The sequence below is a fragment of the Lapidilactobacillus mulanensis genome, from assembly GCF_003946215.1.
Classification (GTDB): Bacteria; Bacillota; Bacilli; order Lactobacillales; family Lactobacillaceae; genus Lapidilactobacillus; species Lapidilactobacillus mulanensis.
On the sequence record NZ_RHOW01000006.1, the window covers coordinates 1 to 57,671 of the forward strand.

Below are 57,671 nucleotides of genomic sequence, written 5' to 3' on the forward strand. Positions count from 1 at the left end.
TTTTGAAATTGGTCATTTAATCATGCAAATAAGAGTTACTCATTTACACAAAATTCTTGACACTCTCGGAAATAATCATGAGGGCTCCTTTTTTGGTACTTGAATTATTTCCCGGGAAATAATTCTATTTCTTTCGCTGGGAAATCTTTTTATATCCAAGTACAATCACACCAACTAACACAGCAGCTCCTAATATCCAGAGGAAGATTAACCAGGTCTTCCCATCCTGAACAGTTTCAATTTGCTTCTTGGCTGATTTAGGATAGGGAATTCGCTTTGCGGTGTAAATCAGTCGATGTGAGTTGATCATGTATGGTGTGCAAGTCATTAAGGTGACCAGATCGCGATTTGGCTTGATAACTAAATCTGAAGTATCTGTTGGCTCGATTATTTTTGTAGATTCAATCTGATACGCGAGCTTCTTCTTCCCTATCTCTAGAAAAAATTGGTCACCAATTTTCAGCTTAGGCAAATCATCGAACATATCTGCTGATGGTAATCCTCGATGTGCTGAGATAACAGCATGTGTGTTCTTGCCACCCGTTGGATAAGAAGTGCCATCCAATAATGTTGCACCTTTATTTAACAAGGTATCATTGGTTTGATCGAACACCGGTAAATTAACTTTGATCTTGGGAATAGTCAGGCTACCCAACATGTGCTTATCGAAATAAGATTGTGGTTGTTGCTTTTCCTTATCACTTTCGACACTCTCGTTGTAATTCGCGACGCCAGGATTGTTTCCTTCTTTGGCAAGCTTTTCGTTCTCTCTTTTTTGTTTCGCCAGTATTTTATCTGCAGCGGCTTTATTTTCTTTTTTCGCTTTTTCTTGGTATTGACGAACAATTCGCTGGTCATTATAGTCACGAATCGCCGAACTGATGTAGGGATACAGCGCGATACAGATACCAGCAACAAACACGATGACCATAATAATATTGACAATCTTTCTCGACTTTTGTTGCTTCTTCTTTACCACAACTATTCCCCCTCACAACTATGTAACAAATTGACGCCAGTAACTCAGCGTCAATTTGTGGTGAAAATTTGTTTGCAATACGTTTCAGATTCTTCGATCGATGTCGAAAAATTATGCTTGTCGTTGTTGACGACGTTTCAGATAATACGCACCAACTGCAAGCATTGCACCAAGACCAATGATCATGAAGATCATGCGGCCCATACCACCAGTGCTTGGTAAACGTCCTTTTTCAAAGTTTTCGATATCTTGGATATTTTTATCCTTATCGAATCCTTCAGGAATAACTGTGAATCCAAATGTGCCTTCAGGTAAGACATACTTATCATTAGAAGTTGCAATTTCTCGCAATTGCTAATCTCCTGCAGCTAATCCTGAAACAGTCACAAGACCATCTGCATCTGATGTGTAGATTTTAACACCAAGATTTTCCCATGTTTCGTCTTCATCATCATCTGGAGCTGCTACCCAAAGGTTTTCAATATCTCCTGTGCAATAAAGCGCATCGGAACCCTCACCTTTTTGAACAACAAATTGTGCGCCATTCAAAGTTGCACCAGTTACGGCATCAATCTTAGAAAACTTATGACCATAAGTGATTACTTCAACTTCATCACCATCTTTGTATCCTTTTGTACTATCATTTGTCCAGTTCAAGGTTGGTTTATTTTCTTCCTTTTCATCAGGAACTGCATTTGAAGTCAATACCATGTTAAACTTCAATGTTAGAGTTTGACTCGCATACTTACCTAATATTGCAAGATCCGGTGTCGTTGAATCCTCATCATCATTAAAATACACTGTGAATCCGCCATCAGTAGCAGATGGGACAATTCGGAAGTCAAGGTCAGTAACTTGTGTTTCACCTGCCCATAACGTTGCAGTTTGACCAGCCACATATGCTAAATTATCAGATGGAGTATCTACAATGTTAAATTCAGTATATCTGTATACTCCCGATGTTGGCGTAGTCGTGTCTGCAATACCGCTAGGAACCAAGAAATTAATCTTGAATGGAATTTCTTGACCCACTGTGAAATCATTATTATCAACATCTAATTCCTTCTCAATATCTGGCGTATCATTTTTGATTTCAATTTTTTCTGCTGTATTTGTGTTAGGATCAATCGTAAATGGGTGATTGATAGCACTTTCAGGAATCACCATGCCTGTAGGCGCAGCAATTTCAGATACCAAATAATCTCCGGCTGCAAATTTAAAATTGTGACTACTAATTTCTACACCATTTTCATCAAGAACCGTATATGGTGTAGTTATAAATTTACCAGCTGCATCAGTTACAAATTCAAACGCATTACCTTTTGTGCCCCAGATAATTTCTCCGTTGCTATCATCAATACCTGTAACCCATTGTTCAACATTGTCGCGAATACGATGAATAACAAATGTCGCCCCAGCAACTGGTATATTCTTTCCAGCCAACGTATCAGTAGTCTTAACTAATTCCATACCACCTGATGCCTGTTCGTTTTTAGGATAAAGATGAATGTCTGATAATTCATTATCCGTATAGACTCCACCTGCAAATTCATAAACTGGGAATCCAAGAACCACATCTTCTTTATCAGTCACGGTTTCAGGACTATCAGATTCATGGAATAGGTAGACAGCATCCTTACCACCACTTTTCTTAGGCAATTCGCCGAATACTGCGGTACCTTCCCCTGCAGTTGTCTGGGAACCCTTATATGCACCACCTAAAGTATTTGCCCCATAAGTAATTGAAGGAGGAGTACCTTGAGTAATATTGGCAGAGCTCTTCAATAAGTCATAAATTTCTTCAACTGGCGTATTTACATGATCTGCTTGTCCACGTAAGCGATAATACTCTTCCGTAACATCAAAGGCTTGGAACGTGACACCATTTAGCGCGGTACCATCGAAATCCATTACAGAACCTGTATTTTGGTGATTACCTGTAACCCCTACTCGTTTGTGCAATGTTACTTTCGCGGTTTCTACTGTCGCTGCCACAACCGTTGATGCCTGGCCAACGCTTGCAATCAGTGGAAATAGTAATGCAATTAAGCTAAAGATCGACCACAGCCGATGATTTATTTTCTTCTTCATTCTTATGCCCCTTTTCCTTTTTTGTTTTGTTGCCGTTTATAAAAGTATCCTGCGACAGCGATAATGATCAATCCAATCAAAACTAATAACGTCGATTGCATTTCGCCCGTTTGTGGTAAAAATCCACCTAATCCTGGTTTTTGACTGCCCGATTCTGGTAATTGTGGTTCAGAAATAATCGGTGGTTCGATCACAGTTTCAGGAATGTTGTGTACTACTTGTTCTGGTGCTTGAACTGCGCCATTTTGATAGGTATTTTCATCTACGGAAAAGTCGATTGGATCTGTTAATTTGACGTAACCCGCAGGCGCCTTAACTTTGACTAATTGATAGTCGTTATAAGCTAACCCTTCGATATCAAATTTTCCCGACGCATTAGAAGTGAGTGTCGTTAAATTTTCGGCTTCATATTTTTCTGAAACATCACCACTCACGTTGAGCCATTCATAGGCGTCATCTTGTAAGCTTAAATATTCGCCGGCACTGTTTCTAACAACAAACGTGGCATCCGCTAATTGGCGATCACTATCTGTTAAATCGGTCTTCACGAAACGCTTGCCACCAGTAATGACGCGCGCTTCAGAATCCACTCGAAAAGCATTCAAGTAAATGTGCGACTCGTTGATCAGCCATTGATCGGCAGGCGCACCCGGTTTCAACTTCATTTGATAAGTGATCGTAACTTCTTTATTCGCATAATCTTTTAATTCACTTGGTTTGAAATCGATCCGGAAATTATCTTCTCCATCAAAAGTGATTTCATATGGTTGTTGACTTTCCGGAAGATCTTCAATCGCAACTTTCAAACTATCAGGAATTAATTCCAGATTTTCATCCGCAATATCCACCAAATAATACTGTTCTAATTCGTCAATGACTGCCGGTACAAGTGTCGTGATTTTGTACGGAATTGCGTCACCATAGCCGAAATCATCACGATCAGAATCGACGATCTTATCTAGGGTTGGCGGATCCTCATTTTTCGGATACAGATGAATGTCCGTTAATCGTTCATTTGTATAAGTTTGCGAGATCGTATCGAATCGATAAGCTGGCAAACCTAACACCATATCTGGTGCTTTAACTGTAATTGTTTCTGGTGCATTGGCCTCGTGGAAAAGGTAAACACTGTTTCGAGGCTCACCATCAATTAACGTTTGTTCGGAGAGTACAAATTGCACTAAACCCTCTTCATCTGTCACCTTATCAATTCCAACTTGTTCGCCAACACTCGGGTCAAGTTTGTCGTAAATCTCTTCTATCGACGCGTCAGAGTCCTCCTGGCGCATCTGGTAGAAGGCTTCGGTGACATTGTATGCCTGATAAGTGACATCAGCCAAAGGTGTCCCGTTTTTCAATAACTCCGCAGTCGCGGTCGTTCCATCGTTTTGAATTTTATTTGGTAATTGACCAGGTCCAAAGACCAGCTTGTGCAGATTAACCGTCACTTGCCCATCTGTCGTTGCGGATTTGGCTTGTTGCGGTGAAAGTAAGGTGAATAAATTGAGTGCTGTGATGATCGCAATCATTACAGAATTAATTATTTTTCGCCTATTCATACTTACTCCACCCCCTTAACTTGCCGTTGTCGCCAGATAAAGTATCCGGAAGCAATGACTAACAAGATGCCACTGATGATCCAAAACATCATGCGACCAGAACCACCAGTTTGCGGTAACGGCATGAATGGATCATTCTCGACAGTTAATTCGGCTGATATTTTAAGTTCTCCGGAAGTTCCTTTTTCGATCAAATCCAGATCCCCATTAGCCAAAACTTGAGAAACCTTCCAAGTATCGTTTTTCTGATCATATTCAAGCTGATAAATAATATCAGATTCACGATAATTGTCGGGCGCTTTCGTTTCAGTAATTCGATAAATTTTCCGCCAATCTAAACCAGCAAATAAGATATTGCCTTTTTCATCAGTCGTTAGTATTTGAGTTGTACTTCCATCCCCAGCATCTTCCGTTAATGTGAATTCAGCACCCTCTAATACTTGCCCAGACTGGGAATCTTTTTTTATGAGGTTAAGTTCAAACGGTTTGCGCTTGTTAACAACCTCCTCATTCTCTGGTAAACCTGTTACCGTGAGGTTATCAGCAATTGTTACCTCGAAATCAGCATAAGCACTATAACCATTCAACGCTTTAGATTCTGAAACAATGTAAACTCCTGGTGACAGACCTTCAAACCTAACGACGCCATCAGTTCCAGAGTAAACTGTATGAATAGCTTCACCAATCTGCTCCCCATCCTCATCGGTGTTAAAAATTTTAAATTCGACATCTGGTAAAATTCCTTTGCCTTCATCAACCTTGGTAAATTCAATATCCGTTGTTTCTGGATCAGGCTCACCTAAACGAATTTTGACATTATTCGTTGCCACTTGAAATGATTCTTCTTCAGACGCATACTCAAAGGTTGTAGACGCCTGATTAACCATTTCTTCTGCTTCACCATTCACCTTAATTAATAATCGAATACTAAAATCTTTACCATAATCAATTTCGACTTTCGATTGATCATTAATGGTTTTAGTTGCAGATTCCGATAGAACAAGTTTTAAATTATTACCAGTGATAGACGACTGCTCAGAAAGGGCATTCCCAATCTCTTTTCCGAATAAGTCGTAAACGACAATGCCAGCCAATCCACCGTCAAGTTCTACGCCTTTTGGGAGCTTGTCATCAATCATATATTTCGACGGTACAACTAAGCTTTGACCGCCAATATGAATTGTCTCTTGGTTAATAAAATAATAATAGTTTTTATCTTTTTCAACATAACGCTTTTCAAACGTTGGAACACCAGGCGCTAAATTCTCAGGATCATCAATATCATGTCCTTCAACACGAGCTGACGTCGGCAATTCCCATGGATTCATCACGTCTAAATCATTATAATAACGATGCTTGAAAATGGTATCGGCACCTGATGGACTGTCCCATTCATCGCCCGCCATGTATTCGTTGATTGGTTGCACTGTTTTTGTTGGCATGTTTTGTTTCACCGGAGTCGAGGAACTACTGGCAAACGTATTCCATGCCCGTCCCCAAGTCGACCCAAATTTAAAACTATGCGTTGAACCAACTATTGGGAAAGCAACAGCAGCCTTATGGTAAGTCTCACCACCGAGTTTATCTGTGAAATCTGGTATGCGTTCGGTGTCACCAATCTTATCTCTTTCATCAGCTCTCTCTGCATAATAGGTTCCGTTTGCATAGTCTGCTGAAGCAGAAAGAGAGTTATGTTTCAAAAGTGTTCCAGTAGACGTAACACCGATGTCTGTCTTATCAGCTAAGAACCCAGCGAATTCAAATGCATGCTCTAAATCCACACCTGGATTAGTTCCCCATTGATCCTCTGGAAGAGCACCTCCATTTTGTGAAGTGTGTACGCCACGATATGCATTTAGAGAAGCAAACGAAATATTGGCATCATTACCCTCTGTAAATCTAATAACCGCCTGTGAATCCGTATCATAGAATGTAAATTCGATGTCCATTTTTTTGATAAATCCATAAAGGACTCCAGAAAAAAGATTGTTTGAGAATTCAATATACGGTACATTATCGCGGCCTCCCCATGAAGGCTGTGGACCAACCGTGATGTTCGTGATCTCAACACGAGCTCCAACCGATTTTAATGATGGATTATCCTCAGTACCACTGTCATAGTAACCAACTTTATCGTAATCAAGCTCAATAGTTTCCTTGACAGCACCATTCATTAAAGTGTGACCGTCCTGACTAGCAAAAGTTTGTGCGCCGTAAATCAATGATTTTGCCTTACCACCGGCACCCAAACTACGAAAATTCTGATACATAGTGTTCAAGTTGTTGACACCGTTGTATGGATTATCTGTAGGTGCATAGGCCCTATTTGCATCGTGGGTTTCAGTCGGATTATCTTTTGTATACATTCTTCCGCCGGCATTAATCTGCAGGTTAGCGTAGACATTATCTGCAATGATTAAATTCCGACCTTCCGTTTGACCGTCTAACCTTGGAAGAGTATCGTTTGCCAATGTCCCAGCTGTTTCCGCTTCAGAAGATTCTTCAGTGTCTACTTCTGCTTCCGTTTCAGGGTCAGGGTCCTCTGCAGCTTCAGATTCTGTACTCTCTTCTGTATCAGGCGTTTCTGTTTCGGCTGGTGTTTCCACTTCAGCCTCAGTTTCTTGCCGTTCTGGGACAAGGTCCGTCAATTGATATGGACCTGAATCTTTTGCGGTCAACACATTTTGTGTCAACTTTTTCTCAACAGGTACCTGTGCGTTCGCTGGCTGTGTGTTTGCCAATGATTCGCTAGGCGAACTTGTCGGGATGATCGTTTGCTCGTCCATTTGCACCTGAATGGACAATTGTTGACTGACTTCATATGGCAATGTGATTTTTAATTCCTGATCAGTTTGCTCACCAGTAAATTCCTTAGTGATCAGCCAATCCTGATCATCCTCACTCCCATTTTGCCAATTTTCTAAAACAGTCGTTGATTGCAATTGTTCTAGTGGATATTTTGTTTCACCAGATTTCAATTGAATCTTCAACTGCCGCTGTGTTTCGATACTCTGCTTTTGTTCTAGTCGAAAAGTCCAAGCCACTTCATCAGCAACCAGTTCGTTACCAACGCTCACCTTGACCTTATCGTTATCCACCAAGACCGTCGAATCAGTTGCGACTACGTTACGGTGCTGATCGATACTACTAAAAACAAGTTGGACGAGAGGCATTAAAACAGCGAAAAGCATGATAAAAGCTGACTCTTTCCGCCATCTATTTGTCTTTGTCCTACTCCGTTTCCACATTGTCCCACTCCCTTTCTGCGTGAACCACTCCGATACTACGAATTCATCATAACTTGCAGTCTGGAGAGAAGGCAATAAATATCTATTATATAACTTATATATTTTATTAATTATTTATTATAGTTAAACAACGATGGTTATGTAACGCACGTCATTTTTTTCGACTAAAAAATTCCTTCTATATAAAAAAGCGCCGACTATTTTTAGTCGACGCTTCGAAACACGTATTTATTTATCAAGTCTTAAATTAAAACTTTGCCAGAACTTCTGCGTTCAATTGACGTAAGATTTCTTTGGCAAGCTGTAACGCACTTTCGTAATCTTCATACGCGATAAAACAATATGGCGTGTGGGCATAACGAACGGGTACACTGATCACAATTGTGGGCGCACCGTTGTAACGATTAATGATTGCACCATCTTGTCCACCACCAGTTCTAACCGAACGTTGAACTGGAATTTGCTTTTCAGCGGCGATATCTAACGCGAACTTTTGAAAATGTGGATTCGTCACAATAGTCGAATCGAAATCACGTAGCATTGGTCCTTTGCGCAAGCCGGATTGAATGAGATAATCTGGCATGACTGTATCATCCGCAGGAGCACCTTCGAAAACGATGGCCAAATCGGGTTTGATTTTGCGAACAACAACTTCTGCGCCACGATCACCAACTTCTTCTTGAGAAGATAAACCGGCAATGACATCAACGCCTAATTTTTCTGCAGCCATGTCTTTCATCGTTGAAGCTAACAAAGCCGTCCCGATTCGATTATCGAATGCCTTGCCAAGGAAGAGACCGGTCTGCTCATTATATTCGCACGTTACATCAGGAACAACCGGTGCACCGACTTCGATTTCGTAAACGTCGCGAATTTCTTGGGCATTAGAAGCACCTACATCAATACTGAGCTCCGTCGTTTTCGGCAAACGTGTGCGTTCTTCCGCTGTCATAAAATGCGGTGGTGTACTGCTGACGATTCCAGAAACCCATTGTCCTTTTTTATTGCGAATTTTAACTTTTTGGGCGGGAATTGTCACTGTTGCCCAACCACCGACGTTGACGAACATCATTTGGCCATTTGGCTTGATTGCACGAATCATGAACCCAACTTCATCGGAGTGCGCATCCAACTCGACCACCGGACGACTGCCATTATTGAATGGATGCTTAACGAAAACGTTGCGCATATGATCTTCGGCAATTTCACCACTACCCGCAACTTCTTGTTTAAATAATGAAGTGACTTCATCTTCGAACCCAGAAATTCCACGTACGTTGGAAAGATCTTGAATTAATTTCACTGCTTCTTTTTTATCCATATTTTCAGCTCCTTATTTTTCGTGTTTCACGTGAAACATTGCTTACCTTAAATATCATAACTGCTTTGTAGAATAAAAACAATCGACCAGGAAAAAAATAAACAGATTAGTTTTTTGCACGCCTGTTTGTGAATAAACGCCCCGGAAATAACGTTTTAAGAAAGTAGTTCCACGTGAAACATTCAAATGACTATGCCGACGGTCTTTCTTTAAGTCTGTTTGAGAAACAATTTAAATTAAACCTGAATTTTTCAAGGTAAAACTCGTATTTAGCACAAAATTTTAAAACATTTAGGCCAAAATCGGTCAGATGTGACCGATTAAAAAATGCAAATCACCCTAGATTTTCGAAATTCACAAATAAAAAAATCTTAATTTTATTAAACCCAAGGATTTTATTTTCAAAAAGCATATGGTATACTGTCTTGGGTGCCAAACCCAGGAGATGAAGTTTGCTGGCGCTTAGGCGTTTTGAAAACAGACTTGCATCTCCATTACATATCAAAAGGCCATGAATGGTTGATCACTCTAACTCGTTAGAGAAATTCAACCATTCATGGCCTTTTTTAATGCTTAATTTTTCCAAATATCCTTCATAACGATTGTTTGCTCGCGATCAGGTCCAACTGAGAATGTGGCATATGGTAGCCCCACTAATTCTGAAACTCGGCGGAGATAATTTTGCGCATTGGCAGGTAAATCAGAAAGTTGTTGTGCATACGTAATATCCTCTTGCCAACCAGGGAGTTCTTCATAAACGGGCTCACATTTAGCCAGGTCTGCAAGACTAGCAGGATAATATTTGATCAGCTTACCATCCAATCGATAAGCCACACAAATTTTAACCGTTTCGAGTCCCGTTAAGACATCGATTGAATTGAGGCAGAGTTCAGTGACCCCTGCCACGCGTTTCGAATGATTGACCACAACAGCATCGAACCAACCAATTCTCCGTGGCCGTTTCGTCACAACACCGAACTCATGGCCGGCTTCGCGAATGTAGTCGCCCGTTTCATTCAACTGCTCCGTTGGAAATGGGCCAGAACCCACACGCGATGTATAAGCCTTGGCAACACCAACAACATGGTCGATTGCCTTTGGTCCGATCCCGGCGCCGACTGAAACGCCACCCGCTGGATTAGAAGAGGTCACATAAGGATAAGTTCCCTGATCGAGATCAAGCATAATCCCTTGAGCGCCCTCGAACAATAAGTTCTGGTCATCTTCGAGTTTGTTGTTAAGCAAATAAGAAGTGTCAGTCACGTATGGTTTTAATTGTTGACCGTATTGATAAAATTCCTCGAAAATATCGTCGAAGCTTAATGGCTCAACACCATAAATTTTAGTCAGTAATTCATTTTTAAATTTAAGATTCGTTGCTAATTTTTTTTCAAAAGTATCGCGGTCTAATAAATCGGTCACGCGAATTCCTGAACGATCGGCTTTGTCCATGTACGCTGGTCCAATGCCCCGATTGGTCGTGCCAATTTTATTATCCTTACGGTAATTTTCTTCAGCTTTATCCAAAGCAATATGATATGGCAGAATCAAATGAGCGCGATCCGAAATCACGAGATTATCAGTGCTCAAGCCTTGTGCCTGCACACGGGCAATTTCTTCAACCAATGATTTAGGATTCAGAACAACACCATTGCCAAGCACGCACAACTTATCAGAATAAAGAATGCCAGAAGGAATCGACCGCAATTTATAAGTCTTGCCTTCCAACTTGATTGTGTGACCAGCATTATCTCCTCCCTGATAACGTGTAATAACATTGGCTCCCTGACTTAAAAAGTCCGTGATTTTACCTTTGCCTTCATCGCCCCATTGAGTACCCACAACAACCGTTCCAGACATATTAGCAACTCCCTTTATTTATTAACACCAAATTGAATTCTAACATTGATAGTTACTATTTTCAATGTCAAAATTGAATATAGCGCAAACACAAAGAAAAATCAGCAGTAAAAAACGAACATTGTCGTTTTTGCTGCTGATTTAATATTTCCTGGGAAATAATTTTTTTATTCGTCGCGATTAGAAACAGATGCAAATTTATTATAGGATTTTACAAACAATAGTGGCACAGTTCCGCGGGCACCAGAACGGTTCTTCTCGATAATGACTTCGACTGGCCCGACGTCTTGCTCACCTTCGTCTTGTGGCTGTGGTGCGCCGCCATCACCATCCGCATCTTCAGGTCGATAATAATCTTCCCGATAGAGAAATGCAACGATGTCGGCATCCTGCTCGATTGAACCCGATTCACGAATATCAGAAAGCACTGGTCGTTTGTCTTGCCGTTGTTCCACACCACGCGATAATTGTGATAGTGCAACGACTGGCACGTGTAATTCTTTGGCGAGTTTTTTCAATTGACGGGAAATTGCTGAGACTTCTTGTTGACGGTTTTCTTGACCGCTACCTTCGATCAGTTGCAGGTAATCGACGACGATCAAGCCAAGATCTTTCTGCTCTTGCTGCAGTCGACGACATTTCGCCCGAATTTCTGCCATCTTAACTCCCGGCGTATCGTCGATATAAATTTTAGCTTTGGATAAACTGGCCATGGCAACCATCAAGTGATCCCATTCTTCGGTGGTTAATTGACCCGTCCGTAAATGATCCGCGGTGATATTTCCCTCCGCACAAATCATTCGGTTGACTAATTGCTCAGCCCCCATTTCCAAACTAAAAATTGCGATCGATACATCGGCGTTCTTCGTTCCAATATTCTGGGCAATATTCAATGCAAATGCAGTTTTACCAACACCAGGACGCGCTGCTAAGATAATTAACTCATCTTCGTGTAAGCCGGCTGTAATTTTGTCCAAGGCGGCATAACCGGTCGATAAACCAGTAATACTGCTGTCTTGTTGCGTTAAATTATCGATGTTAGCCATAGATTCAAGCAACACATCACTGATCTGCTTAAACCCATTGCGATTGCGATTCTGACTCACATCCATGATCTGCTTCTCAGCATCATCCAAGATCGTCGAAGCATCGTCATCTTGTTGGTAACTTTGATTGACAATATGCGTAGCTGTACCGATCAAACGGCGTAACATCGATTTTTCTTCGACGATTTTCGCATAGTAGGTAATATTGCGATATGACGGCGTATTAGCCGCGAGTTCCGCGATATAAGTCGCGCCACCTACATCATCGAACTGATGACGACTCTCCAATTCACTACGCACTGTAACCACATCAATAGCATCTTGGCGCTCGTTGATATTGATCATCGCTTGGAAAATGATTTGATTTGCACGACGATAAAAATCATCGGGAACCAAAAATTCCATGGCATCAATGATCGTATCTGGACGCAAGAATATTGACCCAATGACTGACTGTTCTGCCTCTTCACTATGTGGTGGCAATTGATTTTGTAAATTATCCATGTATCCCTCTCGGCTTAACCCACTGTGACCTAGTAAAAAGTCTGGCTCAAATTCGCCAAACTTTCGATTAACGTTCTATTTTATTCTGCGGTGATATGAACTCGAATCTTTGCGTTAACGCCGTTATAAAGTTTAACAGAAACATTCGTATAACCTAACGCTTTGATTGGTTCTGGTAAATTCAACTTGCGCTTATCAATTTTAATACCGAATTGATCCTCAAGTGCAGTCACAATTTGTTTGCTAGGAACGGAGCCGAATAATCGGCTGTCTGAACCCGCTTTTGATTTAATTGCAACGACGGTTTCATCGGCTTCAAGTTTTTCTTTGATTTGTTTAGCTTCAGCTTTTTCGTTGGCAGCCACTTTTTCTTCGGCCTTTTGTTGCGCTTGTAATTGTCTGATTGCCTGTGGTGTGGCCAACTGAGCTTTGCCACCCTTGATCAAGAAATTACGCGCATAACCATCGGGAACTTCTTTGACCTGGCCACGTTTAGCTTTACCACGAACATCTTCGAGAAAAATAACTTTCATTGTAACTACCTCCAAGTAAATTAATTAATAAATTAGGCTGGTTTTTTGGTAATAATATCGTTCAATTGTTTCTTAGCTTGTGCAACAGAAATTCCCTTGAGTTGAGTCGCGGCGTTCGATAAATGACCGCCACCGCCCATTTGTTCCATGATCACTTGAACATTAACCTCGCCAACACTTCGAGCGGAAATCCCGACGACCCCATCTGGACGTCGACTGATGACAAACGAAGCATCGATCCCGGATAATTTCAGCATGGTATCGGCTGCTTGAGCGGCAATGACTGGATCATAAGTCTGATCTTCTTCGCCTAATGCAACAGCAATATTATTGGTGACCATTTCTAAATTGTCAATCAAATGATTTCGCTGTATGAATTCATCTGGATTTTCCTTGAGCAATTGCTGAACCATTGCGTTATTGGCACCGACCGAACGTAAATAACTCGCCGCGTCAAATGTTCGTGTTCCTGTCCGTTGCGCAAACGAACGGGTATCCACAGAAATACCAGCAAGCATTGCAGTCGCTTCAATTTTGTTCAACGGATCGACATCCGTCGGTTGATATTCGAATATTTCGGCAATCAACTCACAAGTTGAAGAGGCATAAGGCTCAATATAAGTTAGCATTGGATTCTCGGGAAATTCTTCACCACGACGATGATGATCAATGATCACAACACGCTGCTTGAGCCGCTCATAAAGCTCGGGGCTGATCGAGATCGATGGCTTAGAGTGATCGACCATGATCAACATACTTTCACTATTGACCATGCTCAAGGCTACCTCTGGAGAAACAATACTATCGTTAATTTCGGGATATTCTTGAATCTCTTTGACTAAACGTTGAACATCCGTATGGATCGAGTTCTGATCTAAGACAATATGACACTGGATCCCATTCATTTGCGCGATCCGGCGAATCCCCAAGGAAGCACCGACAGCATCCATATCCGGGCGACTGTGTCCCATAACAAAGATGTCATGCGCTGGTGCAAATAAACCTTGCAACGCCTGACTGATCATCCGTGCACGCACACGAGTTCGCTTTTCCATCGGATTCGTTTTGCCACCGTAAAAATGGGCCTGTTGACCTTTCGCACGTACGACAACTTGGTCACCACCACGTCCGAGTGCTAAATCTAAATTACCTTGAGAAGTGACCGCTAATTCCGCCAAATCTTCACTACCATAGGCAAACCCAATACTCAAGGTTACCGGAAAGTTTTGGACAGAAGTGTCCTCGCGAATTTTATCAAGGATCTTAAACTTATTCTCTTCAGCACGAGTCAAAGCCTTGGCATAGGCAAGCACGAAGAAATGATCTTCATCGACTCGCTTCAAGAACATTTGGTAACTCGTCGCCCAATCGGTCAGCCGATTCGTCAAATAATTACTCAGATTAGAAACACTCTGATCATCCATAGCTTGCGTGATCTCGTCATAATTATCAATAAAAATCTGACCGATCACGACCTGCTGATCATTGAAAAGCTGTTCGATCCTAGCCGATCTCGTCACATCAAGTAGATATAACGCGCCGACTTTTTCTTGAACGGTGATTTCAAACTTGCAATTTCCCCAATCGACGACTTTGGTCACTTCGTCATCTTTATGTTGGGTCACAAGGTCAGCTAAATCAGGATCGACTTCCTTAAGTTTACGGCCTAAAACACTCTGATCACCCAAATATTTCTGTAAAGTGGGATTGATCCATTGAATTTTTTCGTTCTGATCGAAAAGCATGATCCCGATCGGCATTTGGATCAGCGCCTCTTGTTCACCACGCTTGATCCGATATGAGAGGTCTGAAACATACTTATTCGTGTTCTTAGAAAGAATTTCAAACCCGTAAAAAATAACGCCGATCAATAAAATCATTGCCACTAAAAAGATAATGCCGAAAACCGGTGTGATGATCAACGCGATCACACTAGCAATAATTGTGATTCCGACGATGGTTAACGCAATGATCCGCAATTGCACATCAGCGAAAAAAGTGGGAATGCTGATCAAATTCCGGATCCAACTCATTATTTTTTTCATAGTATCCCTTCATGACATCGAAGTTGAACATTACGACTCAACGCGACAAAATACACGCCAAGTGTCAAATGGTTACTTATGCCTATTTTACCATAAACGCATCGACATTTCCGCAAAGTGAAAATGGCTCAGGATCCAACAAAAAATGTGGTCCTTAATTCAAAAAACCTCTAAGATTGGCTGTACCAATTCTTGGAGGTCATTTAAAAATACAAACGATTATTTTTTACTATTAATCTTGGAAGACTTGTTCATATAAGGATTCACCGAAATCGGCTTCGGTTGCTAACTGTTCGTCATGTTCACCATCCTGCGATAAAACAACGACTACTAAAGCACCCTTGTTCGTCTCGAATACGGCCGCATCATTTTGAACGCCATATTCGTCGTATTCGCCGGTTTTATTATAAACCTTGATAGTTGCCGGCAATTTAGCTGGAAGCTTCGTATGGTTGTTATTTTGGGCGAGAATGGCCAACATATTCTGATCCGCATCTTTGGAAATCAACTTCTGATTATAGATTCGTTTCATGACCATCCCTAAATCTTTAACCGAGGTCATATTATCGCGTCCAGCGTTCAATGCATCTTGATCCATCAGCTTTCGGTTTAAGCTCGTGTCCGTTGCACCTAAGTCTTCAATTTCTTGATTGACCGCATCTAACCCGCCTAAACGATCGATGATCACATTAGCCGCCATATTATCACTATCGATGATCATATGACGGATCAATTCTTGATTCGTTAGCTGCGTGCCATTGGCCATACTTTGAAGAACACCAGTCCCACCGACTTTATCGCTCGCCTGCACCGTATAAACACCACTCATATCAAAAGTACCCGCTTCAGCCATTTGGTAAGCTGCTGCCATGATAAACACTTTGATACTACTTGCAGAACGTTGCGACTGATTATTCTCGATGACTGTCTTCGAACTATCCGCAGGTGAAACATAAACAGAATTGACACCAGACATTTGGCCAATCGTTGAACCAATTAGGTCATCAATATCGCTCGTTGTAAAATTCAACTCAGATTTTTTAGCAGATGATTCTTTTTCTGCCTTACTTTTTGAAGCAGCTTTTGATTCAGAACGGCTCTGCTTTTCGGCAACGGATTTCGAACTAGACTCTTTGGCAACCCGACTGACCGCAATTTGTTTGTTTTGTTGATGACGATAAAAATAATAGCTACCGCCTGCAGCTACGATCAAAACAAGCAATGCAATGATCCACAACCCTGTATGACGATGCTTCTCTTGATTATTTGAACGGCCTGTTCGTCGATTTTCAACTTGATGACTTCCTGATACCGCCGAAGTATTCGTGATTGCCGAATGATCCGTTGATTTAGTGCTGGTATTTTGAGAATGATCATCTTGTTGATTGGACCCAGCAGCCATTGACTGTTCAGATCTTGAGATATTCTCAGAAGACGGTGTCGCAATCGATTCATCTTTTTCAATGAAACGATCCGCTAAAGATTGTTTTTCTGGTTTTGATTTGGTAACTCTTCTGGCAACTACGGGTTCAACTTTTTCAGTAGATTGTTGCTTCCGCAAATCAAACCCACATTTTTCGCAGAATTTATTATGGCTATCATTGATCTCGCCACAATTTGGACAAGCTTGAGTACTCGAAACGGTTTTTTCAATGAGTGGCTGCCCGCAATTTTCACAGAATTTTGCATTTGCTGGATTCTGATGACCACAATTTTCACACTTCATTTTTTTACCCCTGTCTACCCTTTTATCACGTTAATTTAGTGAGTACTAGTTGAACGCGTTTGCTGATGGAATAATTGATAACCCGTCAAGACGATCAACACAATGATGCAAATTCCCGCCAGATAACCCATCAAGCCAACCTTGATCACACTATTAATAACTTGCGCACCAAATAATTGCATCGTCGAAGAATCCGCACCACTGGCCTTGATCACTTGGTCAACAATCAAACGTTTCAAGCCTTGAAATCCACCAAAGTAAACAATTCCAGCCACGATCGAGCCGACAAACGCTAAAATTTGACCCTGGCGCGCTTTAACAAATTGACCGACGATCACCAAAATTGGACCGGCCGCTAAGAGTAGCAAAATTGGGAACAAATAATTTTTTAACTCGCTATCGGCTTGGCCGATCATTTTTAATTGTGCGTAAAAAGTTCCGTTAATTGTTGTTTCTATAAATTGAGTCGCAGCAGAACTGAGCCCTAATGATGAAAAAAGTTCTGAAATTTCATTGCCAAACAAACTACTGATCGAACTTAAATCAACATTGATTAAATGACCGACATACGTGCTGAGCAAGACGATAAAACTACCTATCAATACAATTAACCGCGTAATAGACAGCTGGCCAGCCGATGTTGGTCGCTTCGTAAATAAATGGGCTAATTGCTGTTCAAGTGCCAAAGGACCGACACCTTTTTCCTGAGCGATATACAACGAACCGATAAAGAGAACTGCTGCCAAAACGAAGCCGAGCAACCAGCTTTCTATAAATCCTAACACTAAAATAATTGCTGCTAAAATTGCCAAGATCACATTATTCTTGACTAGAGCCACACACTTCGCCCAACCATCTGCAAAATCAAAGTTAGCCTTGTTCTGATCCGATTCACCTGAATTTTCAGTCGTTTGAGGTTCAGTTGGTTGATCGACCGATTCACTTTCATCTACAGAAGTGTGATCAGGCTCGAATGGATCAGTAGACGTTTCTGAATCTTCACTATCGAGTTTAGTCGTCTCATCTTCTTGATCAGATGAATCTGATGACGTTTCAAAATTCAGATTGGATTTATCATCTTCAATTTCTGGATCTTTAGCCGCCATCACGGTTGACGTAGTTGATTGTTCAGAATTTGTATCCACATTGTCTTGCAATGGTGCACTGACTGCTTCAGGTTTAACTAACCGCTGACCACACTGAGCACAAAATTGCGCGTCGCTCGAATTTTTGGCACCGCAATGGGTGCAATAAATAATATCATCATCATTCATATTTATTTCTCCTCGTATTAATTCTGGAAAAGTCACTAAAATTACTTTAAGTTTACCATGACTGAACAATTAATAGTGTATTTATTCTGAATTTAGTCGGAATATTTATTAAAATATCTGGTTGACGAAAAGCATAAATATACTATCAATATACGTCGCTAAAATTTAGCCCTTTTTCGATCGCGTTCTTCTGGTCATGACTAAACCGCGCTGGCACGAGTAAAATCATTTTCTTAATTCACATTTTGAGGTATTAAAAAAGAGCTGCAAAATGCAGCTCTTAAAATGATATTAGTTTTCTTCGCCTACGAATGGTAGCAAAGCCATAATTCTTGAACGCTTGATAGCAATGGTTAGCTTACGTTGATTTAACGAGCTAGTGCCACTTACTCGGCGTGGTAAGATTTTACCTCTTTCAGAGATAAAACGTTTCAACAATTCTGTGTCTTTGTAGTCAATGTATTCGATGTGGTTTGCGGCGATGAAGTCGACTTTACGGCGACGACGATTACCTCCACGACGTTGTTGTTGAGCCATGTTAGTTCCTCCTTTCAAGCGTTATTTTATTTGATTGTTTTAATTGTTTAGAATGGTAGATCATCATCAGAAATATCAATTGGTTCGCCAGTGTTTGCAAACGGATCATTCGTTGCCGAATCAGCCGGATTGTTTTGACCCTGACTTTGATTATTCTGAGGTGCTGAGTAATTGTTTGAAGAACCGGAATTAGTTGGGTGGCTGCTATTTGAACTGCTGCTACCAGTACTACTTCCTTTAGGTTCAAGTAATGAGAAAGTATCCACGACAACTTCGGTGACATACACACGTTGGCCTTGTTGATTATCATATGAACGCGTTTGAATTCGACCATCGACACCAACTAAAGAACCTTTATGCGTAAAGTTCGCGAAGTTTTCAGCCGGCTTGCGCCAGATCACACACTGGATAAAATCGGCTTCTCGTTCTCCCTGGGCATTTGTAAATTGGCGATTAACGGCAACCGTAAAAGTTGCAACCGCAGTACCACTACCGGTGTAACGCAACTCAACGTCTTTAGTTAGTCGGCCAACAAGTACTACACGATTAATCATTTAAAAATCCCCTTTCAACCACTAAAAATTATTTTTTGTCATCACGTTTGACGATCATTTGACGTAAAACAGATGAATCGATCTTTGCAAGACGATCAAATTCGTTAATTGCTTTAGCGTTATCAGCCTTAACATTAACGATATGATAGATACCTTCGCGGTAATTCTTGATTTCGTAAGCGAGACGTCGCTTAGACCAATCTTTAGAACTAACCACTTCAGCACCGTCACTACCTAAAACATCATCATAGTGTTTGATCAAAGTACTCTTTGACTCTTCGTCAAGATCGGGCTTGATGATATAAGTAACTTCATAAAATTCTTGTGCCATGTGTTACACCTCCTTTTGGACTATTGGTTCTTATCTACTAAGAACAAGGAGCAAGCAGTCAAAAAAATCTGCTCACAAGCTACTAGTTTATCATAGATAAGTTATTTAGACAATATAAAATCGCTTTGTCGACTAAAAGAAACCTTGAGTTGGTTACACTTTTATATACGGCAAAACGATCTGTTTTACTTTTGATGATTGTAATTAATTATCTAAATCGTCAGAATCTGATTCGTCGGAGTCATCATCCACCGTCTCATCGGCTGCTTCAGCACGATCAACTAATTCTTGAACATCATCAGGCAAATCGGTTGTGCGTTCAGCATCCGTTATTTCAACCTGATCATCAGTAACTGCTTGACCTTCGACAGTTGATCCTGCAGGAGCATCAGAATTGGTTTCATCCGCTACTTCTGCATCCGGATCTTCATGATCGACTTTTGCAAGTGTTGCAACCTTAGTCCCGTTATCAACTTTAATTAAACGAACACCTAAAGTTGCTCGACCCGTTTGAGAAACATTTGTAACTGGGAATCTGATCAAGACGCCTTCAGTTGTGATCAGCATCAGATCTTCACTGCCATTTACTGCAACCAAACCAGCTAATGGTCCGTTTTTAACCGTAATATTAGCAGTCTTGATTCCTTTACCACCGCGACCCTTGATCGGATATTCCGCAACCGCCGTTCGTTTACCATAACCATTCTCAGAAATCGTTAAAATTTCTTGATCAGGTGTTAAAACAGCCGAACCGATTACATAATCATCCGCACGCAAGCGAATACCACGAACACCAGCGGCCGTCCGACCCATCGAACGAACGGCTTCTTCGTTGAAGGACACAGCATAACCTAAGTGTGTACCGATCAAAATATTCTGTTTCCCATCAGTCAACAGGACATTAGTCAGTTCGTCACCATCACGTAAAGTCAACGCACGTAAGCCATTAGCACGAATATTAGAAAATTCGCTAACCGTCGTCCGCTTAACCGTACCTAAACGCGTGATAAAGAATAAGCTGTCTTCGTTATCAACGTCATGAATATTGATCACGGTCTCAACATTTTCACCAGTATCGATCCCGAGTAAATTAATGATCGGCAAACCTTTGGCCGTCCGACCATATTCTGGAATCTCATAACCTTTCGCACGATAAACCTTGCCTGTGTTTGTGAAGAACAGCAACGTATCATGCGTCGACGTATAGATCAATTGCTCGATAAAATCGTCGTCATGGACGCCCATACCTTGAATCCCACGACCACCACGATTTTGAACTTTAAATTCTGTCGCTGGTAATCGTTTAACATAGCCATTGTGAGTTAACACAATCATGACGTCTTGTTCTTCGATCAGATCTTCATCCTCGAGACTTAATTCTTCGCCGACTAATAATTCAGTCCGACGTTCATCCCCGAAGCGTTTTTGAATCTCTAATAATTCTTCATAAATGATTTGATCGATCCGTTCTGGACGCGCCAAAATATCTTCCAAGTCGGTAATTGTTTTCATCAACTCAGTGTATTCTGCTTCGATCTTGTCGCGTTCCAAACCGGTCAAACGTACAAGACGCATGTCCAAGATAGCTTGTGACTGCTTATCGCTGAGTTTGAAACGATCCATCATCGTGTTCTTGGCAATTTCACCGGTCTCAGAACTACGAATGATCCGAATGATCTCATCGATATGATCTAAGGCAATCCGCAAACCTTCAAGAATATGCGCACGCGCCTTAGCCTTCTTCAAATCGAATTTAGTCCGGCGACGAATGACTTGTTCTTGATGCTTCAGATAATATTGCAAAATTTCTTTAAGACTTAATTGTTTAGGCGCCCCATTAACGATCGCGACCATATTAAATCCGAAAGTTGTTTGTAACGGCGTCATTTTGAACAAATTATTCAAAACAACCGAGGCGCTTGTATCGCGACGAACATCGATGACAACGCGCATCCCGTCACGATCAGATTCATCCGTTAAGTCGATAATACCGTCAAGCCGCTTATCACGTGCTAATTCAGCGATACGTTCAACTAATTTGGCCTTGTTGACCATATAAGGAATTTCGTGAACAATAATACGCTCACGACCATTTTTCAACGTCGTAACTTCGGTTTTTGCGCGAAGAATAATGGTTCCTTTACCAGTTTCATAGGCCCGACGAATGCCAGATTTACCCATGACGATCCCACCAGTTGGAAAATCAGGACCAGGAACTACTTCCATCAGATCTGCAATCGTCGCATCTGGATTTTTCATCAACAAATGCAAGGCACTAATAACTTCGGATAAATTATGCGGCGGAATATTAGTGGTCATCCCAACGGCAATACCCGTGGCACCATTGACCAGCAAGTTAGGAAAACGTGCTGGCAAAACTTCGGGTTCTCGCTCAGTACCGTCATAATTTGGTTGAAAATCAATCGTGTCTTTATTAATATCGCGCAACATTTCCACGGCAATTTTACTCATCCGCGCTTCGGTATAACGCATCGCTGCAGCGCCATCCCCATCGACAGACCCAAAGTTACCATGCCCATCGACTAACATATAACGATAACTGAAATCCTGCGCCATTCTGACCATTGATTCATAAATTGCCGAGTCGCCGTGGGGATGGTACTTACCCATGACATCGCCGACAATTCTGGCTGATTTCTTATAAGGTTTATCGGGTGTGACCCCTAACTCGTTCATGCCGTACAAAATTCGACGATGAACAGGTTTTAAACCATCACGAACGTCTGGTAAGGCTCGTGCGACAATAACACTCATTGCATAATCCAAAAAGGAATCGCGCATTGTTCGAGCTAAATTAACGGTATCAATGCGTCGATCTTCAAACTCTGCCATTTATTCGCAACCTCCCCTTCTACACGTCTAAGTTCTTAGTATATTTCGCATTAGTTTCAATAAATTCACGTCGTGGTGCAACGTCATCGCCCATTAACATTTGGAAAACACTATCGGCTTCTTTAGCGTCTGTAACCTGAACACGATCCATTCTCCGATTCTCCGGATTCATCGTCGTTGTCCATAATTGTTCAGCATCCATTTCACCTAAACCTTTGTAACGCTGAATCACTGGTTTTGGTGATGCGGACAACTGACCCATGACTTCATTCAATTCCTCATCAGAATCAATATAACGCATGAATTTACCCTGACGAACTTGATATAGAGGTGGCTTGGCGATATAAACGTAGCCTGCCTCAACAACCGGACGCATATAACGATAAAAGAGCGTCAACAACAAAGTCCGAATATGAGCACCATCGACATCGGCATCGGTCATAATAATTAACTTGTGATACCGCGCCTTGCTTAAATCAAAGTCACCACCAAATCCAGTTCCCATGGCCGTGAATAAAGTTCTAATTTCTTCGTTAGCCAAAATTCGCTCCATAGAAGCCTTCTCGACATTCAGAATCTTCCCACGGATCGGTAAAATTGCTTGCGTCAATCGTGAACGACCCTGCTTAGCAGAACCACCGGCAGAATCACCCTCGACGATAAATAATTCAGAAATTTCTGGATCCTTACTAGAATTATCTGCCAATTTACCAGGCAGATTGCTAATTTCCAAACCAGATTTCTTACGTGTGACTTCACGTGCATGCTTGGCCGCAAGTCGTGCCTTCGCTGCGAGTTGACCTTTTTCAACAACTTGTCTAGCCGTTGCAGGATTCTCCATCAGAAACTTCGTAAATGTTTCTGAAAACATCTTATCAGTCACACTACGCGCATCGGAATTTCCTAACTTAGTCTTCGTCTGACCTTCAAATTGTGGGTCTGGATGCTTGATCGACACAACCGCAGTCATACCTTCACGCACATCATCACCAGACAGCTTGTCTTCATTTTCCTTAACGAGGCCGAGTTTGCGACCATAATCGTTGACGACACGAGTCAGTGCCGCCTTGAAGCCAGCCTCATGAGTCCCACCTTCGTAAGTATGAATATTGTTGGCGAAAGTCATCAAGTTAGAATGAAAATCATCGGTATATTGCAAGGCAACTTCAACCGTAATACCGTCTTGTTCGCCTTCAACATAAATTGGCGTTGGAAAAAGAACATCTTTTCCCTCGTTGAGAAATTCGACATAACTCTTAATACCACCAACATAATGATATTCAATGCGTTCTGCAGTGGCCACACGTTTATCGGTAAAGGTTAATTTCAAACCCTTGTTCAAGAAAGCCAATTCACGAATTCGTGTATTTAAAATTTGATCATCATAGACCGTTGTTTCTGTAAAAATATCTGGATCCGGACGGAAGTGCACTTTAGTCCCATGTTCATGCTCAGGTGCATCGCCAATGATCTTCATTTCTGTATTAACTTTGCCACGGACAAAATCCATGTAGTACTGCTTGCCTTCATGAGTGACCGTTACATCTAGCTCAGTAGACAAAGCATTAACAACCGAAGCACCGACACCATGAAGACCACCAGAAACTTTATAACCGCCGCCGCCAAACTTACCGCCGGCATGAAGAATGGTAAAAACAGTTTCCAAGGCTGGACGTTTCGTCTTTTTTTGAATACCAACTGGAATACCACGACCATCATCAGTCACGGTCACACTGTTATCGGGTTCAACGATCACATTGATAACAGAAGCAAAGCCCGCTAAAGCCTCGTCGATCCCATTATCGATAATTTCCCAAACTAAATGGTGCAGCCCTTGTGAACTGGTCGAACCAATATACATCCCAGGACGCTTACGAACAGCTTCCAAGCCTTCAAGCACTTGAATTTGACTGGCATCATATTCACGCGCCTTTTCTTCTTTTGCTTCGAGTTCAACTTCTTTTTCAGCATCTTCGCTAGTCGTTGGTTTATTTTCGTCGTTCAAGTAAAAGCCTCCTAAAAATCAAGTTGTGAGCCATCACGGGTTGAAATCAATGGCTAAGTCGCGAATAACTAAAATCTTGGTCTTAAGATTTAAGTTATTTGCACTTAGACAGTGATTTCAGTGATGGCGAACACGTTTATGTTGTGAGTAGCCACGGGTTGAAATCAATGGCTTCACAAACATTTAAGTTTATATTCGTTATTAAATTAATGAGAACCCTGTTGTTTAATTTCACCGTCATTAACCACAAAGGTCGTGGGCTCGCCGATAATTTCTTTTGCGACACCATCTAAGCTCGTCGTGGTCAAGAAAGTTTGAACCTGATGCTGAATCGTTTTTAATAAGTGTGTTTGGCGGATTTCATCGAGTTCAGATAAAACATCATCCAGTAATAAAACCGGCGCTTCACCCGTCTGTTTCCGCATTAATTCGATTTCCGCTAACTTCAAACTCAACGCAACGGTTCTTTGCTGACCCTGCGAACCAAAAGTTTGAACATTTTTATCGTTAACAATAAAAGCCACATCATCTCGATGCGGTCCTAATACTGTTGTACCCTGTTGCAATTCACGCTTCTGAGCTTTTTGATACTGCACTTTTAAAAACTGATATAGTTGCTCAGAGCTTTCAATTTCAGCAACGGGTAGAACCGTTTGATAATCAAAAGCTAACGTTTCACGCTGTTGGGTAATTTCTTGGTGTTGTTTGCTCGCAAAAGTCTCCATTTGTTTCAAGAATTCACGGCGCGCCCAGATAATTTCCGCACCAAATCCCGCTAATTGATCTGATAAAACTTCTAAATAAATCAAATCTTTCGCTTGGCCGTGTTGTAAGGAACGCAAATATAAATTGCGCTGTTTCAAAATTGCGCGATATTGTGTGATGTTATATAAATATTGATGATTGATCTGGCCAAACTCCATATCAATAAATCGACGTCTGCCAGCTGGTGATCCCTTAACCAATCCTAAATCTTCCGGTGCGAATAAAATGACATTAAATTGACCAATGTATTGAGATAATCGGCGCTGCTCAAGGTGATTGACTTTAGCACGTTTGCCTTGATGACTGAGGACAATTTCCAAAGGTAATCGACCAACTTGACGCTGCACAACACCAGACAACTTAGCAAAATCATGCCCCCACTGAATCAATGACTTATCATCATTGGTTCGATGCGAGCGCGCTAGTGACAAAACATAGACTGCTTCAAGTAAATTCGTCTTACCTTGTGCGTTCTCACCGATCAGTACATTGATTTGCGGTGAGAAATCAACCGTTAGCGCGTCGTAATTACGAAAGTGTGCTAATTCAAGATGTTCTAAATACATCTCACGCCTTCACAATTTGAAATTCTTCACCAGAATTTAATTTGACCACGTCGCCAGGATGTAATTTTTTACCACGACGGTTTTCAGACTCGCCATTGTACAAAACTGGATTCTCTTGCAAATAAAATTTGGCTTGGCCGCCGCTGCCAATAATGCCTTCTTCTTTCAACAATTGAGTCAATGTCAAATATTCGTCAGCTAATCTAACCTGTTTCAAAAACATCGCCCCTAATCAAAAAATATATGGTTTACCATTAAATTATACGCTTTATTTAAGTAAAAAACAATTTAAATAGCGTTATTATCGTGCTGACGCGAATTTAACGTAAGATAATATATTTAGTCCAAAAAAGTTAGAATTGCTGAAAATGAATTTTAAGACGGTTTCAGGAAAATTTAGTTGAATTTTGATCTGGGCTGAGAAGTTGTTGCCTGGATGTCAATTTGAACATGAAAAAAACGATCTCACCATCAAAAAAATGATGTGGAGATCGTTTTTTATTTTAACTTTGTCTTGTTAAAAAGTCCTAACAGGTGTGATCAGTTGAATATAATGAACCCCATCTTCAGACGGAATGATCGTGAATGGACGTAGATTGGTTGTAAATGATAATTTGATCTCCGTATTTCCGCATGCGCGCAAGGCATCCTTCAGATAATCAGGATTGAACGAAATATCTAGCGGTTCACCGTTTAGCGCTGTAAAAGTTAAAGTTTCTTCTGCATTACCAACATCTGGCGAATTGCTAAGAAGTGTGGCTTGTTTATTTTCGGCATTCAATTGCAAACGAACCACATTATTGCGACTTTCGTGAGACATGACCGAAACACGATCAACTGACGCTAAAAGTGTTGTTGCATCAATTTGCATTGTCGTCGTCGAATCAGTTGGAATCAAACGCGTGGTATCAGGATAGTTACCCTCTAATAATCGAGAATAAAATTTGGTCGATCCAAAATTAAATAAAACTTGATTGTCTGTAATTTTAAGGTGAATTTCATCTTGTAAATCAGCCAACATCCGCGATAATTCGATCAAGCTTTTCCCAGGAATTACAAAATCATAATTGCCTTCAATTGCTAAATCGAGTTTACGCTGAGCTAAACGATGACTATCGGTTGCAACGGCTAACAAACCGTCCGCGTTGATCATAAAATGAACACCAGTCAAAATGGGCCGACTTTCTTGCGCAGAAACAGCAAGAACGGTTTGGTTAACTAAGCCGCGGAAAATTTCTGAAGAAAATTCGAGCTCTGTAGCGTCGGTGATTTCTGGTAAGCGTGGATAACTATTAGCATCAAAACCAATCACCGTAAATTCGGAAGCGGCGGAAGTTAAAATCACTCGGAAATTATCTTTAACTTCGAAGGTAAATGTTTCGCCCGGCAACTTTTTAATAATCTCGCTGAAAAAACGAGCGGTTAAAATAATCGAACCAGTGGATTCAATTTTTAATTTCATCGATTCATCCGCAACAGGGATAAAGGTTTCGATGGAAATATCTGCGTTACTACCAGTTAAATTTAAACCTGCATCCGTTAAATCAAATTTAATCCCTGTTAAGATTTGAATCGCTGTCTTCGAAGGCACGGCTCGCAAGACATTATTGAAATGACGCATAAAACCTAGACGATCAATTGTAAATTTCATTAAGGAACCCTCCTGAATTTGCTAGTTATTATATAAAAGATTTTAAAGTAATAGTAATAGGGCCTGTTAATTCTGTGGAAAACTGAGAGTAAGAAGAAATGTTAGAGTTTTCCACTGTGGATAACTTGTGGAAAAAATTGGGGATGACTTGAAAGTTTTCCACAGCCTATCCGCGCAGTAATTTTTTCAGGTCGCTGATTTTGGATCTCATTTCGGAATCATGTTCTTGATCTTTGGCAATTTTTTCATGGGCATGGATAACCGTTGTGTGATCTTTGCCACCGAATTCTTTGCCGATTTTTGGAAGTGAGTTATCTGTTAGTTCACGCGATAAATACATGGCGATTTGCCGCGGAACGACAATATTCTTAGTCCGTTTCCGACCGGTTATCTCACTGACTTGGAGTCGGAAATATTGTGCGACAACTTCTTGGATCTTACTAATAGAGAGCCCGTGCTGATTAGCAATATCTTTTAAGCCTTTGAGTGCAGCAATCGCACTTTCCAACGTGATATCGATTTTGTTGATCGTTGCGTACGCTTGAACGCGAACCAGTGCACCCTCTAATTCTCGAATGTTGGTGTCGATTTGTCCAGCAATATAACTGAGGGTTTGATTATCGATCTCCAAACCTTCGGCGATGGCTTTATTTCTTAGGATTGCGATTCGAGTTTCAAGATCAGGCGGCGTAATATCCGCAGACAATCCCCACTTGAACCGAGAAACTAATCGATCTTCCAACTTAGGAATATCACTAGGAATCCGATCTGAAGTTAAGACAATTTGCTTTTTATTTTCATATAACTTATTAAACGTGTGGAAAAATTCTTGTTGTGTGGCTTCTTTATCGGCGAAGAACTGAATATCATCGACTAATAAAAGATCGACAGAACGATATTCACGTCTAAATTCTTCTTGCCGCCGGGTTTGAATCGAATTAATAAAATCGTTGGCAAATTCTTCGCTAGTGACATATTTGACCTTGGCATCGGGATTGCGGCGCAAAACTTCATGACCAATGGCTTGCATCAAATGGGTTTTACCTAAACCAACGCCGCCATAGAGATTTAAAGGATTATAAACTTGCCCTGGTTCTTCCGCGGCAGACAATGCAGCTGCCTGTGCGAGGTAATTACCAGCGCCAATGACAAAATTATCAAAAGTATATTTATCATTTAAATGAGTGTCATGCGCGTAAACGAGTCCAGAAGTTAAATCAGGATCCGTAAATGTTTTCGCAATATCGGTATCATCGATCTGTTCGTTTGGAACGACTAACTCAAGTTCGATTTCGTGACCACTATAATCGCGGAGCAATGCCGTTGCTTCTTTAACTAAGTTTCGTTCCCAATAATTACGGTGAAATGGTGAAGGTAACTGTAACGTCAATTTATCGGCCGTTAATTTGATTGGTTTGACCTGAGAGATCCAAGTTTCGTAGCTGACAGGTTCAAATGTTTTTTTAAATTCAGCATCTATTTTGTCCCATAGGACATTTTCGTTTGCCAAAAACGCCACTCCCTTCTAAAAAAATGTGGAAAGATAACTTAAGTTTAGCATTCTCTAAAAAAGTTTTCCACAGATTTTTGAAAAGAAGAAAAATATATACACAGGTATCATAAAACAATCCACAGGTTGTGGATAAAATAAAGTTGTTTTGCTATTTTTAAAAGTTATCCACCAAAATCTGTGCGTTAAAAAGATTGATGTACTAAAATTTAGAAGTATTTTCCACAGGATCAACAGAGGTGTGCATAAGTTATTAACGTGACTGGGGAAATCGCCTTTTTATTAACAAAGCTTGTGGATAATTGCTAAAACAGAAAAAGATATCCGCAGCTAAATCCCCTATAATATTTTTAAATTGTGGATAACTTTTACCGCCACGCGCCAACTATATTGAAAAAAGCCTAAAAATTAGTTTCTTTTTAATAGTAGATATGCTAATATATTTAAGTAATTGCGCTTGAAGAGACGTACTAAATAATCTTCATGGTGTATCCACTGTATAATCTAGGAGGTGCAGCACACATGACAACTAAGAGAACTTATCAACCAAAGAAACGCCATCGTCAACGCGTTCATGGTTTTATGAAACGCATGAGCACGAAGAACGGCCGTAGAGTATTAGCAAGACGCCGTAGTAAAGGTAGAAAAGTTTTATCTGCTTAAGGCCACTGAGTTTCAGTGGTTTTTTTATTTATTTTCAAATTGTGATCAATGATATTCATTTAAAGATTGGATCGATTTCATGCGCAAGACCTACCGTGTTAAAAGTGAAAAGGAATTTCAGCGTGTCTTTGAGGCTGGCCAATCGGTTGCAAATCGCAGTTATGTGATTTACAAGTTGGAGAAACCTGAACAGCACCATTTTCGTGTGGGGATTTCTGTAGGTAAAAAAATTGGGCATACTGCAGTTAGCCGTAACCGAATGAAACGTTATATTCGGCAAAGTCTCCATGAACTTGATGGGCAACTCAAGCAGGATGTCGATTTTTTGGTGATTGCTCGGAAAAACGCTAAAAATTTAACCATGAAAGAGACTAAAAGTAATCTCATCCATGTGTTAAAATTAAGTCAGCTGTTGTCTGAAGAAGACGCATAAGCTAAATTAAATTCGTGAGGAAAAATAAGTGAAGAAACGTTCGCAGCTTAAAAAAGTTTTGCTAGTTGTTTCGCTATTGAGTCTGATGCTGTTTTTAACAGCGTGTGCCAATATGAATGCACCGATTACCAGCAAGAGTTCAGGATTTTGGAATGAATATATTCTCTATCCATTTTCTTGGTTCATTTTGAAACTCGCTGCATTTCTTGGTGGTAATTATGGATGGGCAATTGTCGTCTTTACGATCATTGTCAGAGTGATCTTATTACCATTGAATCATCTCAGCACGAAGAATATGAAGAAGCAAAGCGCAGTTCAACCAGAGTTACAGGCTTTGCAAAAGAAATATAGTGCTAAAGATATGGAAACGCAGCAGAAATTGCGTGAAGAAACGCAGAAGCTGATGTCAGAGGCAGGCGTCAATCCTGTCTACGGCTGTTTGCCAATGTTGGTTCAATTGCCATTTATGTATGCCTTGTATCAAGTTATTTGGCGGACAACTGAATTGAAACAAGGTTCATTCCTGTGGATGCAACTTGGTGAGAAGGATCCCTATTACATTATGGCGATCCTCGCGGGTATCTTTACATTTTTGAGTACTTATATCAGTAATATGAGTATGCCACAAACTGGTTCAACCGGTAAAATCATGCAGTATTTGATGCCGTTTATGATTATTATCCCAGCACTCAATATTGCCTCAGCAATTTCTTTATACTGGGTTGTTTCCAATGCGTTCCAAGTTGTGCAAACGTTAATTTTACAAAACCCATTCAAGGCGAAACGTGAGCGTGAAGAAAAAGTGACCGCTGCGCGTGAGCATGAGCAGAATTTACGAAGAGCTAGAAAACGAGCTTACAAGAAGAAATAATTCATATTTAGAAAGATGGGAGTTGATCGGTAATGGCGCAGTACGAAGGTGAAACCGTCGAAGCAGCAATCCAAAAAGGATTAGCTGAGTTGAAAATTGAACGAGAAGAAGCTGATATTCAAGTGGTTCGTGAAGAATCACGAGGCTTTCTAGGTTTTGGTAAGAAAACTGCAATCGTTGAAGTGAGCACATCTCCAGCAGTTACTAAAGCTAAGCAACAAGTGATCGAACAGAAAATCAAAAAAGCAATGAGACACGATGCAAAGCAAGATCAACAAACAGTTTCTGATATGAAGGATAATCCAGTTCAACAGGTATCAGGACAGGTAGCACATTCTGCAAAGCCTGAAATAGAACGAAATGATACAAAAGCAATTAAGGACTTATCTGTTTATTTGATGGATCTGACGAAGCGTTTAGGCGCACCAGCGTTGATTCGCGTTGAGCAACAAGATCGGTCGCAAGTTTTCCATTTAGACACGGCTAAAGAGGGTTTATTGATCGGCAAACATGGTCGTTCAATTAATTCATTGCAGTATCTAAGTCAAACCTTCTTCAATCATCGCGGTCGTTCGCGGCAGATGATTGTTCTCGATGTTGGTGATTACCGTGAACGCCGGGAACATGCGTTGACTGCCTTGGCTAAACGGACTGCCCGAAACGTGGTGGCAGATCATAAGTCTGTTTATCTAGATCCAATGCCATCGTTTGAACGCAAACTGATCCACATGATTTTAGCGGATAGTCCATATTTTGAAACTTTCTCGGAAGGTACTGAACCGGAACGTTATGTCGTTATAGCGCCACGTAAAACAGTTAAACTTCCTTGAAAACCTAAATTTTAGTCGCTTTAAACCTGAAATTTTGACAAAAATAAAATTTTAGGATATGATTTTCTCAACTTAATCGATGAAGTAGTCAAAGTGCTTTGTCCACCAAGTCTCTTTTATTGTCTAGAGGCTTGGTGGACTTTTGGCGCTTTTTTATTGGTCAAAATTAAAACTCTTGAAAGGAACCCTTGCCATGCCAATTGTTACTGAATACGATACTATTGCCGCCATTTCAACGCCACCTGGTGAAGGGGCGATTTCGATCGTGCGACTCTCTGGAGATCAAGCGGTCAAAATAGCTGAGCATGTTTTTAAAGGGACTAATTTACTTAAAGTTCCTAGCCATACCATTCATTATGGACATATTGTTGATCCTGAAACCAAGCGAGAACTCGATGAAGTGATGGTGTCGGTCATGCGCGCACCAAAGACATTCACACGCGAGGACGTTGTGGAGATCAACTGTCACGGTGGTATCGTGCCTACGAATAAAATTCTACAATTGTTACTTGCTGTTGGCGCAAGAATGGCTGAGCCTGGTGAATTCACCAAGCGTGCTTTTCTCAATGGCCGTATTGACTTGACGCAAGCCGAATCAGTCATGGACCTGATCCGTGCGAAGACAGATCGTTCCATGCAAGTCGCATTAAATCAATTAGATGGTAATTTGCAGCACCTAATTCATAATTTACGCCATGATATTTCGGAAGTGCTAGTTCAGGTCGAAGTAAATATTGATTATCCAGAATATGATGAGGATGAAATTACTTCAAAGTTAATGCGTGAAAAGGCGGTCGAAGTTCAAGCCCGGATCGACGCTCTGCTGTCAACTGCGCAACAAGGGAAGATTTTACGTGAAGGACTGGCGACTGCAATTGTCGGCCGTCCTAATGTTGGTAAATCATCGCTACTGAATTATTTATTGCATGAAGATAAAGCAATCGTGACGGATGTCGCGGGAACGACCCGCGATGTGCTCGAAGAATACGTTAATGTGCAAGGCGTACCACTGAAATTGGTCGATACGGCAGGAATTCACGATACTGAAGATAAAGTTGAAAAAATCGGTGTTGCCCGCAGTCGTCAAGCACTAGCAGCAGCAGATCTGATCATCCTTGTCCTGGATGCCAGTGAACCATTAACAGCGGAAGATCAAGCACTGATCAAGGATACACAGGATCAGAAACGGTTAGTGATTCTCAATAAAACCGATTTACCGGCGCGAATTGATCAGTCTGAATTAGCGGCTCTAGGTGTTAAGGAAGATCCAATTCTGACCTCGATCAAAGATCAAAGCGGACTGGCAGCAATCGAACAACAAATCAAGGATCTCTTCTTCGGCGGAATTGAAAATCGTCAGCAAGATATTCTGGTGTCGAATAATCGCCAAATTGGATTATTGCAACAGGCCAAAGCGTCACTAACGGATGTGATCTCCGGTCTAGACGCACAAATGCCAATCGATTTAGTTCAGATCGATATGACGGCTTGCTGGGAAAAGCTGGGTGAAATCACCGGTGAAAATGCACCAGACGAATTAATTACACAACTGTTCAGTCAATTTTGTTTAGGAAAGTAGGCATTGATTTTGGAAGTAAAGCAATATGATTCCCGCGAATATGATGTCATCGTTGTGGGTGCCGGCCACGCTGGTTGTGAGGCTGCCTTAGCTGCTGCACGAATGGGACAGAAGACGTTATTGTTAACGATCAATTTAGATATGGTGGCCTTCATGCCATGTAATCCGTCAGTCGGTGGTCCGGCAAAAGGGATCGTTGTACGCGAAGTGGATGCACTTGGCGGACAGATGGCGAAGAATATCGATGCCACTTATATTCAAATGCGGATGCTCAACACCGGTAAGGGTCCAGCTGTGCGCGCACTACGCGCACAGGCGGATAAGGCGGATTATCATGCCGTTATGAAAGATACGTTGGAAAATGAACCTCAACTTACGCTGCGTCAAGGATTAGTGGATGACATTATTGTTGAAGATGGTGTTTGTAAAGGCGTTATAACGGCGACTGGTGCCCGATATTATGCCAAAAGTGTTGTATTAACAGCAGGTACGTCATCTCGTGGCAAGATCATCATTGGCGAGCTAACTTATTCTTCCGGACCTAATAATTCATTACCGTCAATTAAATTGTCGGAAAGTTTGGAAGCAAACGGATTTAAGCTACGTCGTTTTAAGACCGGGACACCACCACGAGTTGATGGCAACACGATCGATTATGATCAGACCGAAGAACAACCAGGTGACAAGAAACCAAATCACTTCTCATTTGAGACTCCAGATACAGCGTACTTGAAGGATCAGCTTTCTTGTTGGATGACTTACACAAATGAAACGACACATAAAATCATTCGCGACAATCTGAGTCGCGCGCCAATGTTTTCTGGCATTATTGAAGGCGTCGGTCCGCGTTACTGTCCCTCTATTGAAGACAAGGTTGTCCGTTTCGCTGACAAACCACGTCATCAATTATTCTTGGAGCCGGAAGGCCGGCACACCGAAGAATATTATGTTGGTGATTTTTCAACCTCAATGCCTGAAGAGATTCAATTGAAGATGCTGCATTCTGTGGCTGGATTACAGCATGCAGAATTAATGCGACCTGGTTATGCAATCGAATATGATATTATCGAGCCATGGCAGCTGACTCATAGTTTGGAAACTAAAGTCGTTGCTAATTTATTTACAGCTGGCCAAATGAATGGAACTTCTGGCTATGAAGAGGCTGCAGGGCAAGGCCTGATTGCAGGCATCAACGCTGGATTAAGAGCACAAGGCAAGCCGGCATTTACACTGGGACGTAACGAGGCTTATATCGGCGTTATGATTGACGATTTAGTCACTAAGGGTACTAATGAGCCCTATCGTTTATTGACGAGTCGCGCAGAATATCGGTTGATTTTACGCCATGACAATGCTGATTTACGATTAACTGCTAAGGGTCATGAATTAGGTCTGATCAACGAAGATCGTTATCAGAAATATTTAGTTAAAAAATCTGAAATTGAACGAGAGCTCGCTCGTTTACAGCAAGTTCGGATCAAACCAACGCCAGAAGTTCAAGATTTCTTAGCGGAGCATCATGTTGCGCCACTAAAAGATGGTGTGTTGGCTAGTGAATTCTTGAAGCGTCCAGAAGTTAAGTATGAGGATGTTGTTAAGTTTATTGGTGCCAGTTCAGCCGAAGCAGACCGTTATGTGAAAGAACAAGTTGAGATCCAGATCAAATATCAGGGTTATATCAAGAAGGAAGAACAAAGTGTTGAGCGTCTGAAACGCTTGGAAGCTAAAAAAATTCCGCAAAAAATTGACTATAACGCCATTAATGGTCTGGCAACAGAGGCACAACAGAAATTAACGAAGATCCAACCAGAAACGATTGCGCAGGCTTCACGGATCAGTGGGGTCAATCCTGCGGACGTCGCGATATTGAGTGTCTATATTGAACAAGGTCGAATTGCGAAAATCAGTTAATGAGAATTTAAAATAATTTCGAGTTGATCTTTGAAAAACAGGTTGATATTGCGGACCTGTTTTTTATTTTTGGGTTGATCAATCATGCGATTTTGTGGATCGACCCAATTCTAACTGGTAATCAGCTCAACTTTGTTCTTTAATAGTAGTTGAGGTGTGTTCATGGCTAAGTTGAAGGACCAGTTAAATTTTTTACACGTTAGTTTTATTTTAAAGGGCTTATTGGTTGGCTTATTATCGGGATTAATCGTAAGTTGCTTTCGGCTGATTATCGAGAAGTCACTTTCACAGTGGCAAAAACTATATCAGTTAGCACATCAGAATTTCCTCTGGTTAGGACTTATCTTAGCGTTATTACTGATTATTTGGGTGATTAACGCCATCCTAGTGAAACAGCAGCCTCATATCATGGGTTCAGGCATTCCTGAGGTAGAGACGCAATTAAGCGGCAATTTGACGCTACACTGGTGGTCGATCCTTTGGCGTAAATTTGTCGGCGGTGCACTGGCAATTGGTTCAGGCTTATTTTTGGGACGCGAAGGACCTTCGATTCAGTTAGGATCATCGGTTGGCCAGGGATTAGCGGCCCGGTTGCATGAAAAAGGAACCAACCAACGCGTTTTGATTGCCGCAGGTGCGGCCAGTGGATTATCTGCTGCCTTTAATGCACCGATAGCAGGAACTTTTTTTGTTTTGGAAGAAATTTATCACAACTTTTCGCCACTGGTTTGGATTACATCATTAACTGGCGCGCTGAGTGCAAATTTTATTTCATCTAATTTTTTTGGGCTGACACCTGTGCTACATTTGCAATATACAATGAATTTTCCACTGCCACTTTATTGGCATCTCTTAATTTTAGGTGCTATCTTAGGAATTCTTGGGATTGTTTATCAACAAGTTTTGCTAAAGCTGCCAGCGTTATATCGGCGTCTTAATAAAATTCCTCGGTATGCAGATGGGTTGATTCCTTTGATTCTGGTGATTCCGATCGGTTATTTTTGGCCACAAACCTTGGGTGGCGGTAACGGGTTGATTTTGAGTTTGGCAAATCAGCAACCAGCTGCATTGATCGTCTTAGGTTTATTCGTCCTACGATTTGTTTTCTCGATGGTTTCCTATGGGTCAGGTTTGCCTGGTGGTATTTTTCTACCGATTCTAACCTTGGGCGCTTTGATCGGCGATTTGTATGGCGTGGTGATGGCCAATATGGGCTTATTGCCTAAAAGTTTGATCATGAATTTAGTGATTTTTGCCATGGCGGGTTATTTCGCGGGAATTGGTAAAGCACCATTTACGGCGATGTTGTTGATCACAGAAATGGTCGGAACTTTGGAGCACCTGATGCCATTAGCCATTGTTTCATTGACAGCTTACGTGGTTGTAGATGTGCTTGGTGGCGCACCGATTTACGAATCATTGGCAGAAAAAATGCAGGCCGACCAAACCCAATTGAAATTAACCGGACGTCATGATCGATTAGAAGTGCCGGTTTTTGAAGGCTCCCGTTTTATTAGTCAACAAGTTCGTGATATTGCTTGGCCACAAGAGACGTTGTTAATATCGATTCGGCGTGGTGAGCGCGAATTACTACCTCATGGCGATACAGAAATACAAACTGGTGATACTTTGATCATTGCAACGGATCATAGTCAAAGATTACGAGTCAAACATCAATTGCAGAAGTTGAGCCGATCAGTTTAAATCCAGTTATTTCAAGTTTATTATTTCCCGGGCAATAATTTGGCAAAAATCTTGCTAAAATGACTAAATTTCTAGGTTAAGTTGAAGTAATCAGCGAATCTGCTTGAAATATTAGCGCAAATGCAATAAAATTAACTCAATACGTAAGGAGGTTCATCATGTCACAGAATAATCATACTGGTATTAGCGGTGCACGTCGCCCTGTTAACGAAACAAACATTAAAAAGAACAAAAAAGCTAACGACAAGGTTTTAGAAACTTTGAAGAAGTTAGCTGACGCTGATAAATAAGCATCAGGACTGAAGTCGGACAATTTTGTTCGATTTTTTTATTTAGTCAGATATTGGGAGTGGATCTTGCAACCAGTCTGTTTCCAGTAAAGTGCGCGTTTGTTTAACGATCGGGATCCATAGTTGAGCCGTATAGATTTTGACCAGACTCCACCAGAATAAGGGGTCGTTTTTTTCAATGGCGGTCAAATGTAAGTTGACCACTTCGCCATCTTCGGAGAGACACTCGATATTTTTCGTATTAATAATTTTTTTGATTTGAATGGAAATCACTTGTTTGTCGTTAATCAGCATCTGAATCAACCTTTCTTGGTAACTGTAATTAGTGTACCGAGAAAAAATGTTCAGATCGTGATGAAATATAGAGGCAAATTCAGATTTAAGTTTGAAGAAAACGGATTTTTTCTTAACGTTTGGTAAATATGATTAAGACTTGTTAATAGATTTAAAGTTCGGTCATTTAAAATATTTCGGTTTGCAATTAGCTGTTGCTGTGGCCAAATTGTGCTAAGATAGGGATAATAAGACAGCGTATGAGGTAAAGCAGATGAATGTTTTTCAAGCACTCAAATTTATTACGATCAATCATCAGAATGTTTCGCCAGATTCAGTTGCTCTGACAGACCTGAATGGCAAACCTAATGCGGTGATGACTGATCTGCTTCACGATATTTTGACTAAAATCTATTTATTCGTTGATTTAGACAGTATCGAAGATGTTGGCGAAATGATTGCAAAATTAGCGAGGGTGACACCACTACCTCAGGATGTTTTGGATGAATATGAGAAGGCACTTGAGCAGGCAGTCTACCAAGTCAATTTTGCGACTAAGAAGAATTTAGTCGAAATAGTTTATGATGATTTTGTTTGATTTAATTCGGCGTCTTTAATGACCCAGGGTTGAAATCACTTGAAAAATCCGAATGATGCGCAATTGATCATTCGGATTTTTTTAACGTTGAAAGGAATGAGTTAAATGCGGCTTAAATGTCAATATTGTCGACTGACCCTTGATCAGCAACATTTTATTTTGGCTGACAAACAATTGACGAGTATTTGTGATATTTGTCAGGTGCGCGGGTTGCAACTCGGTGATTTTGAAAACACGCAAACTCGCGCACTAGCCACAGTTAGGCAGTGGGTTTATTTAGGATTACCAACGGGTGCCCCTCAACAGTCTAAGCAACGATTGTCATTAAATAAGTCACAAAAAAAGAGGTGCGCCAGTTTGATTGATGCTTTCGACGCGCTCACTGGTTCGTGGCAAAACACAAAAATGCGTCGAGATTTTTATCGGCGGATAATTGCCTGGCAAGATCAACCAGCAGCCACCGTTATAACGGGGAATCTTCCCAATGACTTGGCTAAGTTAGGGTTCGATGTTGATCGTTTGTTTGATAAGAATACGTTGGATTACACGACGCGCGCCTATATTCGCGAGAAATTTCATCACCAATGTCAATATTGCGGCCGTTATGGTGATAGTGTCGATCATAAAGACCGAGTAACACTTTCGGATGATAATCGACTGGAAAATTTAACGTTGGCTTGCCGCGAATGCAATAAGTTAAAGGGCAGCATGCCTTACCAACAATTTTGGCAATGGAATCAAGAAATTCCGGCCACACTCGCACAACTTCGTGATTATGAGAAGACATTACAACGTTTAAACGTCCAACAGAAAACATACCAAAATCGGTTAGCTGTTCAACGTCATTTGAACGCTGAAATTCGTGATCCGCAATTAGTCGCGTTAAGGAAGCAAATCAAGCTGTTTCAAGGTTTGATCGATGGCGAAGATAGTGATTACCAAAAATTGATCCAAACGCGACATGATTATATTATTTCTCATTATGAAACTTGGCAGCTTGAGCAGAAGGAGTAGATATTAATGCGATTTTTACATACGGCAGATTGGCATCTTGGTCGTCGATTATTTGGTTATGATTTGTATGACGAACAGGATTATGCCATCAAACAATTGATTCAGATTGCCAAAGACGAAGCTGTTGACGCCATCGTCGTTGCGGGAGATCTGTATGATCGACAAAATCCTGCAGAACCGGCAGTCGCACAGCTTGCCGCAATTATTCAGAAGATCAATCTAGAGTTAAAACTCCCCTTGTTGATGATCAATGGGAATCATGATAGTGCGGTCCGCTTGGGTGTTGGTAATCAGTGGTATCAACAAACTAATTTTTATTTACATACCCAATTAGCACAAGCATTTGAGCCGGTTGAAATGGCTGATGTTCAGTTTTTTTTGTTACCTTATTTTGAACTTTATGAAGCGCGTCAATTTTTCGAAGACGATCAAATCAAGACATTGGAACAAGCCATGACGCGGATTGTGCAGCAAATGGTAACGCAGTTTAAGCCGGGCAAAAAGCCGGTTTTGGTTGCGCACTTTTTTGCTGCGGGTAGTCAACATTCCGATTCTGAAACAACAGTTAGCGTGGGTGGATTGGACGCCGTTCCGTTAGATTTATTGTCACCTTTTGATTATGTTGCCTTAGGTCATGTCCATAATAAAGAGGCGTTACAACAGCCATTGATCCGTTATAGCGGCTCATTACTCAAGTTTTCTTTGTCAGAAGCGTTACAAACCAAAGGCGTTTTAATTGTTGACACCGATCCGGAAATTCGTGTTCAGTTTAAACCAATCAAGCAATTGCATGAGGTTCAGAATGTGCAGGGTAAATTTGCAGAATTGACAGATGACGCTTATTTAACCGCACATCATATTGATCGATCTGCTTATACTGGGATCATTCTTGAGGATACCAATGTAATTAGTAATGCCAGCAATTTTTTGCACGAGAAATTTCCGCGATTCCTGACGATGAGTCGCGCGCATGGATTGGCGACATTTACGGATCAAGAAATCACGGCTAAGGAAATTCAATCGCCGTTGGAACTTCTAGCAGATTTTTATCATGATGCGACGCAAACGGATTTGTCGAAAAATCAGAAGAAATTGGCGGAGCAAGCATTACAGGAGGCAGATCAATGCGACCATTAAAACTAACGATGAACTTTTTCGGACCGTATCGTTATGAACAAGTTGATTTTACAAAATTTGATCAGTCATCGATGTTTTTGATCAGCGGCCCCACTGGCGCGGGGAAGTCGACAATTTTTGATGGATTGGTGTTCGCGTTATACGGAACGGCTTCGGGTTCACAACGCGAAGTCGCTGATTTTCGCTCGGAATTTGCTGCGGATTCTGATGAAACCAGTGTGGAATTGACGTTTACACATCGCAACCGATTTTATCGCGTGATCCGCAAACCCGAGCAAGTTTTGGCGAAGAAGCGTGGTCAAGGAACGACTAAACGCGCGGCGCAAGTAGAATTGACGGTCTATCAGGACGACACGGATGAAAAAGAAGAGCGACAATATACAAAAATTGACGAAACCAACATTTTTTTAACAGATCTACTCCAATTAAATGCCGCTCAGTTTCGACAAATCGTCTTACTACCTCAGGGCGAATTTCGCATGTTTTTAAATGGTGACAGTAACCAAAAGGAAGATGTGTTGCGTAATTTATTCCAAACACGCCGTTATGAACGGTGGGTCGATCAATTACAAGATAAGTATAAACAAGCCCGGCAACAAAACATCGAGACTCAGCAAAAAATCCAAGCGTTACTACAGCAGATTGACTGGCCCGAAGACGATGAAGAACAGGGAACGCCGTCCGTAACGGTGAGACTGCAGCAATTATTACAGCAAATTGATCAGTCAGAGCAGACGTTAAAAGATAGTGATGTTGCACTGAGGAAGCTGTCTGAACAAAGTGAACAGAAGCAAAACCATCTAACAGAATTACAGCAAATCCAGAAGCTTTTCCAACAGCGAACAGCGCTAGAATCCGAAGAAGTGATGATGCGCCAGCAAGAACCAACCATCAATCAGTTAAAGCAACAAATCAACTTAGCAAAATGGGCCGAAAAGTATTACATTCAATATTCTGAGTTACAGCAGTTAGAGTTGGCCATCAACAAAATACAACAACAAATTGCCGACGCAAAGCTCACTGCGACTGGGCTAGAGCAGCAATTGAATGATGCGCAGAAACAACAATATCAACTACAGTCCGCAGAGGCAGATCAAACGGAATTGAATCAGAAAGTCATCCGTTTTTCAGCGTTACAGCCGTTATATCGCCAAGTTGATCAACTCGTTAAGCAACAAGCAGAAGTCAGTCAAAATCAACAGTTACAAGCAAAGAAATTAGCCAAAGTACAAGCACAATTAACTGCTGTTCAAGAAAATGCAGCGCAGATCAACCAGGCTCAACAAGAATTACCAGATTTTTATCAAGAGCAACACCAAATAGATCTTCAGCAACAACGGCTGACAGGTTGGCAACAGGAAATTACGCAATTATTGCAAAATACCGACACGATTACTCAGTCAGCTCAACAAATAACGCAATTAAAGACGAGCGTGAATACTCGTCATACTGAATATGATCAGGCATTAAGTGACTATCAGCAGACGAAGAGCGATTATGCCTATCAGCAAATTTTGATCTTGCGAAAAGACTTGATTCCTAATCAAGCCTGTCCAGTTTGTGGGTCGACTGAGCATCCAGCAGTGCTGACGGCGAGCGCTGAAAGTAGTGTTGCAGTCACAGTTTCTGAGCAATCTGTCGAGTTGGCAGATCAGAAACGTCAGACTGCAGCTAAAAAACTAGAACAAAGCAAGAATCAACTGGAAGTCGCTCAAGGTCAACAAGAAAAATTAGTTAACGAAACGGAACAACGGAAAGTAAACTTACTTCAAAATCTACGACTGATTGATACTTTTAAGAAAATTGAGTCACTGGACGAAATTAAAACGTGGCTCCAAGAACAACAGCTAGAGATATCGTCTCGGCAAACACGTTTAGTCGACCAACAGGCAACTGCGGACCAACAAGCCAAACAGCTAATCGCATTGAAAAAGCAAGCTGAGGAATTAACCGTCCTTCAAAATTCCGAACAGGATAAGACCGTCGAACTTCAGCAATCCTTGATAATTATCAACACACAATTGGCAGACAAAAAGAAACAATTGCCAACAGAATTTGCGACATTAGCTGCACTTAATGATTTCTTGCAGACGAGTCAACAACAAATCAACGAATATCAACAACAAGTTGATGAGAACAGTCGAATAATCAATCAGTTACAACAACAAGAAGTTGCTAATCAAACGGATCAACAACATTATAATCAACAACTGGACGAACAAAAAAGCCGTTATAACGCTACAAAAAAACAACTCGGTGTAATTTTCAATGAACAATGGGCAACATTAACGTTTGAACAGCAGCTTGATCAATTTGTAGAGTTGCTAAAAACCGTTGGTCAAATTGAACTATGGCAACAACAAGTTTCAAATTTTGAACAGCAGATCACTCAAACGCAAACGTTACTCGTCAATTTACAAACGCAACTGCAAGATTACAACGAATCGCCAGATGTGACTGGGGCGCAAACGGCTCTCGATGAAATCAAGCAGCAACTTAATCAGCAAATAGAAGTCAAGGCCCAATTAAAGACGCAAATAGCGCAGCAACGGCGGATTTATCAACAAGTTGGGAAATTACTAGAACAAATCGATGATTTAAGTGAGCTACAAATTTTGAGCGAGGTCACGCGTGGCAATGGCAGTCAAAAACTAGGTCTAGAGCGTTATGTCTTGCGGACCTATCTTCGTGAAGTGCTCTTAGTTGCCAATAAGCGACTGGAAAGATTAACGGAGGGGCGATATCGTCTCATGCTCGCCCAGGAATCTGGAACGACGCGCAAGAATTCCGGACTTGAACTGGATGTTTTCGACGATTATGTTGGTCATCAACGGAGCGTACGGACGCTTTCTGGTGGCGAAAGTTTTGTCACGGCATTGGCGCTGGCGCTCGCGTTGGGAGAAGTTGTTCAGCAACAAACTGGCGCCATCGAAATCAACGCGCTATTTGTGGATGAGGGCTTCGGATCATTGGACGAAAACGCGCTGAATGAAGCCATTGATGCACTGATGAGTTTGGAAAGCCAACAACGCATGATCGGGATTATTAGTCATGTTCATGAATTGCAAACGCAGATTCCGGATCAATTGAAAGTCATTAGCAATGGTGGCGGTGAAAGCAGAATCGAATATCAAGTCACTGAATAATTACTTGCTACGAAAAACGATGACCGGATGAAAAATATAGGTACTCAAAAACTCTCTGAATTGATTTTCAGAGAGTTTTTTGTGGTCATTAATTTTTTAACTCGAGCTAAATGGCTAATCGCTTTTCGATCAATTGTTTCGTGCGAACAATCTCGACTTTCATTTCCGCTTTGATCTCGTCGTCTAAGCGATATCTAGGAATGCTGATACTAAAGGCGCCCAGTAATTTCCGATTATTGATAATCGTTGAAGCAATGCAATAAACATCTTCATCACGCTCAGAATCATCGAAGGCTAAGTTGGCCTGACGTGCATCTTCAAGCTGTGAAAATAAAACTTTCTGGTCAGTGATCGTTGATGCCGTGATCGGTGTCAATTCATGCGTGTTTAAATAGCTTTGGAGCCGTTTTTGCGGGTAAGTACTCAGGATTGCCTTGCCCATTCCAGTTGCGTACAGTGGTGCTCTCATGCCCACATGGGAGGTCATGACCGTGATCGATTTTTTACCGGGAAATTTATCGAGGTAGACTAATTCGTCATTTTCGAGGCCACCTAGGTGAACCGTTTCACCGAATTTGTCGCGCAGTGATAATAAATACGGCCGGCATAGCGTCACTAGACTAAACTCTTCGAGAAATGCATCGTTAAACTTTAGAAAAGCCGGGCCGATTTTATAAGTTTTATGTTGTTCGTTTTTAACGACATAGTTGATCTGCTGTAAGGTTTCTAAAATCTTTGACGTCGTTGACATGGTGATGCCAGTCTCTTGAGAAATTTCTGAGAGATTAGTCGCTTTTTTAACGGCAATTGCGTTTAAGATCTGATTGGCTTTGATCAATACTGTACCGTAAGTTGTTTTTGCTTCTGTCATTTTGAGTGCTTCCTTTATTTTGAGTGAAATATTTATGATTAATGATACCGCATACACTTGCTTTTTCCACAAATCTATTATATCATTTATTTGCGATTTGGAAATAGTATTTCCAATAAAGAAATTACAGGAGGTTTTTACATGAGCTTTAAAATGGTTACGAAATATGCACACAGTCCCGAGGATATTCGGCATTATGACACGGAAAAATTACGCGAGGAATTTTTAGCAGAACACTTATTTTCAACTGGGGATATTAATTTAGTTTATACGTACAATGATCGAATGATTTTCGGCGGTGTTACGCCAGGTGCTGAACCATTAGAGATCGTTTTGGACAAGCAACTTGGTGTCGATTATTTCTTACAACGTCGGGAATTGGGCGTCATTAATATTGGCGGTAACGGTACAATAACGATCGATGGTCAAACAGAACCAATGGTTGCTCATGATGGCTATTACGTTGGTGTTGGCGAAAAACATGTGGTCTTTGCTTCGGATGATCCTAAAAACCCTGCTAAGTTCTACGTTGTTTCAACGCCCGGAACAACTAAGTTTCCTAATAAAAAATTACCATTTGCCAATGCTTTAGCCAAACCAATTGGCGATCAAAAGCATATGAACAAGCGAACAATTTACAAATATATCGATGCTTCGCAAATGGATACTTGCCAATTACAAATGGGTTATACCGTTCTAGAGCCAGGTAATTCTTGGAATACCATGCCAGCACATACGCATGCACGTCGCATGGAAACTTATCTCTATCTTGAATTTGCCGAACCCGATACACGCGTGATCCATTTCATGGGACAACCTAACGAATCTAAGCATATTTTCTTAAATCCTGAAGACGCCGTTGTGAACCCAAGCTGGTCGATTCACTGTGGTGTCGGGACAACTAGTTACGCTTTTATTTGGGCAATGTGTGGCGAGAACCAGACGTACGATGACATGGATGTTGTCGAAATGAAGGATTTGAAATAATCGGATTTTCATTGTTTTCGAAAAGGAGATCATAAAAATGGCGCAATCACCAGAAGAAATCAAACAAAACGAAGCAGCTCTCGATAAATTTAAAATGAGTGCCTTCTCACTAAACGGAAAGGTTGCTGTAATTACCGGCGGAAACACTGGCCTTGGACAAGGCTATGCAGTTGCACTGGCCGAAGCTGGCGCGGATATTTTTATTCCAACATTTGGGACTGCCGAATGGGACGAAACGCGGCACATGATCGAGAAGCGCGGTCATAAAGTTGAGTTTATGAATGTCGATTTAACAGAAAAAGGGATCGCTGAAAAGGTTGTTACCAAAGCAGTTGAGACTTTTGGTCATATCGATATTTTAATCAATAACGCAGGGATGATCAAGCGTAATCCGCTGTTGGAGTCGAAAGATGAAGATTGGGATCGCGTCATCAATATCAACTTGAATGCTGTTTATCACCTGTCTTTGGCGGCTGCTAAAGAATTTGCGAAACAAAAATCAGGTAAGATCATTAATATTGGCTCAATGCTTTCCTTCCAAGGTGGCAAGTTTATTCCTTCGTACACGGCATCCAAACATGGTGTTGCCGGTTTAACTAAGGCATTTGCCAGCGAGTTAGGTGCTTATAACGTTCAAGTTAACGCCATTGCACCGGGCTACATCAAGACTGCTAATACGGAACCAATTCGCGCGCAAAAAGATCGTAACGACGAAATCTTAAGTCGGATTCCTGCCGGTCATTGGGCAGAACCATCTGAACTCATGGGTGTGGCAGTCTTCTTGGCCAGCGCAGCTTCAAACTATGTCAACGGCCATATTTTAGCTGTTGATGGTGGTTATTTAGTTAGATAATCAGCAATATTTAAGCACAGTGGAAACTTGAATCCAATATTCTGGGTTCAAGTTTTTACCGTGTCATTGATGAATTTCATTTATATTATTTTAAGGAGCGTATTCCAATGTCAAAAGAAGAAATTTTAACTAAAGTCGGCGAGGCCGGTGTTGTTGCCGTTGTTCGTGCAGATACCGTAGAACGAAGTGTTGAGGTTGCCCAGGCTTGTATTGCTGGTGGTGTTAAAGGGATCGAGTTAACTTATACCGTTCCCAATGCCGCCGAAGCGATCCGTCAATTAATTGCAGCAAACGCTGATCAACCTGATGTGTTGATTGGAGCAGGTACAGTTTTAACCGAATTTGATGCGAATGAAGCCATTAAAGTTGGCGCGAAATTCATTGTTAGTCCAGCTTTTAACGAGCAAGTTGCGTTGACTTGTAACGCACAAGGCATTAATTACTTCCCTGGCTGTTTCACACCAACAGAAGTTTATACCGCTAAAACAGCCGGTGTTGGTTTGGTCAAGATTTTCCCAGCCAGTGTTGTTGGTCCTTCGATCACTAAAGAATTGCACGGCCCATTTCCAACGACGAGAATCATGCCCACTGGTGGCGTGAACTTAGACAATTTAACCGATTGGCTTGATGCAGGCGCATATGTTGTCGGTGTTGGTGGTAGCTTAGTTGGTAATAGCGAGACAAGTCTGGAGACAATCACTGATAATGCATCTAAGTTTGTCAGCAAAGTCCAAGCTTGGCGTCAAAAATAACGACTGAAGAGGCTATTACTCATGACTAAAGTATTGACCTTTGGGGAAATGATGCTGCGCTTGAAACCCGCAGGCAATAATCGGATTTTGCAGGCCGCAGATTTTGAAGTAAATTATGGTGGTGCTGAGGCAAATGTAGCCGTGTCTTTAAGTTTGCTTGGCGATCAAGCAGCTTATCTCACTAAATTTCCTGACAATTTATTAGGCGATGCAGCGCTAGGCACGCTGATAAAGTACGGCGTTATAACGGATAAAGTTTTACGCGGTGGGCCTCGTTTAGGTATCTACTTTTTTGAAAAAGGCGCCAGCGTGCGAACAACTAATGTTGTTTATGATCGTGCGGGAAGTTCCTTTGCTGAAACAAAGCGGACTGAATTTGATTGGCCGAAATTGTTAGCTGATGTTGATTATTTTTATTTTTCAGGTATTACGCCAGCAATCTCGCGTGAATTGCAAGAGGCCGTTCTTGCTGCTTGCCAATATTGTCAGGCACATCAGATCACGGTGGTCTGCGATTTGAATTACCGTGGAAAAATGTGGTCACCTGAACGTGCGCAAGAGGTCATGGCTGAATTAATGCAATACGTGAATATTTGCATCGCTAATGATGAAGATTTCGAAGCCTCTCTTGGCATTAAAGCCTTCGACGGTGATATGAGTCGCGGAATTGACCAGAAAGCCGATTTTAAGGCCGGTATGCTCGAAGTGACGAAACGTTATCCGAACTGCCACACAGTTGCAAGTGTTCTCCGCAACATTTATTCTGTCGAGGCAAGTCAGTGGACCGGATTATTATTACATGACGGTCAATATTACGATGCTCCGGTCTATGACATGCACGTCATGGAAGGTGTCGCTTCTGGCGACGCGTTTGGCGCTGGCTTAATCCACGGATTCGTACACAATTTTGAACCGCAAGATATGATCGAGTATGCAATTGCGGCGAGTGTTTTGAAATTGACGATCAGCGGCGATTTAAATTTGGTCAGTGATCAGGAAATTCGCGCAATCAAAGGACAAGGCGCTGGCGCGAGTATGAGCAGATAACGTCAGCGTGAACCGCAAGATTTGTTTTAAAAATGGTTCAAGGAGATCAAAATGTTTTATATCATTGGTGATTCTACGGCGGCAACTAAAAGTCCAGAACAAAAGCCCCAAAGCGGTTGGGGAGAGTATCTTTATCTTTTCTTAGGTGCAAAAAAAGAAGCGGTTGTTAATTTAGCCGTCAATGGCCGCAGTACGAAATCTTTTCTAGCTGAAAATAGATTTACTGAATTATTACGCGTTTTACAACCCGATGATACCGTTTTTATCCAGTTTGGCCATAATGATGAAAAAGTCAGGGATCCGGCTCGTTATACGGATCCTTTTGGTGTATTCTCAGAAAACTTAATCTATTTTGTGACCCAAATTCAGTCTAAAAATGCCACACCGATTTTGTTAACGCCACAGGCACGTCGCAACTTCAAAGAGAATATCTTAGTAGATACGCATGGCGATTATTTAAAAGCGGTTTATCAAACCGCTGAGAAAACAAATGTAACTTTGTTAGACGCGAATCAATTTTCGATGAATTTATTACGGCAAATGGGTCCGCAAAATTCCGTGGTGCTTTTTAATCACTTGGCATATGGAGAATCTCCTAACTATCCTGAAGGTGTCGGCGATAATACCCACTTCTCGATTCTGGGCGCGCATTTATTTGCTGAGGGGATTGCGAGAATGTACGTTGATTATAAAAACGCTGAAATAGCAGGTGATTGAAAATGAATTGTGGTATTCGTGCACATGATATTCAAATTGTTGATAATCCGGACGCGCTGGTTTCGCGCATCGAAGCCATGGGATTTGATTACGTTCAGTTTGCGCCTAAATTTTCGTTGGCGGGTTTGACGGATCAAGGGAATAACCTGAATTTCGGATTAGCAAATTATACCAGGCAATGTTTTACCGATCATGATGTGTCGATTGCGATTCTGGGTTGCTATTCGAATATTATTCATCCGGATTTGAAGATCAGACAACAAAATTTGGAACGGTTTATTGACTATATGTCGATGGCCAGCACGTTTGGCGTCCCGCTGGTTGCAACGGAAACGGGTAGTGTGGATGATTTATTTTTGCCACGTGCGGCGAGTTATACGCCGGAAGCCGTGGATGATGTCATTGAACAGGTGAAATATCTCGTTGAACAGGCTGAGAAAATTGGTTGTTTGGTCGGGATCGAGCCAGGCGTCAATCATCCGATCCATGATTTTGCAACCATTCAACAATTGTTAGACGCGATTCCGTCACCTAATTTAAAATTAATATTTGACGCCACCAACCTCGTTTCCAGTGAAAAGTCTGATGTGGTTGCTATTTTGAGGACAGGGATCCAGCAGTTTGGCCGGAAAATTTATGCGTTTCATCTTAAAGATTACGTTTATAACGACAATCATATTCAAACAGTGCCTGTTGGCGACGGTGTTATCGATCTGGCGGCTGCACTGCAGGTGATTCAAGAATTGGCACCTTATTCATATCAGGTTTGGGATGAAGTTTCTGCGACCAACTTTGAACGGTCGATTCGGCGCATTCAAGAATTGGAACATGAGGCAGATCAGCATCTAATCAGAAAATGATTATTGAAGAAACTGCGCCAATCGTTTATACCTAGGGTGATAACAGAACGTGGTTGATGTTTTACACGAACTTATAAAAATGAACAGGAAGGTGCCAAGATGTCTTTTTTGGATCAGGATTTTTTGTTAACAACTCAGCCAGCACGAGAATTATTTCATAATTATGCGGAGAAAATGCCGATTATTGATTTCCACTGTCATTTGAATCCGGAAGAAATTTATGATGATAAAAAATTTGCGAATATTACTAGTATTTGGCTGAATGAAGGCACATATGGAGATCACTATAAGTGGCGCTTAATGCGCGCGAATGGTGTCCCCGAAGAATTGATCACGGGCGACGGTGATGATTATGACAAGTTTGTCGCGTGGGCAGGAACAATTGAGAAGTCGGTCGGAAATCCATTGTATGAATGGACACACCTTGAATTGCGCCGCTTCTTTGGTATCGATGATCTATTAACGGTCAAGAATGCGCCGAAAATCTGGGAAAAGGCCAATCGATTATTACAAACGGATGATTTCGGTGCGCGCGAATTGATCCGCAACTCCAATGTAAAGGCAGTTTGTACGACCGATGATCCAGCCTCTGATCTACATTTTCATCAGCTATTAAAAAAAGATGAAGCAGAGAATGGCTTTAAAGTTTTGCCAGCGATGCGGCCAGATAAGGCGATTCATCTTGAAAACGATGAGTATGGCGACTATCTCAAACAACTCGCACAAATTTCCGGTGTGGCGATCCATTCGTTTAAAGATTTGGTTGCGGCATTACGCCAGCGATTTGAATTTTTCTCCAGTATGGGTGGTGCGCTCTCTGATCACTCACTAGAGACTTTTATCTTCGTCGAAGCCACTGATACCCAATTAGATGCAATCGTTGCCAAAGCAGCCCAAAACGAGCCTCTCAGTCAAAAAGAAATCAATCAGTACGTCACTGCGTTGATTGAAAACTTAATGAAGTTAAATACCGAATTTAATTGGACGATGCAATTCCATATTAATTCAGCACGCAACTTGAATCAGCAAATGTTTGCCAAAATTGGTGCGGATACAGGCTACGATGCGATGGGTTCACAACCAGATATTGTCGTTCAAATGCAGAAGCTATACATTAAGATGGCAAATGAAAATGCAATTCCGAAATCAATTTTCTATTCATTGAACCCGAATGATTGGCTCTCGTTAACAACGATGATGCAATCATTCCAAGGCAACGGCGTTCAACGCCTGCAATTAGGTGCCGCTTGGTGGTTCAACGATACTGCAGAAGGCATGACGCAACAATTAACAACCTTTGCTGAACAAAGTTTGTTGCCAAACTTTGTGGGAATGTTGACTGATTCGCGCAGCTTCTTGTCATATCCACGTCATGAATATTTCCGCCGCGTTTTGTGCGAATATTATGGTCAGTTGATCGTAAAAGGGCGCGTGCCTGACGACTTAGCGGTCATTGGCAAAATCGTTCAAGATATTAGCTATAATAATGCTTATAACTACTTTGGATTCTTTAAGTGAAAATTCAAATAAAAATCCCCGTGATCGAGTTGATCACGGGGATTTTTTAAATCTGATCATAAATTTCTTGGAGTGACTCAATAGCTGGCGTAATATCAGGTGCTTTGGTCGACTCTAGCGATGTGTACATCATCGGCTTATTCAGCTTAATGTATTTCAGGATCGGTCGATAGTCCATCAGACCTTGACCAACTGGGACTATTTTGAGCTGATGATTATCAATCATAAAGTCTTTTAAATGGATGGCGGCAATATCATCGACTAAATCTTCGATTGCATCTTCAATTAAACGATCGAGATCCATATAATTATCTGAATTGACTAAATTGGCAAAGTCCAAAATAATTTTAAGATTTGGTGAATCGATCTCTTTTAACAATCGTTTGGCGAGCGCGCTAGTATGAATAGGGTGATTCTGGCCAGGCTCAATGCCAATAGTCACGCCCAATTTTTCGGCTTTGTCGATCATCAGACTGACAGAATTTCTAACCGTTACATAAGCCGATTCGGTGAAATTAGCTTCAGTATATCCGTTACCAACACTACCAGTTTCAGTGCCAATAATTGCGGCGTCAAAGTCAGTGACCAACTCGCTATAATATTTAAACTTGTCGAGTTCATTCTGTCGCTTGTTTAAATCACTTGCTGATAAATTGATGTAGCAACCAAGAATCGAAATTTTGATGTGATGGTTACGTAAAGTCTGTCCGTAATAGTTAGCGAGCCCTTTACTGGGGACTTTGTTTTCAAAGACGTCTGGAAAACATTTTGTCGGTGCAAACTGAATATGGTGAAGTTCATATAAGTTTAATTGGTCGATCAGTGAATTTAAATCAGAAAATGCTAAATCGTGGGCACGAATGCCTAGATTAAGTGGGAGCATATGTGCGACCTCCTCTAGTTTAAATCATAAATTTAATTCAGCGCAGTTAGGAAATTAATCGATTTGTTACGGCGTTATGATAATTTGTAACGGTGCCGATAAGCACCAGGCGTGATGCCTTCATGCTTTTTAAAGAAGCGAATAAAGTTTTGCGAATTGTTGTAGCATAACTTGTTCGAAATATCTTTGACAGTCATACCAGTTTCAACCAGCCACTTCTTGGATATCTCGATCCGATAGTTTTGGAGGTAATCACTGAAGTTAGTGCCGAATTCTTTTTTGAAAACACTGCTGAGATAGTTGGCGTTGTAATGAAGTTCATCTGCGATGATATCTAAGGAAATATCCTCATCATAACGGGTGCGAACGATTTGAATAATTTGATCAGACAGAGATTGTAAATCATTATTATTACGATCAGAAGTACGGTTGACGATTGGATCAACAAGAGATGTATAAAGCATCTGGGTCAACTGATTCTGATTATCGATCGTTATAACGTTATAGTAAATATATCTGATATCATGTGACAACTCAAAATTTAGGCCGAGCAATTGTCCGAGCTGAATGATATCACCGACTAAGCGCAAAATACTTGTTTTTAAACTTAGAGGATTGGTATTCTCGACGAAAATCTCATGGACCACTTTTGGAAAGAGTTCTTCAATGGCAGCTTTGTCACCAGCACGAATGGCATCCATCATCTCTTGTTTACTTTGTGGATATTTAATAATGGCTGCTTGATTGAGACCAGCCGCGATTTCATCATAGAAAATAATGGATTCTTCGCCAAGATTGATGCGGAAATGCAAGGCTTCTTTAGCGTTATCAACGGAATTCTTGCTGTCTTTTAAATCAGTGTACAGATTCGAAATCCCCAGGCTGATCTTGATCTTTAAATATTTAAAGGCGGCCTGCTGAATCTGATTACAGTATTGCAGAACTTCTTTTTTCGGATTATCTGCTGCGGCAAAGAATAAAGTAGTTGCTTGTGTATCTTTGTTAACCAGAACTGGTTTGAATCGTTGTGGAGCAGGAATCAAAGTGGCCACAATGTTTTCGATTGCCATCAGCAAAATATCATTGGCATTGAAGGTGTGATTTCCATAATCATCAATTTGGATTAGGATCGTCACGAATTGTTTGCTAGTTATTTGCGTGTAGCCGAATTGTTTCAAACGTTTGGGGATCTCTTCTTCAGGCACATAATCACGATATAAATTGAGAATGAACAGGTTTTCTAATTCAGGTTTTTGGTAATCAATCGTCCGATTTAAGATCTCATTTTCGGAAACGATTTTATCGATACCACCTAATATTTGACCGATTTCTTCTTTAGTAGTTGCTGTCGTAGTCGCAGGAACGGCCAAATGATCACGAATTTCGCGGATAGGTTTTGTAGAATGATCGGCAATTAGATAGGCGACCGCATAAAGCATAACCAGCATGAGTAGGCTAATGATCATCAAGGCAATTGCCAAGGTGCTAACTTGAGCAACGACTTGACTGTGATCTAAGCGAGTAACATAGATCCAATTGTTATAACTTGACTGCGAATAGACGTAGACATTACCCGCCGTATCCTGGATCCGACCATTAGCATTATTTTGAAGATTGGTTTGCAATTTCTTTCGTAAACTAGCGTTGATCAAGTCTTTATTTTGAAAAAGGACGTGATCATCTGCGGAGATAATTCCCAAATAAGAAGCATTTTTATCGCTGATGATATTTTCGATAGTGGATTTTTTAATGTCTGCTGTTCCTAAAGCTTTTCGCTCACTTTCGAAAAATGGCAGTGAGACTAGCATTTGGATACCGTTATTATGAACACGCCAAAAAAGCTGCGCATTACTTTTAGTCATTAACTGCAACAGAGCTTTTTTTTTCGTCTTGGAAACTTGTTTGAGTGAACCATCAGTGATTTCCCAATTGCGTTTCAGGTTGACCAGACCATAATCGGTATTCTCAATGCCCATCACGCTAATATATGAAAGCTCCGTATTAACATCCTTCACATCGCGGTAGCTTGAGTGATCTAATGACTTGTTGATCACGCTTTGAAACGATTTAGTCGTACTATAAGTTGAAAAAGAGTATTCAATAGTGCGAATTTTTTGTTCCAGATTACTCTCTACTTGATCCAAATAATTTCGGCGGTTCTCGATGGACTTGCTCAGGATATTGTTATAGGTTGTCTGATAAACGTAGATACTAAAGCCACCAATAATAACAATGCCGAAAATTAGTATTGGAACAAGGATACTTAAAAAAAACGCGATTTATTTTTAATCATGATCTTACCCCAAATCACTTAAAATCAGAATCGATGTTGCAATATTGAAATTTATGATTAACGTGAGTAACACTTGTATCCAAAAGGCGGACACAAGTGTTACTCGGCGATGATATTAAATTTCAGCCCAAATTTGCAACTAAATACTGTCACACTTGCAGCTCCAGTATAAACCGTTTTCAATTCGAAAAACAAATCTTTTTAGAATTAAATGAGTTTAACCTTTGACTGATCCGATCATGGCACCTTTGACGAAATATTTTTGGATGAAGGGATAGACAGCTAGCATTGGCAGTGTTGCGATAATAATGACGGCCATTTTGACGGATTGTGCGGGTGGAATGACGTCCATTGCCGAAGCATCCGCGTCAATACCACTCGAAACGATAACGATTTGACGCAATAGGATTTGGACCGGCCATTTATTAGCACTTGTAATATAGAGGATCGCTGTTTGGTAATTATTCCAATAGGAAACGGCGTAAAATAATGAAATTGTCGCAATAGATGGTAGTGATAAAGGCAGGATAATTTTAAAGAAAACGCCCCAGTCGGTGCAACCATCCATTTTTGCCGATTCTTCAAGACTATCAGGAATACCCTGGAAGAAATTGCGCATGATGATCATGTTATAGGCGCTGACTGCGCTCGGTAAAATCAAGGACCATAACGAATCCATCAAGCCTAAACTTTGAACCAAGATGAAACTAGGAATCATCCCACCACTGAATAACATTGTAAAGACAACTAAGAAGTTGATCACTTTACGTCCATGAAGATATTTGCGTGACAACGCATATGCCATGAACGAAGTGAGGATCATACTTAAAGCTGTTCCGACAACGGTGACAAAAACTGAAACCCCAATACTTCTAAAAATCGTTGGTGTCGATAAAATATATCGATAGGCGTTTAATGTGAAGGTTGTTGGGATCAGAATAAATGGGTTCGTTGTTAATTCCGCCTGTGTTGCGAAAGAACTACTCAACACATTAAGAAAAGGTAATACACACATCAAGGTAAAAATTAACAAAAAAATCACAATAACGACGTGGAAAATCCGCTCTCCACGCGAAACTCTTACAATACGATTTGAATTCATGATCAATCCTCCAATTTCAGCTAAATACGCAGCAAGTCGCTGTAATCGCTAACATCGCTAATATAACATGGTTTTATGATAACGACTATAATCATCATTTCAGATGATTTATTTTTTAATAAAAGAGATTATCAAAGAATAACAGTTGACAGATAATCGTTATTTAATGAACAAAGTAAACAAATGATTATTTACATTACACTTACCGTTCGTTATAGTACAGGAGTATGGTCGGAGTCGATAAAAGCCAATAGAAAAGCGAGGGGTTCAAATTGCAAAATGTTGTATCAGTACATGAAGCGGATCAAACGGAACAGTTGCTATCAGCTAAACAACTCAAGAAAACCGCTAAACAAAAAAAGTGGCGTCAAATTAGAGGTAATCATGCGTTATATCTAATGTTGTTACCTGGGGTTCTCTATTTTATTATTTTTAAATATATTCCAATGGGCGGCTTGGTGATTGCATTTCAAGATTACCAACCATTTCTAGGAATCATGCATAGTCCTTTTGTTGGGGTTGAACATTTTGCCCGTTTGTTTGGAGAAGCTACTTTTTGGGAATTGATCAAGAATACCTTAGTCATTTTCGGACTGGATATTGCATTTGCGTTTCCATTTCCAATTTTGTTGGCACTCCTCTTAAACGAATTGCAGAGTGTTAAGTTCAAGAAGACGGTTCAGACAATTATTTACTTACCGCATTTTATGTCGTGGGTTATTGTTGTTTCCTTATTCTACGTTTTACTGACAACAGAAGGTGGCGTGATCAACAATATACTCGCTTCTATGGGGCACGCGAAAATATCGTTCTTAACGGATCCGCATTGGTTGCGGCCAATTTACGTTTTCCAAGAGATTTGGAAAGGATCAGGTTGGGGAACAATCATTTATTTGGCGGCAATCACGAATGTTGATACACAATTGTATGAAGCAGCTGACATGGATGGCGCTGGTAAAATTAAAAAAATGTGGCATATTACTTTGCCATGCATTCGCCCGACGATCATCACTTTATTTATTTTACAAATCGGTAAGGTCATGGATCTTGGCTTCGAGCATATGTTCTTGTTAATGAATTCGATGAACAAAAATGTTGCCCAGATTTTCGATACCTATGTTTATACGGCGGGTATCCAGAACGGCCAATTAAGCTATTCTACGGCCGTTGGATTATTCAAGGGTGTCGTCGGATTGATTCTCGTTATGATTGCTAACAAGCTTGCGCATTCCGTTGGTGAAGATGGCGTGTATTAACATCGATCACTGATTCAAACGTTGCAATATACAATAAAATTTAAAAGTAGATACGAATTAGAAATCAATGGTGGGTTGACAATGACGATTGAAAAGATAGCAAAATTAAACGGTTATATGATCGGTATTTTTAAAATTATATATCTAAATATTCTGTGGTTAGTTTTTTCGATTCTTGGTTTGGGAATTTTCGGAATTGGACCTGCTTTTTATGCCCTTAATAAATATTTAGATCAATGGTTAAGATTAAAACGCGAAATTCCGATTACGAAGAATTTCTGTCATTACTTTTTTGAACGATTCTGGCAATCAGTGGCGATCAGCGCTATCTATGCTGGATTATTCCTGATCGTGATCGTTAATTTATTCTATTTGAAGAATAGTTATTTACGTATTGTTAACCTCATCTTTTTATTTTTTGTTTTAATTGCATGTACACATGTCTATAAGGTCATGGTTTCTACTAATTTTAATAAGGTCTATGAAGTTATCAGAGGCGCCTTTTTACTAGGTTTTGGATATCTATTTCAAACAGTTATTGCCTGGCTAGTGGTTATTGGTGTTTATCTGCTGATTTCTAAATTCGTACCTGTGCTTTTAGCCATCTTTGGAATGGGGTTTGTCGTTTTTATCCTCAGTTTAGATGGCAATCTGATTATCAAGAACTTATATCATAAGCAACTTGTTTAAGCTGTGGCAAAAAAATTTGTACAAATAATTATGTCGTCGATCAATGACGTCATTAAAGGAGTCGAAGATGAATAAACCTATCGGAGAAATCACGTTAAATACTTTGTTTGATCGTTATCCATTATTGCCAGAATTACCGCAATATAATGGTAAATGGTCTTACGATATTGGGGTTGTTTTACAAGGCGTTAAATTGGCTTATCAGCAAACAAATGACCGTCAATATTTAGATTATATTAAGGCAACCATGGCATTGTATATACAAGCAGATGGATCGATCCGTAATTATGAGTACGAACATTTCAATTTAGATTCGATCAACAATGGGAAGTCAGCGTTATTTTTATTTGAGCAGACGGGTGATCAGAAATATAAGCTAGCCTGTGATCAACTTTACCAGCAATTACAAAATATGCCCCGGACGACTGATGGCGG

At 40.9% G+C, this 57,671-nt stretch carries 48 protein-coding genes (1 of these 48 running past the window's edge); 22 read left to right on the forward strand and 26 right to left on the reverse strand.

Annotation, left to right across the window (positions count from 1 at the left end):
* Nucleotides 1-124: 124 nt before the first annotated feature.
* From EKM67_RS10740 to dnaA, 21 genes are all read right to left on the reverse strand, one after another.
* Entirely contained in the window at nt 125-979 is an 855-nt protein-coding gene (locus tag EKM67_RS10740; RefSeq protein ID WP_164506534.1) for a class C sortase, read from the reverse strand.
* Between the two features lie 111 nt (nt 980-1,090).
* Complete coding sequence (locus EKM67_RS02355) at nt 1,091-1,330, reverse strand: LPXTG cell wall anchor domain-containing protein (protein ID WP_125576916.1); 240 nt, start codon at nt 1,328-1,330, stop codon at nt 1,091-1,093.
* A gap of 3 nt (nt 1,331-1,333) precedes the next feature.
* Nucleotides 1,334-3,070: a pilin N-terminal domain-containing protein gene (locus EKM67_RS02360; RefSeq protein ID WP_125576918.1), complete on the reverse strand. Its 1,737-nt coding sequence runs from the start codon at nt 3,068-3,070 to the stop codon at nt 1,334-1,336.
* A gap of 2 nt (nt 3,071-3,072) precedes the next feature.
* The gene (locus EKM67_RS02365) at nt 3,073-4,629 is read right to left on the reverse strand and encodes a SpaH/EbpB family LPXTG-anchored major pilin (RefSeq protein ID WP_125577037.1); all 1,557 of its coding nucleotides are present in this window, start codon (nt 4,627-4,629) and stop codon (nt 3,073-3,075) included.
* A 2-nt stretch (nt 4,630-4,631) separates the two neighbouring features.
* Nucleotides 4,632-7,820, reverse strand: a complete 3,189-nt coding sequence (locus EKM67_RS02370; RefSeq protein WP_164506535.1) for a SpaA isopeptide-forming pilin-related protein — start codon at nt 7,818-7,820, stop codon at nt 4,632-4,634.
* 304 nt (nt 7,821-8,124) lie between these two features.
* Nucleotides 8,125-9,198: a M42 family metallopeptidase gene (locus EKM67_RS02375; protein WP_125576921.1), complete on the reverse strand. Its 1,074-nt coding sequence runs from the start codon at nt 9,196-9,198 to the stop codon at nt 8,125-8,127.
* Nucleotides 9,199-9,771: 573 nt separating this feature from the next.
* Entirely contained in the window at nt 9,772-11,058 is a 1,287-nt protein-coding gene (locus tag EKM67_RS02380) for an adenylosuccinate synthase (RefSeq protein ID WP_125576923.1), read from the reverse strand.
* Nucleotides 11,059-11,225: 167 nt separating this feature from the next.
* A complete protein-coding gene (gene dnaB, locus EKM67_RS02385) occupies nt 11,226-12,608 on the reverse strand; it encodes a replicative DNA helicase (protein WP_125576925.1) in 1,383 nt (460 codons plus the stop codon).
* Between the two features lie 80 nt (nt 12,609-12,688).
* Nucleotides 12,689-13,141: a 50S ribosomal protein L9 gene (gene rplI, locus EKM67_RS02390; RefSeq protein WP_125576927.1), complete on the reverse strand. Its 453-nt coding sequence runs from the start codon at nt 13,139-13,141 to the stop codon at nt 12,689-12,691.
* 32 nt (nt 13,142-13,173) lie between these two features.
* The gene (locus tag EKM67_RS02395; RefSeq protein ID WP_125576929.1) at nt 13,174-15,186 is read right to left on the reverse strand and encodes a DHH family phosphoesterase; all 2,013 of its coding nucleotides are present in this window, start codon (nt 15,184-15,186) and stop codon (nt 13,174-13,176) included.
* Between the two features lie 232 nt (nt 15,187-15,418).
* Nucleotides 15,419-16,912 carry a serine hydrolase gene (locus EKM67_RS02400; protein WP_125576931.1) on the reverse strand — a complete coding sequence of 498 codons (1,494 nt, stop codon included), beginning with the start codon at nt 16,910-16,912 and terminating at the stop codon, nt 15,419-15,421.
* A 35-nt stretch (nt 16,913-16,947) separates the two neighbouring features.
* Nucleotides 16,948-18,186: a zinc ribbon domain-containing protein gene (locus tag EKM67_RS02405; RefSeq protein ID WP_125576933.1), complete on the reverse strand. Its 1,239-nt coding sequence runs from the start codon at nt 18,184-18,186 to the stop codon at nt 16,948-16,950.
* Between the two features lie 291 nt (nt 18,187-18,477).
* Nucleotides 18,478-18,723 carry a 30S ribosomal protein S18 gene (gene rpsR, locus EKM67_RS02410; RefSeq protein WP_125576935.1) on the reverse strand — a complete coding sequence of 82 codons (246 nt, stop codon included), beginning with the start codon at nt 18,721-18,723 and terminating at the stop codon, nt 18,478-18,480.
* Between the two features lie 47 nt (nt 18,724-18,770).
* A complete protein-coding gene (ssb, locus tag EKM67_RS02415; RefSeq protein WP_125576937.1) occupies nt 18,771-19,277 on the reverse strand; it encodes a single-stranded DNA-binding protein in 507 nt (168 codons plus the stop codon).
* 28 nt (nt 19,278-19,305) lie between these two features.
* Nucleotides 19,306-19,608 (reverse strand): 30S ribosomal protein S6, encoded by a 303-nt coding sequence (rpsF, locus tag EKM67_RS02420; RefSeq protein WP_125576939.1) that lies wholly within the window; start codon nt 19,606-19,608, stop codon nt 19,306-19,308.
* Between the two features lie 204 nt (nt 19,609-19,812).
* Nucleotides 19,813-22,461 carry a DNA gyrase subunit A gene (gyrA, locus tag EKM67_RS02425; protein ID WP_125576941.1) on the reverse strand — a complete coding sequence of 883 codons (2,649 nt, stop codon included), beginning with the start codon at nt 22,459-22,461 and terminating at the stop codon, nt 19,813-19,815.
* 19 nt (nt 22,462-22,480) lie between these two features.
* Nucleotides 22,481-24,466, reverse strand: coding sequence for a DNA topoisomerase (ATP-hydrolyzing) subunit B (gene gyrB, locus EKM67_RS02430; RefSeq protein ID WP_125576943.1), 1,986 nt, complete (start codon nt 24,464-24,466; stop codon nt 22,481-22,483).
* 206 nt (nt 24,467-24,672) lie between these two features.
* A complete protein-coding gene (gene recF, locus EKM67_RS02435; RefSeq protein WP_125576945.1) occupies nt 24,673-25,797 on the reverse strand; it encodes a DNA replication/repair protein RecF in 1,125 nt (374 codons plus the stop codon).
* 1 nt (nt 25,798) lies between these two features.
* Nucleotides 25,799-26,014, reverse strand: coding sequence for a S4 domain-containing protein YaaA (gene yaaA, locus EKM67_RS02440; RefSeq protein WP_225417282.1), 216 nt, complete (start codon nt 26,012-26,014; stop codon nt 25,799-25,801).
* A 300-nt stretch (nt 26,015-26,314) separates the two neighbouring features.
* Nucleotides 26,315-27,448, reverse strand: a complete 1,134-nt coding sequence (dnaN, locus tag EKM67_RS02445) for a DNA polymerase III subunit beta (protein WP_125576948.1) — start codon at nt 27,446-27,448, stop codon at nt 26,315-26,317.
* A gap of 166 nt (nt 27,449-27,614) precedes the next feature.
* Nucleotides 27,615-28,958, reverse strand: a complete 1,344-nt coding sequence (gene dnaA / locus EKM67_RS02450) for a chromosomal replication initiator protein DnaA (RefSeq protein WP_125576950.1) — start codon at nt 28,956-28,958, stop codon at nt 27,615-27,617.
* A 522-nt stretch (nt 28,959-29,480) separates the two neighbouring features.
* Between dnaA and rpmH the strand changes: the two genes are divergently transcribed.
* From rpmH to EKM67_RS10925, 8 genes are all read left to right on the forward strand, one after another.
* Nucleotides 29,481-29,621: a 50S ribosomal protein L34 gene (gene rpmH / locus EKM67_RS02455; RefSeq protein WP_083479007.1), complete on the forward strand. Its 141-nt coding sequence runs from the start codon at nt 29,481-29,483 to the stop codon at nt 29,619-29,621.
* 79 nt (nt 29,622-29,700) lie between these two features.
* Nucleotides 29,701-30,054: a ribonuclease P protein component gene (gene rnpA / locus EKM67_RS02460; protein WP_125576952.1), complete on the forward strand. Its 354-nt coding sequence runs from the start codon at nt 29,701-29,703 to the stop codon at nt 30,052-30,054.
* Nucleotides 30,055-30,139: 85 nt separating this feature from the next.
* Nucleotides 30,140-30,925 (forward strand): membrane protein insertase YidC, encoded by a 786-nt coding sequence (gene yidC / locus EKM67_RS02465; protein ID WP_125577039.1) that lies wholly within the window; start codon nt 30,140-30,142, stop codon nt 30,923-30,925.
* Between the two features lie 32 nt (nt 30,926-30,957).
* Nucleotides 30,958-31,755 (forward strand): RNA-binding cell elongation regulator Jag/EloR, encoded by a 798-nt coding sequence (jag, locus tag EKM67_RS02470; protein WP_125576954.1) that lies wholly within the window; start codon nt 30,958-30,960, stop codon nt 31,753-31,755.
* Nucleotides 31,756-31,948: 193 nt separating this feature from the next.
* Complete coding sequence (gene mnmE, locus EKM67_RS02475) at nt 31,949-33,334, forward strand: tRNA uridine-5-carboxymethylaminomethyl(34) synthesis GTPase MnmE (RefSeq protein ID WP_125576956.1); 1,386 nt, start codon at nt 31,949-31,951, stop codon at nt 33,332-33,334.
* Between the two features lie 9 nt (nt 33,335-33,343).
* Nucleotides 33,344-35,245, forward strand: coding sequence for a tRNA uridine-5-carboxymethylaminomethyl(34) synthesis enzyme MnmG (gene mnmG, locus EKM67_RS02480; protein WP_379895176.1), 1,902 nt, complete (start codon nt 33,344-33,346; stop codon nt 35,243-35,245).
* Between the two features lie 162 nt (nt 35,246-35,407).
* Entirely contained in the window at nt 35,408-36,949 is a 1,542-nt protein-coding gene (locus EKM67_RS02485; RefSeq protein ID WP_125576958.1) for a ClC family H(+)/Cl(-) exchange transporter, read from the forward strand.
* Nucleotides 36,950-37,107: 158 nt separating this feature from the next.
* A complete protein-coding gene (locus tag EKM67_RS10925) occupies nt 37,108-37,239 on the forward strand; it encodes a hypothetical protein (RefSeq protein WP_263853138.1) in 132 nt (43 codons plus the stop codon).
* A gap of 42 nt (nt 37,240-37,281) precedes the next feature.
* On the opposite strand, the gene EKM67_RS02490 is transcribed toward EKM67_RS10925, so the two are convergent.
* A complete protein-coding gene (locus tag EKM67_RS02490) occupies nt 37,282-37,533 on the reverse strand; it encodes a hypothetical protein (protein ID WP_125576960.1) in 252 nt (83 codons plus the stop codon).
* Between the two features lie 253 nt (nt 37,534-37,786).
* Here EKM67_RS02490 and EKM67_RS02495 point away from each other — a divergent pair, with 253 nt between their 5' ends.
* The 4 genes from EKM67_RS02495 (at nt 37,787) to EKM67_RS02510 (ending at nt 43,407) form a co-directional block, all read left to right on the forward strand.
* Nucleotides 37,787-38,110: a hypothetical protein gene (locus EKM67_RS02495; protein ID WP_125576962.1), complete on the forward strand. Its 324-nt coding sequence runs from the start codon at nt 37,787-37,789 to the stop codon at nt 38,108-38,110.
* 105 nt (nt 38,111-38,215) lie between these two features.
* Nucleotides 38,216-39,124 (forward strand): HNH endonuclease, encoded by a 909-nt coding sequence (locus EKM67_RS02500; protein ID WP_125576964.1) that lies wholly within the window; start codon nt 38,216-38,218, stop codon nt 39,122-39,124.
* Nucleotides 39,125-39,130: 6 nt separating this feature from the next.
* A complete protein-coding gene (locus EKM67_RS02505; RefSeq protein ID WP_125576966.1) occupies nt 39,131-40,261 on the forward strand; it encodes a metallophosphoesterase family protein in 1,131 nt (376 codons plus the stop codon).
* Complete coding sequence (locus EKM67_RS02510; protein WP_125576968.1) at nt 40,249-43,407, forward strand: AAA family ATPase; 3,159 nt, start codon at nt 40,249-40,251, stop codon at nt 43,405-43,407. The genes EKM67_RS02505 and EKM67_RS02510 overlap by 13 nt, the downstream gene beginning before the upstream one ends.
* A 106-nt stretch (nt 43,408-43,513) precedes the next feature.
* Here EKM67_RS02510 and EKM67_RS02515 read toward each other — a convergent pair whose 3' ends face one another.
* Entirely contained in the window at nt 43,514-44,278 is a 765-nt protein-coding gene (locus tag EKM67_RS02515) for an IclR family transcriptional regulator (RefSeq protein ID WP_164506536.1), read from the reverse strand.
* Between the two features lie 141 nt (nt 44,279-44,419).
* Here EKM67_RS02515 and kduI point away from each other — a divergent pair, with 141 nt between their 5' ends.
* The 7 genes from kduI to uxaC all read left to right on the forward strand — a co-directional run bounded on the left by kduI (nt 44,420) and on the right by uxaC (nt 51,012).
* Entirely contained in the window at nt 44,420-45,265 is an 846-nt protein-coding gene (kduI, locus tag EKM67_RS02520) for a 5-dehydro-4-deoxy-D-glucuronate isomerase (RefSeq protein ID WP_125576972.1), read from the forward strand.
* Nucleotides 45,266-45,302: 37 nt separating this feature from the next.
* Nucleotides 45,303-46,118 carry a 2-dehydro-3-deoxy-D-gluconate 5-dehydrogenase KduD gene (kduD, locus tag EKM67_RS02525; RefSeq protein ID WP_379895172.1) on the forward strand — a complete coding sequence of 272 codons (816 nt, stop codon included), beginning with the start codon at nt 45,303-45,305 and terminating at the stop codon, nt 46,116-46,118.
* A 107-nt stretch (nt 46,119-46,225) separates the two neighbouring features.
* Nucleotides 46,226-46,870: a bifunctional 2-keto-4-hydroxyglutarate aldolase/2-keto-3-deoxy-6-phosphogluconate aldolase gene (locus EKM67_RS02530; RefSeq protein ID WP_125576975.1), complete on the forward strand. Its 645-nt coding sequence runs from the start codon at nt 46,226-46,228 to the stop codon at nt 46,868-46,870.
* A 21-nt stretch (nt 46,871-46,891) separates the two neighbouring features.
* Entirely contained in the window at nt 46,892-47,917 is a 1,026-nt protein-coding gene (locus EKM67_RS02535; protein WP_125576977.1) for a sugar kinase, read from the forward strand.
* Between the two features lie 51 nt (nt 47,918-47,968).
* Nucleotides 47,969-48,634 (forward strand): rhamnogalacturonan acetylesterase, encoded by a 666-nt coding sequence (locus EKM67_RS02540; protein ID WP_125576979.1) that lies wholly within the window; start codon nt 47,969-47,971, stop codon nt 48,632-48,634.
* Nucleotides 48,635-48,636: 2 nt separating this feature from the next.
* The gene (locus tag EKM67_RS02545) at nt 48,637-49,494 is read left to right on the forward strand and encodes a sugar phosphate isomerase/epimerase family protein (RefSeq protein WP_125576981.1); all 858 of its coding nucleotides are present in this window, start codon (nt 48,637-48,639) and stop codon (nt 49,492-49,494) included.
* A 99-nt stretch (nt 49,495-49,593) separates the two neighbouring features.
* The gene (gene uxaC, locus EKM67_RS02550) at nt 49,594-51,012 is read left to right on the forward strand and encodes a glucuronate isomerase (protein WP_125576983.1); all 1,419 of its coding nucleotides are present in this window, start codon (nt 49,594-49,596) and stop codon (nt 51,010-51,012) included.
* A gap of 46 nt (nt 51,013-51,058) precedes the next feature.
* Here uxaC and EKM67_RS02555 read toward each other — a convergent pair whose 3' ends face one another.
* From EKM67_RS02555 to EKM67_RS02565, 3 genes are all read right to left on the reverse strand, one after another.
* Complete coding sequence (locus EKM67_RS02555; RefSeq protein ID WP_125576985.1) at nt 51,059-51,895, reverse strand: sugar phosphate isomerase/epimerase family protein; 837 nt, start codon at nt 51,893-51,895, stop codon at nt 51,059-51,061.
* A 74-nt stretch (nt 51,896-51,969) separates the two neighbouring features.
* Nucleotides 51,970-54,039, reverse strand: coding sequence for a helix-turn-helix transcriptional regulator (locus tag EKM67_RS02560; protein ID WP_125576987.1), 2,070 nt, complete (start codon nt 54,037-54,039; stop codon nt 51,970-51,972).
* A 366-nt stretch (nt 54,040-54,405) separates the two neighbouring features.
* Nucleotides 54,406-55,290, reverse strand: coding sequence for a carbohydrate ABC transporter permease (locus EKM67_RS02565; RefSeq protein ID WP_125576989.1), 885 nt, complete (start codon nt 55,288-55,290; stop codon nt 54,406-54,408).
* A 317-nt stretch (nt 55,291-55,607) separates the two neighbouring features.
* Between EKM67_RS02565 and EKM67_RS02570 the strand changes: the two genes are divergently transcribed.
* The 3 genes from EKM67_RS02570 to EKM67_RS02580 form a co-directional block, all read left to right on the forward strand.
* Nucleotides 55,608-56,546: an ABC transporter permease gene (locus tag EKM67_RS02570; RefSeq protein ID WP_225417286.1), complete on the forward strand. Its 939-nt coding sequence runs from the start codon at nt 55,608-55,610 to the stop codon at nt 56,544-56,546.
* 81 nt (nt 56,547-56,627) lie between these two features.
* Nucleotides 56,628-57,236 (forward strand): YesL family protein, encoded by a 609-nt coding sequence (locus EKM67_RS02575; RefSeq protein WP_125576991.1) that lies wholly within the window; start codon nt 56,628-56,630, stop codon nt 57,234-57,236.
* Between the two features lie 67 nt (nt 57,237-57,303).
* A protein-coding gene (locus EKM67_RS02580) for a glycoside hydrolase family 88/105 protein (protein WP_125576993.1) crosses the window boundary here: on the forward strand, nt 57,304-57,671 show its 5' end (the start). 754 nt of this gene lie beyond the right edge of the window; the window shows 368 of its 1,122 coding nt (coding positions 1-368); it begins with the start codon at nt 57,304-57,306; its stop codon lies beyond the right edge, outside the window.

What these genes read in the sequence shown, in the direction of transcription:
- rpmH (WP_083479007.1), top strand. Translation starts at nt 29,481, where the DNA reads ATGACAACTAAGAGAACTTATCAACCAAAGAAACGCCATCGTCAACGC.
- EKM67_RS02510 (WP_125576968.1), top strand. Translation starts at nt 40,249, where the DNA reads ATGCGACCATTAAAACTAACGATGAACTTTTTCGGACCGTATCGTTAT.
- ssb (WP_125576937.1), bottom strand. Translation starts at nt 19,277, where the DNA reads ATGATTAATCGTGTAGTACTTGTTGGCCGACTAACTAAAGACGTTGAG.
- EKM67_RS02535 (WP_125576977.1), top strand. Translation starts at nt 46,892, where the DNA reads ATGACTAAAGTATTGACCTTTGGGGAAATGATGCTGCGCTTGAAACCC.
- EKM67_RS02395 (WP_125576929.1), bottom strand. Translation starts at nt 15,186, where the DNA reads ATGAAAAAAATAATGAGTTGGATCCGGAATTTGATCAGCATTCCCACT.
- dnaN (WP_125576948.1), bottom strand. Translation starts at nt 27,448, where the DNA reads ATGAAATTTACAATTGATCGTCTAGGTTTTATGCGTCATTTCAATAAT.
- rpsF (WP_125576939.1), bottom strand. Translation starts at nt 19,608, where the DNA reads ATGGCACAAGAATTTTATGAAGTTACTTATATCATCAAGCCCGATCTT.
- kduD (WP_379895172.1), top strand. Translation starts at nt 45,303, where the DNA reads ATGGCGCAATCACCAGAAGAAATCAAACAAAACGAAGCAGCTCTCGAT.
- dnaB (WP_125576925.1), bottom strand. Translation starts at nt 12,608, where the DNA reads ATGGATAATTTACAAAATCAATTGCCACCACATAGTGAAGAGGCAGAA.
- EKM67_RS02490 (WP_125576960.1), bottom strand. Translation starts at nt 37,533, where the DNA reads ATGCTGATTAACGACAAACAAGTGATTTCCATTCAAATCAAAAAAATT.
- EKM67_RS02500 (WP_125576964.1), top strand. Translation starts at nt 38,216, where the DNA reads ATGCGGCTTAAATGTCAATATTGTCGACTGACCCTTGATCAGCAACAT.
- rpsR (WP_125576935.1), bottom strand. Translation starts at nt 18,723, where the DNA reads ATGGCTCAACAACAACGTCGTGGAGGTAATCGTCGTCGCCGTAAAGTC.
- EKM67_RS02495 (WP_125576962.1), top strand. Translation starts at nt 37,787, where the DNA reads ATGAATGTTTTTCAAGCACTCAAATTTATTACGATCAATCATCAGAAT.
- kduI (WP_125576972.1), top strand. Translation starts at nt 44,420, where the DNA reads ATGAGCTTTAAAATGGTTACGAAATATGCACACAGTCCCGAGGATATT.
- rnpA (WP_125576952.1), top strand. Translation starts at nt 29,701, where the DNA reads ATGCGCAAGACCTACCGTGTTAAAAGTGAAAAGGAATTTCAGCGTGTC.
- EKM67_RS02365 (WP_125577037.1), bottom strand. Translation starts at nt 4,629, where the DNA reads ATGAATAGGCGAAAAATAATTAATTCTGTAATGATTGCGATCATCACA.
- yidC (WP_125577039.1), top strand. Translation starts at nt 30,140, where the DNA reads ATGCTGTTTTTAACAGCGTGTGCCAATATGAATGCACCGATTACCAGC.
- EKM67_RS10925 (WP_263853138.1), top strand. Translation starts at nt 37,108, where the DNA reads ATGTCACAGAATAATCATACTGGTATTAGCGGTGCACGTCGCCCTGTT.
- mnmE (WP_125576956.1), top strand. Translation starts at nt 31,949, where the DNA reads ATGCCAATTGTTACTGAATACGATACTATTGCCGCCATTTCAACGCCA.
- EKM67_RS02360 (WP_125576918.1), bottom strand. Translation starts at nt 3,070, where the DNA reads ATGAAGAAGAAAATAAATCATCGGCTGTGGTCGATCTTTAGCTTAATT.
- EKM67_RS02530 (WP_125576975.1), top strand. Translation starts at nt 46,226, where the DNA reads ATGTCAAAAGAAGAAATTTTAACTAAAGTCGGCGAGGCCGGTGTTGTT.
- EKM67_RS02370 (WP_164506535.1), bottom strand. Translation starts at nt 7,820, where the DNA reads ATGCTTTTCGCTGTTTTAATGCCTCTCGTCCAACTTGTTTTTAGTAGT.
- EKM67_RS02545 (WP_125576981.1), top strand. Translation starts at nt 48,637, where the DNA reads ATGAATTGTGGTATTCGTGCACATGATATTCAAATTGTTGATAATCCG.
- EKM67_RS02565 (WP_125576989.1), bottom strand. Translation starts at nt 55,290, where the DNA reads ATGAATTCAAATCGTATTGTAAGAGTTTCGCGTGGAGAGCGGATTTTC.
- EKM67_RS02505 (WP_125576966.1), top strand. Translation starts at nt 39,131, where the DNA reads ATGCGATTTTTACATACGGCAGATTGGCATCTTGGTCGTCGATTATTT.
- EKM67_RS02400 (WP_125576931.1), bottom strand. Translation starts at nt 16,912, where the DNA reads ATGAAGTGTGAAAATTGTGGTCATCAGAATCCAGCAAATGCAAAATTC.
- rplI (WP_125576927.1), bottom strand. Translation starts at nt 13,141, where the DNA reads ATGAAAGTTATTTTTCTCGAAGATGTTCGTGGTAAAGCTAAACGTGGC.
- jag (WP_125576954.1), top strand. Translation starts at nt 30,958, where the DNA reads ATGGCGCAGTACGAAGGTGAAACCGTCGAAGCAGCAATCCAAAAAGGA.
- EKM67_RS02380 (WP_125576923.1), bottom strand. Translation starts at nt 11,058, where the DNA reads ATGTCTGGAACGGTTGTTGTGGGTACTCAATGGGGCGATGAAGGCAAA.
- gyrA (WP_125576941.1), bottom strand. Translation starts at nt 22,461, where the DNA reads ATGGCAGAGTTTGAAGATCGACGCATTGATACCGTTAATTTAGCTCGA.
- EKM67_RS02555 (WP_125576985.1), bottom strand. Translation starts at nt 51,895, where the DNA reads ATGCTCCCACTTAATCTAGGCATTCGTGCCCACGATTTAGCATTTTCT.
- uxaC (WP_125576983.1), top strand. Translation starts at nt 49,594, where the DNA reads ATGTCTTTTTTGGATCAGGATTTTTTGTTAACAACTCAGCCAGCACGA.
- EKM67_RS02515 (WP_164506536.1), bottom strand. Translation starts at nt 44,278, where the DNA reads ATGACAGAAGCAAAAACAACTTACGGTACAGTATTGATCAAAGCCAAT.
- recF (WP_125576945.1), bottom strand. Translation starts at nt 25,797, where the DNA reads ATGTATTTAGAACATCTTGAATTAGCACACTTTCGTAATTACGACGCG.
- EKM67_RS02405 (WP_125576933.1), bottom strand. Translation starts at nt 18,186, where the DNA reads ATGAATGATGATGATATTATTTATTGCACCCATTGCGGTGCCAAAAAT.
- EKM67_RS02485 (WP_125576958.1), top strand. Translation starts at nt 35,408, where the DNA reads ATGGCTAAGTTGAAGGACCAGTTAAATTTTTTACACGTTAGTTTTATT.
- EKM67_RS02540 (WP_125576979.1), top strand. Translation starts at nt 47,969, where the DNA reads ATGTTTTATATCATTGGTGATTCTACGGCGGCAACTAAAAGTCCAGAA.
- EKM67_RS02575 (WP_125576991.1), top strand. Translation starts at nt 56,628, where the DNA reads ATGACGATTGAAAAGATAGCAAAATTAAACGGTTATATGATCGGTATT.
- EKM67_RS02375 (WP_125576921.1), bottom strand. Translation starts at nt 9,198, where the DNA reads ATGGATAAAAAAGAAGCAGTGAAATTAATTCAAGATCTTTCCAACGTA.